This is a genomic window from Candidatus Mycoplasma haematohominis, from assembly GCF_902712995.1.
GTDB classification, from domain to species: domain Bacteria; phylum Bacillota_I; class Bacilli_A; order Mycoplasmatales; family Mycoplasmoidaceae; genus Eperythrozoon_B; species Eperythrozoon_B haematohominis.
Genome location: NZ_CACTIB010000016.1, coordinates 1 through 57,671 on the forward strand (window position 1 = coordinate 1; position 57,671 = coordinate 57,671).

Genomic DNA, 57,671 nt, shown 5'->3' on the forward strand with positions numbered 1-57,671 from the left:
AAGTTAGTGGTGATGAGCCAATAAAAGAACAAGTGGAGGTAAAAGTTGTTGATGAACATCAACCTGGAGCCCTTCCTCTTGTAGTAGAGGAAGTAGTTATTCCTATTACCGAGAAAAAAGGATCAGAAGTTGTTGTTCTTCCAGAGAACCCGCAAGTTAATGAAAGTGAAGCATTAAGTGATTACCAAGATGAGGAAGAAAAACCAAAGAGAACTGAATTTAGTATTGATGGTTTTAATGATCCTGATTATGAGGATCCGCAGTTGAATTATTTAGATATTCCTAAAGTTGCAAACAGAGAAAGTTTAAATAAGGGAGGAAAGGACTGAGAGGAGTTTTTTGAGGACGAGAAAAATAGTATTATTGAGAATCATTTATCAGCTTTGCAAGATATAACCAAGGTTGAGATAACTAAGGATCATTTAAAGAAAATGTCTGTGCCTTATGGATCTGCATGATTAAGAAGGGGTTGTTGGCATGTGGATATTACGAAAGATAGCCATAAAGCTTTATGAAGTTCTGTCTGCACATTTTTTACTTCTCCTGTATCTGGATAGATGGCTTTGTAACCTATGTTTTCATCAGTGCCGGTTATGCATTTGTTGCTTAAAGTAGAATCTAATTTGCAATAGTTATTTAGAAAATGGCATCACAAGCGGCTATGGTTGGAGGAGGATTATTAGGCGCTACGGTAATAGGAGTAGGCAGCGCTTACGCAGCGGGAGCGTTTACTGTTACTTATAATGATTTTTTGGATTATGCCAATAAGAACAATTTTGAGTATATAGGGAATAAGGAAACTTCAAACGTTTTGGAGATCAAGAAGTTGTTGGATGTTGAGCAGAATAATTCTTATAGAGGTTTATTAAAGAAACATTGAGGGAACAACTGGGTTTTATATAAATGAGAAAAGTAAAAATTTTGGTTTTAGGGATTACGTAAAAGATTTTTTAAATAGAGAACACACTTCAATAGATGGCTCTAAATTAGAAACAAGAAAGTCAGAGTCAAATAATAAGGAGCACTTTACTGATCAAATCTTATATTTATTGATTCATAATCAGGATTGAAAGAGAGTATGGCCTAACAAGACAGAAAGTCCTATAGATCCAGCAAAACTTAGTCAGATTAGAGATTCTTTATTGCCGGATGTTATGAGATGATGTCAGGAGTTTGAAACAAAAGAAGATAGACAGGAAACAAGGGTACAGAACGAAAATGAATCTTATAACTATAAATCTGATGAAGAGATGTATTTAGCTGTATGTACTTCTGTAGAAAGTAGTAGATTGAAAGATTAATAAGAAATATTAAAAACAAAAGTTTTATTTAAAGAGAATAATCAGCATATTTTTATAATTTTTCTTAGATTAATTAACTATGGCATCACCAGCGGCAGTAGGCGGAGGGATTTTAGCAGCAGGAGCAATAGGAGTAGGCACTGCTTATGCTGCCGGCGCATTTACCGTTACTTATGAAGGTTTTGGGGATTATGCAAATAAGAATGGATCTACTTATATAGGAGACTTAAAGGATTCTGATAATGGTTCAGTTAAATGATTATTGGATAATGACAAAGATACGAGTACAAATGGTTACAGGAATGCACTTAAAGGAGTGTGAAACAATATGAATGATGTAGGTATAACTACTCCCACTAAGCCAATAATAACAGGCGATGCTGATTTAAGTCAGTTGTTTCCATCTACTGAAGATGTTTCTAAATCTTCAGAAATAGCTGCATTTACTAAAGCATGATGCGAGATTAGAAAAACAAAGAAATTAGGAGAAAATAAGACTTGAACTGAAAAAACTATTAAGGAAGATTCAGAATGAGGAGTATTTAAGAATGCGTGCTTAAGAACAAAGTAAATTTGAGATAAGTTTTTTACTTTAGAAAGTTAAAAATTGAATCTATTGAGAATTTCCGCTTTCTCAACATTTTTTAGCATCGAAAGTACTATTCGGCAGATTTTCTTTTACCATTCGGTCTAAACCTTCCAGCAACGCTTCTGTATCAGCCACTCTTATTCCTTTTAGTTTTTGGCATAACTCATTTAAGTCTTTTGGTTTCTGTCTCCTTTCTTTTCTTTCTATTTTTTCTTGCTCTAATTTTTTTCCTTGTTCTTCAAGCTCTTTATCTTTACTGTTTAGTTCTTCTGTTTCTTTTTCTTAAAGATAAAGCATATGAAATATATTTGGGGTTTTGATTATGTCTAAAGCACAAAACATTTTCTCCAATTAAGCAAGGCTTATCTTGAAGGTAAACAGAAGCAGTTCCAATTTTGTCTAATGTATGGCTTGATCTAGTGATTAATAGATCTCCTTTTTCGCAATAGTTTTTTTCGTTTAGTTCTTTTTCATCTGTGAATGAGATTACTTCATCTATGCATTCACTATATTCTTCATTTATTTCTGAATAAGTAATACAAGGGCAATTTCCTGTTCCTAGTTGTTCCTTAGAAATTCCTGACCCTCTCTTAATACCTAATGTAATAGAACCAATCGTTTTCCATTCTCAACCCCCCCTCTAATTAATTGATCTAATAGAGAAGTAATTGATTTCATGTATTAATTAGAGTCTAACGAAGGAAAAGCTATAGACTTGGATTCTTAGAATTTCAAATTAATATTTTTTGTTTGTTTTTTAGAGAAATTTAAACTTTGAATGGCATGTGTCCAGGAATAGAGCAATATTTTCATGCATCTTCTTTTTCATTATCATCAGGGTTTGATTTTTTATAGATTTCCCTGCAAATATTATTTAAGGCAGTGCTGTTGTGATCTCCTATAGGGGCATTTGCTTTTTTAAATGCATCACTTTTTGGAGGGTTATTTTTCCATCTTATTTCATATGATCTTCTTCATCATTTTCAATTTTTCATTTCTGATTCTTGAACAAATCAATTACTCTTATTGCCTGCTCAAGAAATAGTCTTTGAATTCTTTTTAAGTCCAGTATAGTTTCAGGTAGATTCTATATTTGTTACAGAATATCCCACACCCCCCCTACGGCGGCTAATAAACACGAAGCAATAGCTCCTTTAGTTTTTGGGGAGGTCATAATGTTTAGTTTTTTGTAACCATTCTATTTATGTTTTCTTGGTTCTTTTCCAGGAATAGAACAATATCTTCATGCATCCTCTTGTTCCTCTGTCTTAGCATCTTTGTTTTTATAAGTTTCTCAACATACTCTGTTTAGAGGGAAATCATCATATAGTTTTGAACCGGAAGTTATCTTCTTGAATTTTTCGCTTTTAGGATAACTATTTACGAATCTATTTTCGTAAGATCAATTTCATCATTTAAAGTTATTTCAATTTTTCTCATCAACAAATAATTCATGTTTTCCAGGAGCTCAAGAAATATTTTCTTTCCTTCCCGTAAGACCTTCATATTCTCATACAGGGTTCTTGGTTAAGTAGGTGTATCCAACCCCCCCCACTTACAATAGCGACAGCACTAGCACCAACTATAGCTTGCGCTTTTCCGGGCGTCATGATCTAGTATTTTGACTCTTTTAAATCCAGAACCTATATATTTAATAAGTAGAGGCTATTAATTGTATTATTTTCCGTATATAGAGCAATAAAGTAAAGCATCTGCTTTTTCATCGTCGGTAGATGATGGAGATTTGTAAACATTTCAACATACGGTATTTAAACTAGTGTCGTCGTATGATCCATATCCTTTATCCACTTGTTGAAATTTTGAGCTTTTAGGAGTTATTTTTTGCTTCCTATTTTTATAAGACCAATCTCATCATTTCTTATTTCTAATGCCTGATGCCTTTATAAATTCTTTTCCAGGAGCTCAAGAAATATTTTGGTTACGCTTTTCTAAACCTTTGTAATTTAATACAGGTATTCTGTTTGAGTAAAGGTAACCTGCCCCCCCCTACAATAGTTACTGTAGTAAGGCAAGTTCCTGCAGCAACTTTCTTTTGAAGTGTTGTCATAATTTTTAAATTTAATTTACCTTTGGAGTATATGAATCTATTTTTCAGGATGATTGTCTAATCTGAATTTTTAATATTAATTTTCACTCTGTATATAAAGATAAAGTTATTTATTCTTTCTTAGTTGGATCTTTTCCAGGAACTGAGCAATATGTTCAAGCGTCTTCTTTTTCATTGTTATCTTCGCTGTTTTTATAAACTTCTCAACAAATTCTATTTAAAGCAGTCATATCATATGGATCGGAACCGGAAGTTGCTTTTTTAAATTTTTCGCTTTTAGGATTACTTCCTTTCCATCTTAAGTTGTAGGATTGATTTCACCATCTACCATTACTGGCTCCTGATGGATTTACGAAAGAGTCTTTTTGATTAGACGCCCACTCAACTTTTGTGCTTTTCTTAAGTTTCGGATAATCTCAAGTAGGTTTTTTATTTAGTACTGCAAAGCCTACCCCCCCCCTATAACAGCTGTTGAAAGGCCAGCGGCGATAGCTACTTTGGTTTGTTTGGGAGTCATAATTCTTCTTATATTACTTTTTATCCTCTTCCTGTTTTAGAACAATAAAGTCTAGCATCTGCTTTTTCATCCTCGGTAGCATTACTCTTTTTATAGATCTCTCAACAAATTCTATTTAGAGGGGCATTACTATAAAGCTCAGCAGCTGAATCCACTTTTTTAAATTTATTGCTTCTAGGAGTAGTTTTCTTGAATCTATTTTCATAAGATCACTTCCATCATTTGAAGTTACCATAACTCCTTTCATCTACAAAAGATGACGATCTTTCATTAGCCCAAACAACTCCGCTTGATTTCCCTTTAAGCTCCGGATAATTTCAAGTAGGTATTCTTAGATAGGTATATCCTACCCCCCCCCTATTGCAACCAATGAAGTAAAACCTGCTCCTGCGGCCAGTTTTTTCTGAGTAAGTGTCATGACGTCTATTTATCTTGAGAATAGATATAAGCTTAACAGCAAATAACGTTAATTTAAATTTTTATATTTGTTTGTTTTTTAGTATGCAAGGCTTAAATTCATAAGTTAATGCCAATAAAAAAGACTTGTTTAGGCTATTTCTACTTAATTAAGTTATGTTAAATATGGGTTTAAGAAGATCTATAGAATCGGATAAATATAGCGATGCTAAAGGAATTGATGCTTTAGAAGGAAATGAAGAATAAATATAGAAAACTATTCTTATCTATCGTTTGCCCAAATAACTATAAAAAATCAAAAGCAATAAATTGTCTTATTAGATCTTATTTTCTGTTAACAAGATAGTTTTTTAAGTGATCAGAATCTCATGGAATTTCGTCACTTACTATATCGTCATAGTAAGGAGAAGTTTTTTCATCTCCTCATCTGTCAATTACAGCAGATATTAGCTTAAGATTCTTAGCTGCTTTTGTTTCTATATCAATTAATTTTTTGTATTCTTCATAAACTCCATTTAAATAAAAGACAAAATCACAACCAGCCATAATTTCCTCCATAGCTGCTGATATGGCAGAAGAGAAAGAAGATTGAAAAACAGGATCTTCTAGGGGAATCTTGCGGATAAGGTAGTTTAGCCCTGTCTTATCCAACATCTTTATTAATTCATTTAACTGATTCTCATAGTTTCAAGCAACACTTACGTATATGTTTATTGCTTTTCCGTGTTTCATGGTTAATTAGTTTTTTCACAATACAGTTTACATAAAAGCTTTTTGTTGCGTTAGATAAAGGGATATATTTTGTTTTTTAATTAATTTATTTCATTAATTCATTAAGAGAGAAGATTATTTTGGAAAAAAAGTATAGGTTTAAATTTCATTTTTTACTATTCGTAGATTTATAGTTTTTGAAATAATTTGAATATGTCTTATATAGATCCTAAGATTTTAAAAGTTGGTGTTATAGCCTCATCATCAGTAGGGGCGACAGGAGGTTTTGGTTTTCTAGCTGTTAATTCTTACGATTTAAAAGAAGTTAGTGAAAAAGATAGGCCTTTTAAGGGTTTAATTAAACACAAAATTAATGGTTTAGATATCAAATGAAAGTCAAATGCCAATCGTTTGCTTTATGTTTCAAATTCTTCAAAATCATTTTTGGATGAAGTAGCAAATCATTTGAATGTACTTAAAAAAGATGGGTATTTTGCTTGACTTGAAAAGCCTTGATGAATAATTACAAAGAAAAGCCAAACTACAGAAGAGATAGCTAAATGATGCAAGTTTAAATATGAATCGAAGAGTTTAAATGTTCCTTCTGATGAGGAGATAGCGGCATTTAATAAGTTTTGTGTTTTTGATAGGTAGATATCTTTATTAGAAAAGCGTCTTTATTTGTCGCTTTTGAACCTAATTGAGTTGGGCAACTGATTCATAAAAAAGAGAAATAAAGGGCTTTGTTGGCTTTATATAAATAGGAAAAATTATAAAGGTATAAACGATCATATGACTAAAGTAAATAAAGCTATTTCTATAGGTTCGGGAGTAACAGCGGTAATTGGCGGAACGGTAGGGGGAGTTTGTTCTTTAACTAAGAGTTCTTCTAAAGCTAATCTTGGTAATTCAAATTTAGTTGATAAGGAAAACGATAGACAGACAAGAGATGATGAATTGGATTTAGCTACTCAAAAACAAGAAGAATTAAATGAAGAACAAACGTTAGACGGGAAAACAAATATTGTTTTTCCTGAAGTAGATAGCTTGGAAGTTAGTGGTGATGAGCCAATAAAAGAACAAGCGGAGGTAAAAGTTGTTGATGAAAGTCTACCTGAAGCCTTTCCTCTTGTAGTAGAAGAAGTTGTTGTTCTTTCAGAGAACCCGAAAGTTCATGAAAGCGAAGCATTAAGTGATTACCAAGATGAGGAAGATAAACCAAAGAGAATTACATTCAGTATTGATGGTTTTGATGATCCTGATTATGAGGATCCAGAGACTGATTATTTAGAAACTGCCAAAATTGTTGAAAATAAACAATTGGATAAAACTGAACGTGTGTGGGAAGAGTTTTTTCAGCATTATAAGCATGACAAAACTATAGAAAAACATTTGTCTACTTTGAATTCTTTGACTGGAGTGAAGGTAACTCATGAGCAATTAGACAAAATGAAAGATGCTTATGGAACTATTTGGTTAAGAAGAGGATGTTGAAGTATCGACATTAATAAGCCTTCCCAGAAGGATTTGTGAAATGATATTTGCAAATTCGCAACTTCACTCGTAATTAAGTAAATCATTTTATTTTCTTTTGCCTATGTTTTTATCAGCGCTGGTCATGCATTTATTGTTTAAAGTAGAATTTGTCCTGTAATAGTTATTTAGAAAATGGCATCACAAGCGGCTATGGTTGGAGGAGGATTATTAGGCGCTACGGTAATAGGATTAGGCAGTGCTTACGCAGCAGGAGCATTTACTGTTACCTACGATGATTTTTTGGATTATGCAAATAAGAATGGTTTTGAGTATATAGGGAATAAGGAAACTTCAAATGTTTTGGAGATCAAGAAGTTGTTGGATGTTGAGCAGAATAATTCTTATAGAGGTTTATTAAAGAAACATTGAGGGAATATGAATGCAAACGATTTGAAAGAGACTTTAAATCCTAAGCCTACAAAAACATCAGGAGAGGTTGGAACTTTGTTTCCTGATACTGGAGCAATTTCTCAATCTGATGAGATTTCTAAGTTTGTGAAAGGGTGATGCGAATCGAAAAAAGATAAGACAGTTGGTCAGGATAAAAAGTGAACGAATGAGTCTATTAATAAAGCTTTAGACTGAGAAATATTTAGAGATATTTGTCTGAAATCTAGTTAGGTATTTTTCTGTCCCAAATAAGGCATAGAGACCATATTGGGAAAAAGAAGAATAGTTTTCGATCTTATTTTTATTCAGCGATAAGGATGTGTAATTAGATCATTTTAAGTGTGAAGATAAGTAAGGCTGCTGCTATCGGAGCAGGAGCAACAGCAGTAGTTTGCGGAACAGTAGGAGGGGGTTTGTTCTTTAATTAAGGGTTTTGCTAAGACAAATGAAGTCGAAGAAAAAAAGAATGACTTGGATTTAATTAATAAAGTTGATGAAAGTCAGTTGGATGTTAAAAATCAGGAATTAAAAGATGCGGAAGAAGAGTTAGATAGTAATTTTGATAAAGGTAAAGTAGAGCCGGTTGAAGAAAAAGTCTAGAAGAATCTAAATTAGAAATTTATTTGCCTGAAATTCAAGAATCAGTTGTTGTTCCAAAGGAAGAAGAATTACCTTTAGAAGAGGATACAAAGTTGGTTGTTGATCTTGAGAATTTGTTGGATGATGATGAAGAAGAACCAGTTAGAACTATATTTAGTATTGACGATTACAAAGAGCAAGGTTATGATGATCCGGACAAAGGATATTTAGCAGCTAGAAAAGTTGTTAGTAACGAAAGCTTGGAAGATGATGATGAAATTTGAGAGGATTTATTCGAAACTTTTCGAGCTGATAGTACTATTAGGAAGCATCTATCTACTCTAAATTCTTTAACCAAGGTAGAAGTGACGCAAGATAAGCTGAAAGATATGTCTAAATCTTATGGAGCTGCATGGTTAAGAAGGGGATGTTGACATACAGATATGGATGATACAGACAGCAAATCCTTATGAAATGATATTTGCAAAAACGGAATCGCAGATTAATAATTAAATACAAAAATAATCCATCTACTACCAAGTAGTAAAATATTTAAGTATTTATGACTTCGGCAGCCAAAGCATTGGTTGGTGCATCTGCTATTGGGGCTACAGGAGCAACTGGGTTTTATATAAATGAGAAAAGTAAAAATTTTGGTTTTAGGGATTACGTAAAAGATTTTTTAAATAGAGAACACACTTCAATAGATGGCTCTAAATTAGAAACAAGAAAGTCAGAGTCAAACAACAAGGAGCATTTCACTGATCAAATCTTATATTTATTGATTCATAATCAGGATTGAAAGAGAGTATGGCCTAACAAGACAGAAAGTCCTATAGATCCAGCAAAACTTAGTCAGATTAGAGATTCTTTGTTGCCAGATGTTATGAGATGATGTCAGGAGTTTGAAACAAAAGAAGACAGGCAAGAAATAAAAGTGCAGAACGAAAATGATTCTTATAACTATAAATCTGATGAAGAAATGTATTTAGCTGTATGTACTTCTGTAGAGAGTAGTAGATCAAAAAATTAGAAAAAAAGAAACTTAATTTGGGTTAGAGGTAATTTATAAAACAACTTTGAGCGAAAACACTTGATTTAAATAAGAAGATGGACATATTTTATAATTTCTTAGGTTAAAGTAGGTTATGCCATCCCCAGCAGCAGTAGGAGGTTGAGCTTTGGCTGCAGGAGCTGTAGGTGTGGGCACTGCTTATGCTGCCGGCGCATTTGCTGCTACCTATAAAAACTTTGATGATTATGCAAATAAAAATGGATTTATTTATATAGGGATTGTAGGAGATTCAGATAATAATTCAGTTAAGAAATTGCTAGATGAGGATAAAGGAACAAACAAAAATGGTTATAGGGATTTATTAAAAGGAGTTTGGAATAGTATGGATGATTCAGGCATAACGACACCTACTAAGCCAAAGATAACAAATGATAATGACTTAAGTCAGTTATTTCCTACAACAGATACTATTTCCAAATCTTCAGAAATAGCTGCATTTACTAAAGCATGATGCGAAATTAAGAAATTAAAAAAACTAGCAGAAGACAAAACTTGAACCGAAAAGACTATTAAAGAGGACTCAGAGTGGGGCGTATTTAAAAGCGCGTGCTTGAGAGAAAAACAAGCGTAATCTATTTACTTAATAGCACAAGAAAAGCTAAGTTTATTTTTTTATTCACTGTTTATTAAGATTTTCCTTCCGCTCAACATTTTCTAGCATTGAAGGTACTATTTGGTAGATTTTCCTTTACCATTTCATCTAAACCGTCAAAATACAAATCATTATTTGCCAACCTAATTCCTTTCAATTTTTCACACAATTCTTTTAAGTCCTTAGGTTTGCTTCTTCTTTCTTGTCTTTCTCTTGTCTCATTTTCTAATTTTTGTTCTTGTTTTTCTAATTCTTCCGCTTCCTTTTTTAAATTATCTATTTCACTATTAAGACTGTCATAATCAACAGAAACTTCTTGGTTCGTTATAACGTTGTACCCAAAACTCCCTGCTGCTCCTGTAGCTGCGCCAACAGCAGACATAGCAAACGATTTTAAAGCATCTAATACTAGCATATTAGTTTTGTAATATTAGACATCTTCCAACTCGTCCATTTTCTCTAATTGCTTTCTTATCCGGGAATACTTCTTTAAGAATTAAATTTACGTCTTCAATATCATTACCTTCATTAGCGTATTCACAAAATTTTTGCAACTCTCCATCAAGTATTTCTTGTTCTTTTTTAATTTTTCTTCTTTTTCCTTATTTGCATTTTCTAATTCTTTATTTGAATCAGTTAAATCCTTTGATTTTTTTTAATTCAATTGCTTTTTCGTTTTCTTCAGCGGGAGTTATCAAATATTTTGATCCTACTCCTATACCTATTGCAAGACCGGCTGTTGAGAAAACAATTTCTTTTGTCATTTTTGATTTTTTGTGAAAAGAAACGCCCTGTGTCATGTTAGATTATAGGATTCGTCAATATTAAGGGTTTTCATAAAAGGAGAAATAACCCACTTTAAGGCACGAGTGCCTTTTGTTTCATATATGATGATTATTCGAAAATTTTATTTATTTTCTTTTTTAAGTTTGATGTTGATTAGAGGTTTAAACACTTAATAATTTCTAAATCCGAAGTTTGTAATTTTTTTTTGCGTTTGCTTGATTCTCTATTGACCTTTATCTAAATTAAGCCTACTTCTTTCTTAACTTGATCCCTAAGATTCTTATTGATTACGTAGTCGCGTGTTGTTTTGTTTTTTGCTTTTAGCGAGTTTTTTATTTTGCTGTGCTTTGTGCCTCCTACATATTTACATTTATTGTCATTGGCATTGAAAGTGCTCTTAGGAAGATACCCTTTTATTGCTTTATTCAAACTTTCGCGATCAGTTTCTTTATATCCTCCAGCTAGTGTCATTTCTACACATAACTCTTCAAAATCTTTAGGAGCTTTTTCGTTTGCTTCTATTTTTTTTATGCCTTCATTAAGCTTATTTTGTTTCATATCTAACTCGTCCTTTTCCGCTTCTAAATTTTTATTCTCTTCTTCTAAACTTTTTATCTGTCCTTCAATTTTTGATTCTTTTTTTGTAGATCCCTGGTTAGTTACTATTTTGTAACCAAAACTACCTGCTACTCCGGTAGCTGCTCCAATTGCAGACATAGCAGCAATTTTGCTGATATCAAATAGCGACATATTAAGAAAATGTTGTTTCTATTTTGCATTCTTTATTTTTTCCTTTTTCTTCTATAAAAATTTTCGATTCTGGCAGTATTGTTTTTAAGATTAAACTTGCGTGATCAATATGCTGATCGCCGTTTTCGACCATTCTACATAGAGGAGAAAATTTGTTGTTGAAAACTTCCTGATCTTCATTTAACTTTTTGTTTTTGTTTTCATTTTCCTTTTTTAATTCTTCGTTTGTTTCTTTTAAATCACTTAATTGTTGATCAAGTTTTTTTAAATCTTCATTTTCTTCTTCCGGAACAGAAAGATAGTTAATTCCCAAACCTCCTCCTATTGCAAGGCCAACTGTAGCCCCAGCGATTTCTTTTGTCAATTTACGTATGTGTAGTAATAGTTAGATGCTAACTGATATCTTTGATAATAAGTGGCATGTAGATAAATAGGATTAATTGTTCTTCTATATTCAGCCTTTTTGTTTATTTTTCTACTTTTTGGTTTATTTTCGTAAGCGTGAATAAAATGGGCGACACAATTTCAAATTTATTATGGCAATTTCTACTGGATATTTGAAGGGAGGTGTAGTTGGTTTAACAGCTATTATTGGGGGAACTGGTTTTGGATTAGGTTTTTACTCAAGTGGCGGTTATCTTGGAGAAATAGATAGTGCTGATGTTTTTACTGGATTATCTTCTCCTATTTCTTAATATGCAGACGGGAGTTTTGGAGATAAGTTGAGTAAAGATAAGCTTGCGCCTGTTAATACAGGAACAAGTGATTCTATTATTGAGAATATATTGATGCAGGGTACATTGTTTTTCGACAATGTTCCTATTGTTTATCCTAAAGATCAATTATTTAGCGGTAGTCCTAGATTTACTTTAAAGCCTGTAGTTAAGGTTGTTAATGGAAAGAATTTTTATTTCTATGAAAGACCAGTTAAGAATACTGTAGATGCTTTTAAAGAAGCTTGCCAAGTTGCACTACAGGGTAGTTACAGCGAGGGGTCTACAGAGTTACAGCAATTAGAAAATTGATGTTCTGAACCTAAAGTTAAACATGTCTTAAAAAGACATGGTTTTGAGATTAATTCTGACGATGGAGTATTTAAAGAAGTAATAGGCGGTGGATGATTTAAGAAGGAGAACGATGTTAAGTATTGAGAAAAGCAAACATTTATTAAGAAAGAGTTAATAGATAATTTCCTTGGAACAGAATTAAAGGAGAGCGGTATTGCTGATTCAAGTAAGGTTAAGCAATCTCATATTCTTTCAGTTAAGTACAGATGTAGAGCTCTATTAGAAAAACCTTTCTCTAGAAAGTCTTTCTATATGCCTAAGAGTTACTGAGATCAAGATGATAGTCATGTAAATAAGAATTTGGATGAGCTCCAAGAAGCAGCTATTTTCTGCACTACACCTAGAACAGTAGAAGACTATATTACTAAAACTTTGCAAGGATCAGTTAAAGGGGAGAGCGAGTTAGATACTAGTGATGCTTGTTATTTAAGTAACCATGTAAGTGGTTTAAAGGATAAGAAAACTTATTGACCGTTTGGAGGTAATGGTTTTTGATGTGGAGTTAGGTTGTTGTACAAACCAAGATAGATCATGTCCATTCTTTCCGCTATTGTTAAGACTTTAGTAGCTACCGGAGTTACTTCTGGAGCAGCAGGAGTAGGTTCAAAAATATATTTGAAGAATGGGCATGGATTTGGAACTATGAATGTTGCTGCTGTTTCTGAAGAGAAAAAACCTGTAGTCAAAAGAGTAACTTATGGATCTGAGTTAAAGGAAGTTGGGTATCAGTTAGTAGAGACAAGTACAGATAAGTCTGTACTACTGAATATCATGATGGAAAGGTTGGATCCTACTAAGAGCAGCCTTACTTATACTGCCAAAACTAGGTTTTCTGTTAGTCCTAAAGTTGTTTTTGAAACTAAAGAATTTAAAAGTAGGGTAGGTTCTACTGATTATTCATTGACTGTACTACAAAAACCAGATGAGAAGTATGTAGATGAATGAAAAACAGCATGTATTACTGCTTTAGATAAAGATGTAACTAAAGAACAATTGAAAGTTAACTCTTCAAATGAAGGAAAAGAGTTAGCTAGATTAAGAGAATGGTGCACTATACCTTCAGTTGAACAGGTATTGAAAAGACATAAACTTAAACCTTTAAATACAGGTAATTCAAGCGATGACGAAAAGTGAAAGAAGGTAATAGCTGGAGGGTGATTTAAGAAAGAAAATAGTAAGAAGAATTGAGAAGATCAATCATTTATTACTGCATCTGATTTGGAAACTGTTGTTGGAAAGGATGAAAAGGGTATTAATAGCGAAGATGATGTTGATGAAAGCAAGATAAATGTTTTTAAGAATAGATGTAAAGAAGAATTGAAGAAACCTTTTGTAAGGAATAATTTCTATTTAACTACTCAGTTTATTAAAGGTATTTCAGGAGAGCCGAAGTTAACTATAGATCCTTTTCAAGAGGTAGCTCTATTATGTGTAGAGTCTATGACTGCTGAAAAGTATATAAAGGATGCTTTGCAAGGGGATGTTAAAGAAGCAATGGATTTATCTTCAAGTGATTACTGTTATATGAGTGATACAGACTATAGCAAATGAACAACAAATAATCCTTTAGGAGGTAAGACTTTCTGATGCGCTGTTAAGGCTTTGTATAAAAACAAGGGTTAAAAATTCATTTATTTTTACATTTCTGTAGGATACAGAATTTGAGTTAAAAAGAATAGTAAATGTGAATAAACTTTTATGGAAGAATCATAAAGATTGTTGGGGGATCTAGTGATTCTTCTCTGGAAGTTTAAATTCTGATATTAATTCGGGATTAAATATATAAATATCAACATATAGTACTGTGAAGTAGCAATCTCTTTAGTAAGCGGTTATTTAATAAAAGGCGAGGAGATTTTTATTAGAAAGGTTTTGGCAGGTAAGTTCTGGGTTTTAATTCCTCCTGTTGAGTGAGATGTTTAAAGGAATTTCTGAATTTGATTTTTAATTAGAAAAGAAAGAACTTTAGACGAGGTTGATGATTAATTTCCATTTAATGAACTTGAGCGGAAAATAGAAGTTGTTTGTGTATTGGTGATTTTTTTGTTTCTAAGAATTCTAAGTATTTAAGAGAGATATATATTTGTTTGCATAAAAGTTCTTACTGTTAGTAAGAACATTAAGAATTTAATTTTTGGTTTGCGTTTTTAAATATGAGTGTTGCGTATGTATATAATTTTGCGATAAAAATCATGGGTTTGCTTTTATCCATGCTGAGTTTTATGTTTGTTTTGTTAAGGATATATGTCTCTGGCATTGTATTCCTAAACTGTAAAGGTTGTTTTAAAGAAAAAGCGGTTGATAGCGCTGAAAATGGAACTGTTGCGTTAACGGTGGATGAATCCACAAAAGAATCATCGACTTTAGCTTTAATCTCTAGTTCTGAAGAGTCTACTTCTTCTGGAAAAACTTTAGAAGTTTCGGATGAAACAAAAAGTGAAAATGGACGAGAAGATACTGCTATTTCTTCTTTAGAGTCGACCGTCTCATTATCAGAAAAAACTTCTGAAATTCAAGAGACAAGCAAACCCGTTTCTAAAGAACTACCTAAAAGAAGAACAAAGGGACGATATTATGGTAATTTTGTTTCTTTTGATTTCAAGTGAAGGTAAGCGATTTAATAGGACAAAAACATTGAATTTGTTTTCTTGCATTAAGGTTTGCCAGTTTGAAAAGATTTAATTAAATATGTTTGAATTAAAGAGAAAGCTTGTTTAATCGTTTTTATTTGTTCAGTAGAAAAGGGCTTTATCCGATTTTTTATTATTAATTTATTATTTGTTGTCAAAAAATTAAACCAAGAAATTGTACTTTTTAATATAAAATTATTCTTTTAATAAAAAATGACACCTCATATTTCAGCAGCTAAAGAGGAAATTGCAAAATTGGTTTTCCTAGCCGGCGATCCTCTAAGAGCAAAATGAGTTGCAGAGAAGTATCTTCAAAATTACAAGTTAGTTAGTTCAGTAAGAAACGTTTATTTCTATACAGGAGAGTACAACGGCAAAAGAGTTACAGTTGGAGCTTCAGGTATGGGATATGGCTCAATGGGTATCTATGCACATGAGTTATTTAATTTTTATGATGTTGATGCAATAGTAAGAATCGGTAGTTGCGGAGCTTACTCTAAAGACTTGAAAGTAGGAAGCGTTGTTATTGTTGATAAATCTAAAGCTGATTCACCTTCATATGCTGAAGTATCAGCTGGAGAAAGTTATGACACCATCTCACCTTCAGGAGATCTAGATAAAAAAATAGAAGCTTTTGCTAAAGAAAAAGGTATTCAAACATTTAGAGGAAACGTTCACAGCTCTAATGTTTTCTATTCTTCATTAGATTTAGAAAAAACTATTAAAGAAAAAGAAGTGATTGCTGTTGAAATGGAATCATTTGCTTTATTTGTAGAAGCTAAGAGGGCTAATAAGCAAGCAGCGTGTGTATTGACAGTTAGTGATATAGTTGGCGGAAGCGAAAAAATGACTCCCGAGGAAAGGGTTACTTGCCTAGAAAATATGATCTCAGTTGCCCTGGGTGGTTGCTGTAATTAGTAAATAAACTTTAGATTTTTTTATGCCATGAGGATTTAGTGCTGCTTGAGCACTTTCAACCCCCCCTCTAATGGCAGAGGCCAAATAACAGTTTCATATCAACCGTCAACGGTTCCAGAGGTAGTATCTGTAAATAAAGATTTAGTTAAGAAGAAGCAAGAAGGGAAAGAAAGGGAAGCAGAGAATAAGAAACAGGGGAAAGAAGATATAAGCGCCCGAAGATGTCCTCCAAAAGGTAAAGATTTGATTTCTGCAAAGACAACAGAAGGAGGAGATTCAGGTTTATTTGAATTAAATTGACTTGATGGCGGCTGATTTCCTAAATTTAGTTTAGAAAATGAACTATCAGATGAATCAGATAAAAATTTTTTGTTGAGCGGCCAAAATTCAAAAGGATCAAGTCTAAAAGGAGAAAAAGGACATTCAAGATCGCCTTTTCCTATTAACCCAGAAGAGCATTTGAGAAATCTTTTCGAAGAAAAAAGAAATAAAGAAAGAAAAGTTAGATTAAGAAAACGAGAAGGTGATTGAATATCTGCTCTTTTATTAGGTTGTGGAGGATTTTATATATTCCCTGAAGGAGAAAGATGAATGTTTATTCAGTGCAATGAGGGAGAAACAAATGAAAAAATTAGAGAATTAGTAGAAAAAACTAGACTTGAATTAAATGAGTCAGACGAAGGCTCGGCTGTAACAGAAGCTCTTCTTAAACATGTTTTTTTGTGAAATTCAGAAGATAAAGAAGAAATTTTGAAAAAAGCCCTTGAAACTTAATTTTAGAGAATATGATTTCTGTTGCATTGGACGGTTGCTGCCAGTAGTTTCTGTATGTTTAATCTTTCAATTTTAAATATTAAATTTAAGAGTTAGCTCTAAAGAGAGAATAGTAGGTTTCTATAGTATTCATATTTTTTCTCATTTATATTTATTTCTTTAAGTAAATCTTCTTTTAATTCTTCTTTCTTTGTTCTCAATTCGTCTAATAAATAAGCTATTTTCTTTTGAATATTAATAGGAGGAAAAGGTATTTTCAATTGTTCTAATTGTTTGATGGGCAAACCCTTTACTGCTCCTCCTCTTACCAAATTTTTTATTTCTTTATGTATGTAAAGTAGGGAATGATATAGATATTTAGGAACTATATTTTCTTTTGCGTTTAACTTACACACTGTTGAACTTAAATAAAAATCTTGGTTTATATTGTTTATAGCTATTTTTCCAGAACTAGCTCCAGAAACGGTAATACATATTTCTCCAGGTTTAAGTAAGAATTTACTGAGATCTCTGGGGTAGTCATTTGGATCGAAGTAAACTAAATTTTCAACATTTATTTTTCCTTGTTGAACGTTAAGTACTTTGATAATGGGAAGGCCTGATTTTTTGTATTTCTTATCATCGAAACTGAAACCTCTTTGTATGTCTACAACATCTTTTAAGATTATTTTTTTTCAGTCCTTCTTATCTAATTTTGTAAGAAGATCCAGTATTGATGTTGGGGGCATTAGTTATTAAATAAAATTGGTAACCAATTTTATTTATTGCAATGTTTTAATAATTTCTATATATGCCGCAAGTACAGGAATTGTTTTGAAATTAGTTAAAGGGTTTTGTAGTTAAAGAAAGTATTTGTAGACTTATTTAAAAAACGCAAATTTTATTTTTTAATCAGCGTTTTTCTAGTATCAATAAAGGATTTATTGAGATTGTTATACTGTCTAAAAACTTTAAATTTTTTAGAAGATGTCAACTCTAGCATATGTTGGTTCAGCTATAGCAGGAACTGTAGCCATCTCATTGGCTACTGCTTATGCTCTTGGAGCATTTGATTACAAGTATGAGAATTTTTTGAAGTATGCGACTGGGAATGGGTTTGTTTATATAGGGGATAAAGAGGATAGTGATTCTAATTCAGTTAAGTCTTTAATAGGAACTGGAAATGATTTGAGCGACTATTCCAAAAGACTTAAGAGAAATTGGAATAATTTGTTGAGGGATTTTGAAAAGCCATCGGAGCTTGAGGAAAATCTTTTTTCTGGAAGCAGTTCTGTATTGGTAAGCAAGTTAGACAATATTGTTGAATTCGTAAAAGCTTGATGCCAGGCCTTTGCCAATAAACCAACCCAAAACAAGAAAAACTGAACTGAGAAAGAAATAAAGGCAGATAAAGATTGAGCAGCTTTCGAAGCAGTTTGTTTAATAAAAAAGTAGTTACTTAACCAAGAGCAATTTTTCTTTAGCTCTTGTGATAGCTACATAAGCTAGGTGTTTATCTTTTGTTTTGGAATTAGATTCATCCAATAGGTAGTTGTATTCAAGAACTATTACCTTGTTTCACTCTAATCCTTTGGATCTGTGAACTGTACTTAGGGTTATGGAATTGTGTTTTTTCTTATTTATTTCTTCCTTAGAAAATTCAGAATAGTTTTTGAAGTTCATAACTATGTCTTCAGAAGATTCTTCCGAAGGATTAGGTTGAATGTTTTTCAATCATTCAATAAATAGATCTATTTTTCCTAGAGAAGCAGCAGTTAGTTTGGTGTTAGCAAATAAAAAGTTTTTTAGATGAGGTACTAGGTTAGATAGATTGTCTGTAGGGAGCGATTTAAGTTGTTTTATTGAATTAATAAAGTTTTCTATTAGAGACATATCTGCTGTATCTACATGTAAGTTTTTCCATTCTTCTCCATCCAATAAAAATTCTGAGAGAGTTATGTTGGTTCCCCAATTAGAAGGGTTAATTATTTCTTTTTTTGCATGACTACTTATCTTTATTTCTTTAGAACAAAGGATGTTTTCTAGGGGAGAAGAGTTGTCAAAAAATATGGCTTGAAAAAGAAGAATGATTTTTTCTATATGTGGATTTTCTAGTAGGAAAAATCTGGAGGATTTAAACGGAATGTTGTTTTTAATTAATAACTCTACTATCTCTTTTACATCTGAGTGTTTTGGAAAGATGATTGCTCAATTTGAATAATCTTGTGATTTAAGTAGTTCGTTTAGTGCTTCTGTTAGGGAATCGCAGTGTATTACTTCTCCTATTTGTTGAGTGCTAGAGACGGAATTGCTGAATTTTATGTGTTTAATTTCATTTGATAGGGAAACAATGTTTTCTGCAGATCTATAGTTTTGAATTAATTCATACTTTATTAAGTTAGGAAAAGTTTTTTCTATTACTTCAAATATGTCTTCTTTTGCTCTGTTGAATAAATAGATACATTGGTTTGGATCTCCTACGGCTAGGAAGTTAGGGGATTCATTAGTTATTAATTTGCTAATTAATCTTCACTGTATTTCATTTAAGTCTTGTACTTCGTCTATTAGTATCGCTTTGTATTTTGCAGTTCAATAGTTTTTTATTTCCGGATATTCGCTTAGTAGTTGACTGGTAAGTATTAGTACATCATCAAAGTCCATTAAGTTTTTTTCTCTAAGTATTTTTTCGTATTCTTTGAATATTCCTGAATATTTTTCTATGTTCTCTTCTGAGATGATTTTTATTCCTAGGAAATTACCTGTTTTTCAATCTGATAAAAGGTTTCTGATTCCGTTTAATCTGGATTTATGAAAACTGTTTTCGAGATTTAGTATTTGGAAAGCTCTTTTTAGAGCTCAGTTTTGCCCTTCTTCTTGAAGGATTTCAAAGCTATGTTTTCTGTGTTTACATATTTTTTCTATATCTCTTCTTAGGATATCGCTGAAGATAGAGTGTATAGTTCCTATTGCAGTAGGTATCCTATGAGAATCCTTTATTCGTCTTTGTATTCTTTCTTTCATCTCTTCTGCTGCCATATTAGTGAAGGTAATAGAGAGAATTTGTTCTGGGGGTATATTGGATTTATTCATCAAATGAATGATCCTTTCTGTTAGTACTCTAGTTTTTCCTGTTCCGGCAGCAGCGATTACTAGTATTGGTTTGTTAGGAGCAGAGACTATTGCTTTCTGCTCAGGATTTAACTTGATGGGCAAAGTTAATTTATAAGCTTTTTGTTAATTGCAATGATACCCGATTAGGTTTTCTTGTGTTGAGTGCTTGCTGACTCTTATTTAATTTTTGTTTTTTATTCGTTGTTTGCTGGGAAAAATAGATTTAAGTATTTAATTTTTCCATTTAAATTTAACTACTAAGATGTTAGTTATTTTTTATTTTTTTGTTGTTTGTGTCTAAAATGCCTAAATTTTTTGTTTGTTGGAACGCGTTAAGAACTTCTATTTGTTGTTCAAGTATTAAAAGGAGATAGGAAAATATCTTGGTAGTTTTTATTTTTAGTTAATGAAACTTTCATGCATATCTGGACTGGTATACGATTTCCCTTTTCATCATTCATCTATATTTTCAAGAACTAATTTAAATTGCTCAATATCTTCGCACTTTATTTTTCATAAGTAAACAGAGTTTTTTGAATCATCATTAGATCAGCTTTCTAATATTGAGAATCTAAGTACTGAATTGTTAATTCCTTTGCATCTAGATCTGAGCACATATTCTATTTTTCTGATTTGATTATCGTGTTTTGTTGGAGGAGGTAAAAAAGGTTGTGAATCTATTTTTCCTATATCGCAAGTGCATATGTAACCTAAGTCTATTTGGAAGAGATATAGATATGTAGCTAACTGCAAAATATGGGATAAGTGCGGTTTATTTCCGCTTTTGCATTTTCCAGATGGAAGAGTTTTTATTTCTAGGATAGCTTGTATTTTTTTATTTTCTATGGCTATTCCGTCAGGCCTTCCGCTTATTTGAATATTTTCTAGAGAGCATCACTTAGTGGTTTGTATTGAAGCATCGTTTTGTTCTTTGAAAGTGTAAAGAGAATTGTATTTATTTACGTATTCAAGCATTTGCTTTTCAAATTTGTTGTAGTCTTCTTCTGTGAATCTTTTTATTTTTGGAGGTTTATAAGAGTAGTATTGTTTTTTCGGCCGAAATCTAGTTTTGGTAGAGAATTTATAAGGTTTTATTTTCTTTTTTGGAAACCTAGTTTTTCCGTACCTTTTATATGTGTATGACATTTTTTTATTCCTTTTAAATTATTTTCCATTATTAACTTAATTAAGGGTTGTTGGCGGTTTTTATAAGTTGGACATGAGAAAAATAGGGGACAATTTAAAGATTTTTGGGTGTGTATATTTGTTATTTAATGAGTCAAGGGAGTTAGATGATTTATCAGAAAAAGTTAATCTAATTGTTCTATTTGAGGCTATGTTCTTTTAATTTTATTTATCTTTTATTTTTTGTTAAAGCGTCCCGTAAATTTTTGTTACGTAAAGTCTATTTTTTAGTTTTTTAAATTAATTCGTTCTTAAAAAATGTGAAAATGATATTATTATTCTAACGGTCTACTTATATCTGCGCCCCCCTCAAGTGTTGCGGATTTTGCCGGTGTAGACTGTTTTTTTCGTGGAAGTTAGGTTGTTTAATTTCTAATATTATTGTTTGATTTTTTAAAAATTCTATTTTTTCTATTTGTTTTTTTCATTTTTAAGCTAGGGAAATTACTAAAACAACTATCAGAATAAAAATTGCGGAAGTTAAGATTGCCGCAAATATTCTGTTAGCTGGTTTTCGATCTATTGAAGTTTGTTGTCAGGATACTTCATTAAATTTGGATGTGTTTTTTGACGCGTAAGAGCGGTTGAGTGTAGAATCAGTAGGCTCATTTCACAATTGTTTTTGAGTATGTTCGAATTGCGTGGCTGCTCTAGGTTTTGTTTGAATTATTACATTTACATTTCTGAATTTTTCCCATATTTTTAAGGGGCTAGTTGTTCTGTTTATATATTTAGGATCATCTGGGCTTAGTTCGAAGAATTCATGTATGTCGGATGCATATATATTGCACTTCTTAACTCCTAAAGTTACACGCACATTGTCTTCTATAACTACCTTTTTATCTACTATTTTGTAGCCTTTTCCTTCCTCTATATCTATAGGTCGAGATCATTTCTCTTTCATAAGTTGAATTAGTAAGCTAATAAATATAGCTGACTATATTCGTGTCGGTTTTTCAAACTAGAAATATCTAGAAAGAGGATATTTTTACTTCTTATTTTTTGTTAACTGAATAATTACTACACCATTTTAGATTCAAAAAAATTATTTGCAATTAAATAAATTTGAAAATTTTTTTGATTTTTTATGTATTTGTGTTTAAAATTCATTGTCAATAAATTTTTTATGGCTTGTTTTCTTTTTGGAGTTATTGATACTCTGTTGTTTGTTTGTACTGGTTCAGTAAATTTTTTAGCTTCTTCTACACCTGTTAAAAGTAAGTTTATGACTCCTTCTACGAATCTTGTTGGTATAGCGCATCTTTAGTTTAGGGGTTTTTGATGTTCTGTGAATACAGGTCAAACTCTTATTCTCTCGGATATGGATTAAGGCTATAAATCTTTAAGAACAAATAGTTATTAAATAAATCCTGAATCTATTGGAGGGCTGGTGTATTTTTTTCCTTTTCATCATTCTGAAATTTCTTGTAGGATATTTTCTAAGTTGTTTAGATTATTTATTTTTATTTTTCAAAGATAAATTGGATTTAGTTTTGAGTTTTTCTTTCAGGTTTCAATTATTGTGTAGTCTATTGTTGAAGGTTTTATTTCTGAAAATCTAGGTTCTAATTTGCTTATTTTTTTTGACTCTTCAGTTTTTAGATTTAAAGGAGAGCCAAGAGATAGAGATTTTGATGCTGGCAAGTTACTAGAACAAATGAAGCCAGTGTCTATAATGAATATGTAAAGATAAGTAGCAAGTTGAAGTATTTGAGATAGATGAGGCTTTTCATCTTTTTCGCATTTGCAATTTGTAAATATAGTTATCATTAATATTGCTTTTATTATTCCTTTTTTTAGAGCTATTCCATCAGGTTGAGCATATATTTGTACGTTGTCTAAATCTACTGTTCTATAAGACTTATTATTTGTTTCTTTGAATTCGTATTCTTTATTGAATTTGTTTATGTATTCAATTAGTTTCTTTTTTTCTACTTGACTTAATTTTTTCATTTAGGACTTTTCTTAAAATTCCTCTCTTTTCTTTGGGCTTATCCTTAATTTATCTTTTCATCAATTAGATATTTCTTGAAAGATATTTTCTAAGTTGGACATATCATTTATTTGTATTTTTCATATAGTTATAGGATTTCCTTTGCTTTTTCACTCTTTTAGTATTGTTACTTTTATTTCTCTGGATTTAAAGCCTTTACATTTCGGCTTTAAATCATAGTATGTGATTTTTGGAGTAGACGAGATTAGCTGTAGAGGATTTTCTGAAATTATTTCATTTATGTAAGAAACATCTCATCAGCATATGAAGCCTGTGTTTATTTGGAATAGGTAAAGATAGGTGGCTAATTGGAGTATGTGCGATAAATGAGGACTAAGACTTTGATTTTTTTGTCCTGCGAATTCGTTTAATTGAATATCTAGAAGAGCATCGGGTTTTGAATTTGAGAAGGATATAGCTTTTGGCTTGCCGAAGATTCTTATATTTTCATAGGATTTGTATTTTGTATTATGCGAACTTAGTTCATATTGTTGTTCAAATTTATATTCGGTTAAATACTTGTTTACGTATTCTATTAATTGCTCTTCTAGATTTATTTTTTCTGTCTCAGAAAGTTTGAACATCATTATTTGTTTTTTAAAAATATAAAAAATCCAACAATTAAAAGAATGCAAGGTATTGAGATTAGAGCCATTGGGCAGAATATGGAAAACAGAATTATGGCTGCTAATGTCAATACAAGAGATATTGACAAGAATAAAAATTTTCCTCTGCTTTTATTTGTTTCAGAAGGGATTTCTATGTTGGTTTGATAGTCATTCTTTAGTTTGTATATTGGTGTTGAATTTATTGAATTTAATTTTTTTGGATATACGGGAGTAATAATTTTTTGCTCATGATTATCCAAAGATATCTCGATTTCAGTAGGAATATATTGTTGTTTTTTTACAGATATACGTCTAAATTTTTTTCATAGTTGATAGGTATTTTTGATTTTTCAATTGTGGTTGGGATCTTTATCTGTTAAGTAAAAGTATTCTTTTATTTCTGAGGCTTCTATGTTTATTTTTTGATCTAATTTTCTGTAATCTTTATCAGATATTTTTAACTGTGTAATTTTTTCATTTTTTTTAACGTAGAAAATGCACTCGGTTTTTTCGATTTTTTCAGGTAGATAGACTGCTAATTTCCTGTTTCTTGAGTTTAAGTTTGTATATTTTTTTACTATTTCTGTAGGTAGAGGTTTAGTTGGAGTAGGCGGCAGAGTTGTTGTTTTTTTAATGTAGACATTTCTTTCAGGGATAGTAGGTTTAATAGGGGTTTCTTTAATAAATTCGATTTCAATGAATTCTTCACGTTCTTTTGATTTAGGAGAGGGTCTTTTTATTCTCTCGTCTTTTGTTATTTGTATATTTCTGAATTTGCTTCATATTTCAAAGGGACTCAGACATCTGTTTATAGTGACTGGATCTCCTTCCGGAAAATTGAAAAATTCATGTATTTCTGAGACTGAAATTATTATTTTTTTGTTTAATTGAGCACGAATTTTTGTGCTCAAAATTATCTTTTGATCTATTAATTGATAGTCCTGCTCTTGTTGATTGAGTTTTAGGGCTGTAGTTCTTTTTTTCATTAGTAAATTTTCTTCATTGCTTTTTTAGCTTGTCTTTTTTCTTTTTTAGTTAGTTCCGGACTGTCTGTCAGGTAGCTATCTCACCATTCTGAAATATCATCTATAACCGTAGAGAATTGTTGGAAATTTATTTTTATTTTTCAAATAGTTAGTGGGGTATCTTTTTTGTGGTTATTTTTTCATACTTCAGTTATTTGGTATGAAATGGGAAGAGCTTGCATGTCGTTTAGTTTAGGCCTTAAATAATATGAAATGTTTTGATTCAGTAAGTATGAGTCTTCCATTTCTAGTTGACTTTTAAATTCTGTTATCGCTTCTTTTTCATAAGAGAGTTGACAGAGACAGAGGTAACCTTGATCTATTCCTGCTAAGAATAAATACAGTGAGAGTTGAAGCACATGAGATCAATAAGGATGGTCTCTTCATAGTGCTCTTTCTAAAAATTGAGACTTTATAGATAGTACTGAAGTTATTTTTTGATTTTGATCTATTGTTATTGCATTAGGCCTAGCTCTAAACCATACTTTATTTTTGTTGAATTCTAGGTATTTTTGTTCTGTTGTGAAATCGAGTTCTAGATATTTATTTATATAGAGGATTATTTCTTCTTCTGTTCTTCTGTAGTCATCTGAGTTATTAAATCCCATTGTCTTTCTTAAACATGAAGTATAGGACGGCTATTATCCCTACTAGAACTATTAGTAGAGCGAACTTAATGTGTGTTGGGATCGAGTATCATCACGAGTTTTTAGATAGTTTTTCTTCTCACTTATAAAAGTGATCCACTATCACATGGGGTAAAGTAATTTTCCTGACTTTGACTCATATTTCTAATTCTGTTTCAAATTTGAAACAGTATTGAGGATCTTGTTTATTTCATTTGTAGAGATCGCAAATGGTATGGTCTGTTATTACTATTCCTTTTTTTGCTTTTTCTTTTACTTCTCCTACAAGAATTATTTTTTCTTCATCTAGGATGTAGTCTTTTCCTGGAGATAGTATTTTGCTCATAGACTCAATTACCAATTTTTGTTGTTATTTAGGATGTTTTTCAGCTCTTTGTCCATTAGTGTTGGGCTTTGAGTTCTGTTTTCTGTAAATCATTTACATAACTTTTCTAGGATTGCTTTATATTTCTCCATATCTATCTTTATTTTGAATAATATGATTTCATTTTCATTTAAGAAGTCATTGCAGTAGGCCTCTAATAGTTGATATTCATAGGGACATTCTCCTATGGAATCTATTCAGGAAGTTATATTGCCTGTGAAAGTTTTTGGTTGGTTAGTATACTTAGTTAAGGTTGTTTTTAGTTTTAGAGTGTCTAAGTCTTCTCAGTTTTCTGGGTTCATGTAACAGATACATATGTATCCAGTGTCTATGCCTTTTAGATATAGATAAAGAGCTAGCTGTAATTGATAATTTAGAGGAGGAACTGAGAATTTGTTTATCTTAGTTTGATTTTTTATGTCAGTTATTGTTTTTATTTCTAGTATTGAAATAGGATTACCTTTATTGTCTCTTTCTTCTCCATCTGGAACTCCTCCAAAGATGTCGTTTCCTTCAAATATGTCGTATTTTTCTAGTGGATAATTAATTCAGGATTTATTTAGGTTTTTCTCTAGATAATTTTTTATTTTTTCTTCTATTGTTCTGTATTTTTCTTGTTTTTTAGGGTTTCTTTTGGGCACGAAAGGGAAGTTAAATACTTGAGATCAGATTTGGTAGGGAGTTATCTCTGCTTGAGGGTTAATCGGAATATTCATCTCTGTATATTCTTCTTTTTCTTCTGGTAGAGTTAGATTTAGTTTGAAAAAGAAAGGAATTTTGGTTCCAGTTATTTTTACGTTTTGTAGTTTCTTTTGTCCTCTTTGGGTTAGAAGGATTTTTTTATTTTTTCTGAAGAAATCTATGCAGGGTCTGAAACCCATTAATTATCTTTCATGTATTCTATGAATTTTTTGAATTGCGCTTCTATATCGGCGTTTGTGTAGTTATATCCATTACCTTCTATCATATAAACTTTTCCATTTTGGCTTTGTTTTTTGGCTATTTTCTGGTGTTTTTCTGGAGATAGGATTTCATAACTAGCTATACAGTAGACTTTGTAGGATTGTTGACTTATCAGTTTTCTTCATTCGTAGACTCATTTGTAGTATTCTGGAGTTAGTTCTTCTTGAGGATATAGGTAGAGATAATAAGATTGATCATTTTGTCATTGATAGTCTTCTCTTTCTAATAGAGCTTTAAGTCTTTCTATTCCTATAGCTAATCCTAAAGCTGGTGTTTTTTGTTCTCCGAATCTTTCGAATAAGTGATCATATCTACCTCCTGCTATTATGGTTAATCCTGTTTTTTCATCTATTCATTCATAGATTAGACCTGTGTAATAGTCAATACCTCTTACTAGGCAGGGATCATGTATGGAATGTATCTTTAGAGTTGATATTAGTTCTTTTATTTTTTCCATATTTCTCATCTCTTCTTTAGTAAGGAAGGTTTCTATTTTTGGAGCATTTTTTACGAAATTCTTTTGGCAATCTACCTTGTCGTCAAGTATTCTCATAGGGTTTTCATTTATTCTTTTCTGGGAAATAGGAGTTAATTGGTCTCTATATTCTTCGAAGTATTCTTGAAGTGCATTGTTTCATATCTTTTTAGTTTTCTCGTTTCCTAGGTAATTTATCTTTAGGCATAGTTGAATTCCTAATCTTTCTTGTATAGCGTGGACTATGACTATATTTTCTAGATCGTCGTGTATTGAATGTGCATTTATTTTCTCTATTCCCATTTGTGTGAATTGTCTTTGTCTGCCATTTTGTGGCCTTTCATATCTGAAATAAGGTCCTTCATAGAAGTATCTAAGTTCGTAGTCTACTTGCTTGTTCATAATTTTGTTTTCTATAAGAGCTCTAGCTACAGAAGCCGTATTTTCTGGCCTTAGAACAAAACCTGCTCTATCTTCTGCAACTTCTCCATCGCTATCTCTACTTTTGATTTGAAAGAATTCTTTGTTGGCAGCTAATAGAGCTTCGTCGTTGTATTCGAACACTTCCATGAATTCAAAAATGGGAGTCCTTATTTCTGAATATCCATAAGAGATAAACATATCTCTTATTATTGAACAGAGTTCCTGAGTTCTTTTTAAATCTACTCCGTATAGATCTTTTGTTCCTCTTGGTTTTTGTATTACTGTTGGCATGAGTTTAAATAATGTGATTTATACCTGCTTTTATAAACTCTACGAAAATCGGCACTACTTTATGAATATTTGTGTTGAATTCGGAGTGAAATTGAGAAGCTATAAAAAAAGCATGGTTTTTAAGTTCGATTATTTCTGCAATATTGGGGTTTTCGATGCTTGTTGCTGATATTACAAGATCTGTATTTTGAAGAATTTTTTGTAATTCTGGATTCAAGTAATATTTATGTCTTTCCCTAAATTCTATTTTTTCTTTTTTGAATATTTTGTGAGCTAGTGTATTTGTTTTTACTTCTATTTCTGTTTTTCCTAGTCTTGTGTTAGGAAGAGACAGGAAAAGAGGTATTGATATATCTGGTTTATCTTTTTGTATTACGTTTTTCATGAATTCAGAGAAAGCAAAGTGCATACCTTGGTTTATTCCTAAGAAAGGAACATTATTTTTTCTACAGAATTCAATTACTGATAATTTCTTATTAGTTTCTTTTGTATTTAAATCATATGGGGCGCATATAGCTCCGTATTTATTTAGAACATTTATGTCTTTTATTTCTTCTGGATTTAGATAATCTATTTCTAAATCTACTCCTAGTTCGTAGGATGCAAATTTCAATGACTCAGTTATAGATAGATAGGAATCTAATACTGAAGAGTGTTCTCCTATTATCGATACATTTAGTTTTTTATTTTTAGGGTTAGTTATTTTCTTAGTAAATTCATTTCATTTTTCAAAGGTATTTTTTCTTGGTTCAAGATTTAATTTTTTAAGTATTCTTTCGTGTATTTTTTGTTTGTATAGATTTTCTGGAACTAGATATAGGTGCCTACTGTCTTTGCAGGTGATGATATCCTCTTCTGGTAGATGAGTTATTTTTGATAATTTAGTTTTTATTGTTTTTGGGGGAGGTAAATGTGATCTTAGTATGAGAATATCTGGACTTATGCAATATTTTGCCAATTCTTTTATTGAATGTTGAGCTGGTTTTGTTTTGAATTCTTTTGGAACTTCTAGATATATTAGAGGACTTATATGTATGAATAAGACATGTTTTTTGCCGTATTTCTTTTCAAAACTTTGTATAGCTTCTAAGAAGTGTTTAGATTCTGCATCTCCTACAGTTCCTCCTAGTTCTATTAATAAGAAATCAGGGTTATTTTCTTGTTCTATGTGTTGATGAATAAAGTTATGGATTTCATCTATAAAGTGTGGATTTATCTGAATGGTTCTTCCGAAAAAATCTTCAGAATTTTGCTTCTCTATTATTTTTTTGTAGACAAGACTTGTTGTCAAGCATGAATTTTTATGTATCTCTTTGCAAAGAAGTCTTTCATAGTGGCCTATATCTAGATCTGCTTCGTGACCGTCAGAAGTAACATATATTTCTCCATGTTCTGTAGGACATAGTTGTCCTGCATTAATGTTCAGATAAGGATCAAACTTTATTATTGATACAGAGAAACCTAGTTCTTGTAGTATGCTTCCTATACTTGCAAGAGTTAATCCTTTCCCAACAGAAGAGTAAACCCCTCCAATTAAAAAAATGACATTTGTTTTCAATTATGTACCTAAGAATTCGTATTTTAAACCGTGTAAATTAACCATATCTCCCTTTTGTGCGCCTGCTTTTATTAACTCCTGATTGACCCCATAGGATTCTATTTTCTGTAATAACCTTGCTCTATTGTCTATGGTATCTGTAGGTATTTTGTAGACTCAATATTTAAGTTTAGGATGAGAAATTACTCATATATCATCTTGTTTTTCTACCTTTAAGGGTTGAAAATCTTCTTCGTTATCTTTGATTTCTAGATATTCTTGTTTTTCTATTTTTGGATTATCTGACATTTCTTTTTCATACAAGGAAAACGTTTGTTCTAGTAGTTCATCTATTCCTGTTTTTTCTTTGGTAGAGATAATTATTGGCTTTATTTGTAATTGATTTTCTATTTCTTTGGATATTGAACTAACTTCATTTTTACTTAATAAATCTGATTTATTGAGAACTAGGATTCTGGGTTTCTGAAATAGCTTTTCAGAGTAGTTTGAGATTTCTTTTTCTATTGAAGTTATGTTTGATATTAGTTCAGTATTACTTATATCAACAAGATGTATAAGTATTCTGCATCTATTTAAATGTTTTAAGAATTCTATTCCAAGTCCTGCTCCATTAGATGCATTTTCTATTAATCCTGGAATATCCGCAACAACTAATTTTTTATTTTTGTAATTGACTGTTCCTAATACTGGGATTAGTGTTGTGAAAGGAAAGGAAGCTATCTTAGGTTTTGCATTGGATATTTGGCTTAATAGAGATGATTTACCTGCGTTAGGTTTACCTAGTAGCCCGATATCTGAGATGCTTTGCAAATCTAATAGAACTTCTTTTTCTTCTGCTGGATCTCCTAATTCATATAAATAGGGCGCTTGCATTCTTGAAGATTTAAAAGAACAATTTCCTCTTCCTCCTTCTCCTCCTTTGCAGACTAGATATTTTTCTCCATGATTTATAAATTCGTATAGTTTTTCTCCTGTGGATTTATCGAATAGATTAGTTCCGCATGGAACTTTTAGATAGACATCTTCTGCATCTTTTCCATGTTGCGCTTTATTTCTTCCTTGTTCCCCATTTTTTGCTTTCAAGGACTTTATGTGTCTTATGTGGAAAAGACTATTTAGGTTTTCATCGGCTTCTATATAAACTGAACCTCCTTTACCGCCAGAGCCACCAGCAGGCCCTCCCATTCTTACTCTACTTTCTCTTCGCCAAGAGATAATCCCATCTCCCCCTTTTCCTGATTTAAGAAATATAGAAGCAGTTGAGACGAATTTCAATTAGTTATTTAGTTGCTGGTAGATATGGAGAAGTTAGATGTCATTTGTGATCTACTGCATAGTATAGACATGCGTTGAAGACAGATAATGCCATAAATATGAATGCTATTGTGAATATGCAGAAGAGGAATATGTGAAAGTATTTAGATTTATGTAAATGGTTTACATTCACAAATCAAAGGCTGGCAAAGAAAAATAGAGGGACAAGAGCTAATACGAGAGATATTATTGCTGTCGAGAATATAAAGTTTGTTCAGTGCACTGAGAAGCTTCTTTGTATTTCATTTACTGAGTACGGAGACTTATGAAATAAAGCTATTACTGGAGTGCTGAACAGTAGTATGATGATCATGAAGATTAATTCTCTCTTGAAGATAAATTTGGAGGTTTCTTCTTTTCTTAGATATAGATCTGTTAAAGAGCTGAAGTTGTTCATATATGAGGTTGTTTTCTTTTTTCAAGTTTTGAAAAATATTGAAAAGACTTGTCAGTTTTCTGGAGTAATTACAACTTCTTCTTTTGGATTTAGAGGTATGTTGAATCATTCTTTGAACTTAAGAAGAAACCTTAATATTCGACTGGACGGGATTCCTTCTTCTAATAATTTTTTGTGGTGTATTTCTTTTCTTGATAAAGATTCATAAATTTCTTTTATGAATTCTGGACTAGGTTCTTTGCTGGATACCTCTACTAAATCATGTTTCTTTTCTTCTATGAATAACTCTCTTATTGGCGGATTATCTTTTTCTAATGCTTCTTCGTTGGCTTCTACAAATAAGGAAGCTAATGCCTGATCATTTAATTTAGCTGCTTGTTCAGAGGCATGATCCAGACCATCCTCTAGTTCATCACCATCTCCTGCACCTCCCGCTTTATCGTTTCTTGTATCTTTAGTTTTCTTTCCCATTGTTTAGATCTAAATTAATTAATTGTCCTACTTTTTTTCCTTTGGCAAATACTTTATCCTCTTCAAATCTAAAGAAGGGGATTCTGTATTTGTCTAGACTGGAACTTAAAGAATTCCTAAATAAATTATTTAATTTGTTTATCTTTTTTAGGACTAAATTTTTTCTTTTTGTATCTTTTATACTTCCTAAATCTAGATAAACAGTTGCTATTGTCTTAGTTCTGTTTAAACGTAAATGATTTATTGTGATTCTTTTGAATAAAGGATCCTCTAAATCTTCATGAAAAGATTTAAGAAGCAGATTGTGTAATTTTTTTACATGCCTTTTAGCCTCTATGCTTTCGTAAAACACCTTATTCTTTTTTCTCTACCATTTTGTACGCCTCAATAATATCTCCTGGCTTTATATCATTTCAGTTATTTACTACTATTCCGTATTCTTGATTTTCAGAGCATTCTTTTATTTCATATGCTTCTGTTTTGAATGATTTAATTGTTGAGTTAACCAGTATATTGTCGTCCCTGATTACTTTTATTTTGTTTGTTTTTTCTATTTTTCCAGAGATCACCTTACATCCTGCAATAGTACCAACTTTTGAGTGATGTCATAGCTTAAGTACTTTTGCCTTCCCTAGGCTTTGTTCCTCTCATTCTATAATTCTGTCTTTCTCTATAATGTCTATTAATTCTTCTTCTATTTCATAGACACTTCTATAGTTTTTTATAGTTATCTTGATGTCTTTCGCTCTATTGATTATTGCTTGAGATATTTTTTGGTTGAAGTTGATAATAAGGGCATTTGAAATAGTTGCTAGTTGTAAATCTACATCTGTTACTGGACCTATATTGGATGCTGTAATTGGTATACCGTTTGAATAAATTATTTCTTTTATCGCTTCTAAAGAACCACTTACATCGCATTTGACAATTACATTTAGAGTATTTATGTCTTTGTGTTTTTTTAGTAATATGGCTTCTTTTTTTGTTTCCATTTGAGCAAATTTTTCTAGGTATTCTTTTGCTTTTTCTTCATTCTCTCCTGAGAAAGAGATAAATCTATCTCCTGCTTCTGGAAGGGATTTAAAGCCAGATACTTTTGCTGGACATGAAGGTTCTAGTAAAGCAATTTCTTCTCCTTGAGTTCCGGTCATTAATTTAATTTTGCAGACTGCTGATTTCATAACTAGATAGTCCCCACACTTTAAGGTTCCTCTGAAAAGTAGGAGTGTAGCTGTGGAACCTAATCCTTTTTCTATTTTTGATTCAATAACAGTTCCTATTGCAGGGGTTTTTGATGTTGTTTTTAATTCCGCTAATTCAGCAACCAGAAGAATTGTGTCTAGTAATTCATTTATTCCATCTCCCTTTAAAGCTGATCCTTGTACGCAGATTACATCTCCTCCAAATTCTTCTAGCACCAAACCATGTTCCATTAATTCGTTTTTTAGGGCACCAACTTTTTTATCTCCTTTGTCAATCTTGTTTATGAAGACAATAATTTTTACTTTAGCTGCCAGTGTATGTTGAATAGCTTCTATAGTCTGAGGTTTGATTCCATCATCTGCTGCAACTACTAGTACTACTATGTCGGTTGCATTTGCCCCTCTAGCTCTCATTTTTGTGAAAGCTTGATGGCCGGGAGTGTCTAAAAAGGTTATTTTTTTATTATTTCTCTCTACTTGATAAGCACCAATGTGTTGCGTTATTCCTCCGAATTCGTTCTCAGCTACTTTACTCCCTCTAATTCTGTCTAAAAGAGTAGTTTTTCCGTGATCAACATGCCCCATTATGGTCACAACAGGGACTTTTTCTTCTAATTCTGATACTTTTACATCTGTAAATGCGAGGTATTCTTCAAAGAGATCCGCATTTTCCTTTTCCTCCGTTCCTTCCTCAAAATCTATATTTCATTCTTTACATAGAGTTATACAATCTTCTTTAGTAAGTACAGTATTTAAATTTGTAAGTCTACCGTTTAGAAAAAAATATTTGATAATTGCGCCAATCTCTATTTTTGATTGGTTTGCAAAATCCGAAAGAATTAATGGTCTAGCGAATACAAATTTATTATTTCTTTCCTTTTGATCCATCTTTTTCTGACTTATCTTCTGAATAGTAATCGTTTAGGATATCTTCAGATTTTTTGAAGTGCATTTTGAAAATTCTTTCAGAAATCTTATTACTACCGACAAATTTAGAATCATCAACTGACACGTAGTCTATATTTTCGTCTTTTGCCTCTTGAATTGTTTTCATATTTATTTTTCAATTTGTAAGCATGTACACTAATTTTGTGTTTGTACCTCTTTTTCCTATGCAAGCTAACAAATTATCTAGAGTAGCAATAAGAGTAATTGTGTTTGGTTCAGGTTCCAATCTATAACCAATTATTTTTCCTGTTACAAAAGAGTTGATCACATTTTGTACTGGATCTTCTGATCACAAAATAACATCTATTTTTTCATTCATTAATTCGCTGGAAATAACTTTCAATCTCTTACCTTTTGGACCAATACAACAACCTACAGGATCAATATTTTTACTGTTAGAAGAAACTAATACTTTGCTTTTTTGTCCAGCAATTCTGGCTATACCTTTTATTTCTACTAATCCTTCAGATATTTCTGAGATATGTTTAGTCATCAAGTATTTAACAATTTCAGCATCTGTTCTAGATAGGATGATTGGGAAGTGTACATTTATTTCTGAAACTTCTTTGATATAGAAAAGATATGTCTGCCCCAAAGAAAGGTTCTCATAAACTCTATTTCCGTGAACATCAAATCAAACTAAATCAGCTTTAGTAATTACCCCTTTGGCTGTTGAACCGTCAGGAGCGATCATAGAAACAATTATCTTTTTAAGAGATCTATCATCCTTGTTTTCCAGTATTTCTTCTACTGTTCCTTCCAGAACAGTTCCTTGATATTGAATTCATTTTTGACATGTAACTCTACTTACTTCGTTTTCTGTTAATTTTTTGAAGAATATTTGAATGTTTGTAGTTATCTTTCCATCAAATTGATTCATGTCTACTTCTTTGTAAACCAAATCACCTATTTTCGGTCTGGAAGGGTTTTTAGATGTTTTAGGAAGAGTATTTACTTTAGAAATTGGGATAAGAGTTTCTGCATCCTCGAAACCATCTGTTTTATAGAATTCATCTGTAACAACCATCAATTCTCTCCATATCTCTATTCGGCTTTTTTCAAGATCAACAACAACATCTACAACGTTATCTGGGTACTCTTTAAGGAATGCAGTTTTTAGCGCCTGAGCCAATAAATTAGCCACTATTTCAGGTGTTAACTTATTCTTCTCAGCTACAGATTCAACTAAACCAATAAGGGCTTGCCCTCCTTTTTTCTTAATTAGCATCGACCTCTTCTATCTCTTCGTCTTCTTCTTTTTCATCCTCTTCTAGAATTTTAAGGTTATGTTGCCTTATTAAGTATTCCTTAATGATCGTTTCTTTATTTTTGTGGTAGAAAATGTCAAAGCAAACACAGAATTCATAATAAGAAATTAAAGCTGAAGAACCAACTCCTAAGAACATGCAAAAAACTATAAATGTATAAGCTATGGCGCTAATTGCTGTGCTGTCTGCGCCCATACAAACAGAAAAAACCAACGCTAAAAGAGTTAAGTTGCATGATACAAATGTACAAGCTGTACCTCTATAGTAGTACTTTAATCTTTCCTTTTTAATTATGGTAGAAAAATCTCTATATTCTGAAGTTGCGGTCTTCATGTAGTACAACAAGAGAGTCATAACTGCTGGTAGACCTAGAGCAATTACAACAATATTTTCTGGTCTTTCTTTTATTCCTTGAGAAACTAATATTCTGTCTAGAACTATCAGCAATGTCAAACATATATTGCAAGCAACTAAGCAATATCAGTGTTTTCTCTTTCACTTAAGCGAAAGAGCAGAAAACGCCGTATTTTGTCTTACTTTTAGATCTGGATTTCCTGGATTGACCGTAAAATCTGTTGAATTTGACAATTTCTATCTACCTCTCATTCTTTTCCTGGCGACTTTTCTTTGATCTATGTCGTTGATAATCTCAGGAATAATAGTATCCTTGTATTTTCCATTATAAATTTTGAAGTAGTTAAAGCATTCAAAAGTGTTTATATAGACGTTAGAGATTACTCCAAGAACTGCTGTTACAGCCGTTAGAGCATAGGTTACGTATTTAAACGTATCTACTTCCGTTTTTATTAGCATATAACAAGCACAGACTAAGAGGATATTTCACGAGATAAAAAATAGCCCTAGACCCTTCCATAATCTTTTTGAATTTGCTTTGTCTTCTTTAAGAAAGTATCTGAGAGCTTTTACTTCCTTTACTGTTTTTATTGCATATATTAATCCGAGTATTAGGAATAATCCCATTCCTGCAGCAGCTATTATTCCGCTTGTTTCTCTACCTAATCCCGGTATTAATTCATTGCTGCTAGTATCAGCAGCAGAGAATAGAACAAAAATAGGTATTAATTTGTTGGAGAGGAAAATTCCTCTGGCATGTAACTTTTTGTATTTAAATACGAGATTCTTCATATGTTAAAAGTTTAATGTTCTGTCTCTTTAAAGTAATTATCTAAAAGAGCATGAACAATTCTGTATTCTGTATTTCCGCAATAATTTTTCGCAGTCTTAATTGACTGAGTTATTAAGACTAGTTTTGGGGTGTCAAAGGTTTGTGACTCTGAAATAGCTTCTAATAATATCGATACTGTAATTGGGTTTATTCTTTCTCATTCTCATCCTTCTTTCAAATATCTATTTATTATTTGTTTGTAATCTTCTTTGTTTCTTAAATATTTATCAAATATTTGTTTCTCAAAGTCAATTCATTCTTTTCTTTCCTCAGTCACATCTAGTTTTTCTTTATTTTTTAATTTTTCAGTCATCAGATCTGCATATATAGCTTCTACTATTGAAACTCTTCTTTTTCAAACAGGTTTTTTATTATCTGCTTCCATATATATTTGATCTCATCAAGCTTTTACTTGGCATTGCCTTAGTAATCTTAAATTTTCTTCTATTTCTTTAAATTGACCCAACACTAAATAAAAATGATCTTTATTTAAAGCATTTATTTCATCTGTTCTTAGTAGAATAGGTTGTATGCCTTGGTCTGTATAAAAAGAAATTTTTTCATCAGTAGTATTGTTGTCTACAAAGAGTAAATATTGAAAAACAACAGGCTTTTGCTTAGGCGCAGGAAATACTCTGACATGAAATAAATTCTTAGCTAGGTAAGTTAAATAACTTCAAGAAAGATTAAACCTAGGTTCTAGGTATTGTTTATAAAAAAGAAATATTTCCTCTTTCATTCATTTTTGGCTTAGATGAGTATTCTTCCGGAATTACTATTTCAGAGGGATCTTTAAATGCTATCAAAGTTTGGTTTCCTTGCGCTTGAGCAATTGCATCACATAACAAATTAGCTATTAGATATACAGATTTTGTTGAAGTATTATTTCCTGGAACTATGAAATCTATCAAATCAGGATCTGCATTTGTATTAGCTAAAGCAATTACAGGAATTTTCATTTTTTTAGCTTCTTTTAGGCAAGTAATATCCTCGCAAGGATTGAAAAGAATTATTAGGTCAGGTAATTTCTGTAAATTTTTTATACCTCCGTAAAATTTCTCTAATTTATTTCTTTGTTTTGTTTTTTGTACCAACTCTTTTTTTGTGTAGCCGTCTTGCAAATTAGGATCGCTTAAAAGTTCATCTAAATCATTTAGCTTTTTGATGTTTAGGCTGATGGTTTTAAAGTTAGTCAATAAACCACCTAATCATCTTTGAGTTAGATAAAAAACTTTTACTCTTGAAGCTGCTTCTGCAATTATTGGAGAGTTAGCTTTGTTTTTAACTCCAACTAACATAATGTCAGCGTCAGCGCTGACTAAATCCATAATGTACTGATATGCTACTTTTATAAAAATAGAAGATTTTTCATTGTCAAAAATATACCTACCGTGAGCTTTGCTAGAAATAAAGGGCTCCATTTTTGGATTTCAAAATCTAGCTTTAAGCCCAATGTTGCACTCACAATTGTTAAGAGTATCTATAGCTATTAATTCATTTTTTGAAGAAGTTATTTCTTCATTAACCATGTTACTTTTTGCCTCTTGGCCGTTTTCGCTAAACAATATACCTATCTAATTATGAAATTTCAAGAATTTTTATCGTGTAAGGAGAAACTACATTTTGTACTTCAACCACATCACCTACCTTTTTACCTAACATAGATTTAGCTAGAGGACATTCGTTTGATATTCTTCCTATTTGGGGGTTATTGTCAACAGAACCAAGTATCTCATAAGAAGTTTCCATTCCGTCTTCTACTTCAAGAATCTTTACTTTAGAACCAATTTTTACTATATCTCCTCCTTCAGCTCCGTCTATATCTTTAATAAGTATGTGGTTATCTATAACTGCTTTAAATTCAGCTATTCTTCCTTCTATAACTTTCTGGTGATTTAAAGCTGATTCATAGTCTGCGTTTTCTGACAAGTCACCATTTGCTCTAGCTGCTTTTATTTCTTGAATTACTTTTATTCTGTCAACATTCACTAACTTATCTAGTTCGCTCTTCATTGTTTCAAGAGTGCTAGCCGTTAATTTATGTTTTTTATTTTCCATATTCTTTATCTATTTAATAATAAATGATAGTAATTTTATTCGTGAAAGTTCTTCATATTTATAATTTGAAACAACAGAGTTAAATATTTCTCGTTTTCTCTGTGCCACTAAACGGGAGTGTTTATTGGGTTCGACAGTGTATTATAAGGACACTGATTGCAGCAGGGTAAGCCCTTTACAGCTGTATACGTAAACGCAAAAAAAAGAGCGAGACGTGCAACTCGTTCAGCAATTAACTTGCTGATGAGTTCACCCTTGGAGCAACTACAACTTAGCTACTAGTTAGTAGAGCCTCTTTAGGGTTCTGAGGAAGGGGGTAATTAAAATCTTGAAGTAGGGGTAATTGTCTTTTTTAAAAAAAGACTAAGCTGTAGAGATCGGTGTTGCTGGTACGTTGGATGGGGGTTCGATTCCCCTCGCTTCCACCATTTTTAATATATACGTAAGTTTGTTAATTTATTTATGTCCTTTCCCGATAAACAAGTTCGAATAGCTGTTATTTGTCCTAATAATGTTGAGGACATGGAATTGATTATTCCTGTCGATATTTGAAGAAGAGCTAAATTTATAGTTGATGTAATTGTTTACGATACAAAAGCTAACTTCAATCTTAACTATTCAAATTTAAAAGTATTTTCTAATTTTGCAATCAAAGGAACTAATTTAGTTCAGTATGATGCTATTTATCTTCCTGGAGGGCCAGGGTATAAAAGTTACTTAACGCCTTCTAATATAGAGAAGGAAGAAAATGAATCAAGATTGCATACAGCTCTTAAAAAGTTTTATGATGACGAGACTAAATGGATAGCTGCTTTATGTGCTGCCCCAGTTGCCTTATTGTGTATTCTTGAAGACAAAGCTTCAGATCTTAAATTTACTAGTTACAACAATCCTGAGTTAATAGGAGAGTTCCAAGAACGTTGATTGAACAAAAAAATTGTTGTTGATAAACAAGTTATTACTGGACAGAATGCAGGATGCTCTATGGATATAGCTCTTTCTTTGGTTGAAGCTTTAGCAGGAATTGAATTAGCTAAGTCAATAGCTGACAAATTATTTGTTGAATATCCAGGTATGAACAGTTACAAATTCTTAAACAAGTAATAATCGTTTAGAAAGATACAACTAACAGATACAACTAAACTAAAGAAAGAACAACTCTGTCTTTTTCTTGTAGCTTTAATAGTCTTGTACAACCTCCATTTCTATCTTTATATTTTTTAGCTATATCAGTAAAGATCTTATTTAATAGTTGATCTTTTTCATATTTGCTGGTTCTTAATATAACTGATGCTACTCTTCTTCTATCAGCTAAAGTTCCTCTTTTAGAAAGAGTAATCATTCTTTCTAGATATCTCTGAGTTAATTTTCCTCTTGACTTTGTTGTAATTATGTAGCCATATGAGAAGACATCAGATATCTGTTGTCTAGTAGTCATCTTTCTGGTAGACGTATTTACACCAAGACTATTTATGTAAGACATTGGTCTTAGTCTTTGAATTTAAGACCTCTTTCAGCTAATTTAGCAATTATTTCGTTTAGACTTTTTTTACCAAGGTTTTTTATTTTTTCTGCTTCAGCAAATGAGATATTGATTAATTCTGGAATTGTATTAATACCATTTTGTTTTAGACAGTTGAATGATCTCATAGTCAATTCCAATTCATCTATTGGAGTAGATATAACTGCTTTTTTTGTTGCCAATTCTGAATCACTCAATAGTTTTCTTTTTGAAATTTCAGGATTGAATTCAGCAATTGGTTCCAAGAGTGATCCAAGAGTTCTAGCAGCTAATGCAATTGCATCTATAGCTTTTATAGAACCATTGGTTGCAACAGTCATTGTTAGCTTGTCTGTTGTTCCTTGTTTTGTTGTTTTTTCTTCTGTAACTTTTCATTCAACTTTTGTAATAGGAGAAAACATTGAATCAACAGCAATAATTTTTAGAGTGTTTAATATTTCTCTGTTTTCTGTAAAGCTTCTGTATCCTCTGTCCATACTTACAAATAATTCCATATCGAAATTAACATCCTCTGTTAATTCGCAAATCTTAAGATCATTGTTGATTATCTTTACTCCAGGAGGGCAAACTATGTCTCTAGCGTAAATAGTTCCTTTTTTATCTTTGTTTACTTTTAAAGTTGGTCAATCACTAATTGTTTTTTCTTCTAAATCATCAACATTTAAAACATTCTCATCTATTTGAATAACTAGCCTTTTTAGATTCAAGATAATTGTTGTTACATCTTCGAAAACACCATCAATAGATGCAAATTCGTGAGAAAGTGAATTGATCTTTACAGCAAATACAGCAGCTCCAGGAATATAACTAAGAAGAACTCTTCTTAATGCGTTACCGATGGTAACACCGAACCCTTGTTTAAGAGGAGAAATTACTACTGTAGCTAAATATTGATTAGAAGTGTTAACTTTTGCATCTATATTGAATTTTGGTATTTTTTCCATTGTTTATATCTTTCTAGAATTTTAATACAAAATTACCTCGGTTTTTTCGGAGGTCTGCATCCATTATGTGGAATTGGAGTTACATCAATGATTTCTGGGATGTTGAAACCAAAGGAAGCAAGCGTTCTAATCGCTATTTCTTTACCTTTTCCAATACCTTTAACTTTTATTATTAAATTTTGAACACCTATATTTTGTGCGTTTTTTGCAATCTTTGCGGCAACTAAATTAGCAACATAAGGAGTAGCTTTCTTGGTTCCTTTATAGTTCAAGGTTCCTGCTGATTCATGCAAAACACAGTTTCCATCTTCATCAGTAATTGTGATAAGTGTATTATTCAGCGTCGCACTTATGTGAACGATACCAGAACGAAGTACTATCTTCTTCTTTTTTTTGGAGGCTTGTACTGACACTAACTATTTACTTTCAATTTTTTTGTTGGCTACTGTTTTTCTTGGACCTTTTCTAGTTCTTGCGTTAGTTCTAGTTCTTTGCCCATGTACAGGTAATCCACGTTTATGTCTGATTCCAACATAACTGTTTATTTCTATCTGATTTTTAATATTATCCATAACTTTCTTTCTAAGATCACCCTCAAATAGGAATTCGTAATAAACATATTTTTCTTCGTTCTTTTGCAATTGCAGGATAGTTTGAGATATAGCAGATAATTGATCCTTTGTTAAATCTTTAACTCTTATTCTCAAAAATCCTTCTAATTTTTTTTTCTCTTCTAGATCCATTTTATTTTCCGGCTTAATTGCATTCAGAAAACTTTTTTGAATTATCTTCTTAGATAAAGAAAAACCTATTCCATATATGTGAGTTAGAGCCACATATATTGACTTATTGGCAGGAATATCTACACCTAATAAACGTGGCATTTAACTTATTTTTGTCTTTGTTTGTGTTTAGCTATCTTACAAATTACTCAAACCCTGTCTTTTCTCTTAATAATTTTACAGTACTTACAGATCCTCTTGACCGATGCTCTTACTTTCATTATTTTTGTTCTGTACTCTCTTCTGGCTTAGGATCAAGTAACCTTTTAACTATTCTTCCTTTTGTCAAATCATAAGGGCTTATTTCAACTTCCACTGTATCCCCTAGTATGATATGAACATTGTATTTTTTTATTTTCCCAGACACATGACAGTCTATCATCGTACCATTCTGAAGTTCTACTATTATTAATCCTCCTCCCTTGATTTGCTTAACTATACCTAATATACATATTTTATTTTGTTTATCAGATAGAGACATTTAAACTAGATATTCTTTTATTTCTTCCGGAGTAGCTGTCAAGACTTCTATTCCGTCTTCTTTTATCAAAACCATATGCTCTCAATGGCATGTGAAAACACCGGGCACTTTAGATACGATATCGTAACTGTTTTTTCCTTTTGCAAACTCACCTGTTGTTTGTTTTAATAACATTGGCTCTATACAAATTACTCTATTAGGATACAAAATATCTCCTTCTCCTTTTTTTAAACCCTTATTAAATACATTTGGACGTTGATGTAGTGCTTTCCCAATGGTGTGACCTACGTAACCATCTATTAATGAAATCTTATTGTCATTTCAACTTCTTACTAATCCCTCTATCGCAGAAGCTATATCTCCATTTTTCAAAACTTGCTTATTTTCTTTAATGCTCTTAGCTATTTTTATTCCAGCTCATAAAGCCTTATGACATTTATTGACAAATTTTTGATATTCAGGATTTGATTCTGGCTCCACTATTACTGTTACAGCAGAATCAATATATACGGATTTATGTTTAAACCCTATATCTAGGGTTATTTTGTCTGTCTTTTGAAGAGGAGTATCATTTCCTACTCCATGGATAATGCAGTCGTTTACTGATACACAAATATGACCAGGGAAATCATGATAATTAAAGAAAGCTGGTTCTACTTCGTATTTCTTGAAAATTTCAACCGCTTTTCTATTTATATCTGCTCCAGATACTCCTTCTTTGACCTCTGCTACTAATTCCTGCTTTACTTTTTGTCATATCTTCCCTCCTTCTCTTATTTCATCTATTTCCTCTGGAGAGAGAGTTATTTCGTCTTTATTTTCCACTCTAATTTTTTATGTTATCAATCATTCTATTAGAGGAAAAAAGACAATACATTGAAGTTGGATAAGATATTCCTTTTAGATTTTATAGAATTGAAGAGCTTTTTATCATGAGTGATTATTCTATTTTTAAGCTTAATTTGAGATTTAAGATAGCTTCTATGACAGCTACTTTTCTTGGATTGTCTTCTACTATTTATTGGGGGTATGAGGTTGCGAGAATTTCTTATTTGAAGACTAGAGCTACGAAAGAAGGGGTGGGCGGAAGTAGTTCTTCCCCTTAATAACTTAACTACTCCAACTCAGACAATTTATCTGATACTTGTTTAACTATTTGATCTATAGATTTTCTTGCATCTATTTCAATAACATTGCTATTTGCTTTGTAGTAATCAATTAGAGGTTGAGTATGCTGCCTATATAGATCTAATCTCTTCTGTATTATTTCTCCAGTATCATCTGGCCTTTTATATAACTTAGAACCATCAAAATCACACACTCCTGGAACTTTAGGAGGATGATGTATTAAGTTGAAAGAATGATCTTCTTTTTCGCATAATAACCTATTCGATAGTCTTTCAATGATGTACTCATCTGTTAAGTTTGATAATTGAAAGATTACTTTTATAGGATAGTGCTTATTTAAAAATTCAGCTTGAACTTTGGTTCTTGGATAACCGTCAAGAATCACTTTCGAATCAGGTTTAAATTTAGAAAGTTCTTTAATTACTAAATCGTTCACCAAGTCATCACTTATTAAAGAACCTGAATTTGCATTTTTATCTTTAAGAGCTCTAAATATTTTTCCTGTAGAAAAATGTATGAAGCCCTTAGTTTGCACTAACTTCTGTGATATTGATCCCTTCCCTGTACCTGGAGCCCCTAAAAATAGAATAAGTATCATCTATAGGATCAAATTTTACCAGAGGTAAAAAGATTTGGCATTGTTATCTGAACTGCTTTCAGATAATGTGTTTTGCTTGATTTGACTATCCAATAATATATTCTTGCTTTTGTATTTGGATGCAATAGAGTTTGATTTAATAGATTCCATTATTTGTATAGCTCCAGATACCAAAATAATAATACCTGTACCTCCTAATGACATACTATTAGGTAAACCGGCGGTCATATTTAAGAAGCTAGGAAAGACAGCCACTATTGCTAAGAACGGAGCTCCGAAGCAGTTAATCCTATTTATGACTGATTTCAAATAATTATATGTACTTTGTCCTGATCTAACACCAGGGATAAATCTACCCATCTTACCAAAACCTCTAGCCAATTCTTCTACATTGATTTGTATGTGGCTATATAAGAAAGAAAATGCAATGATCAAGAAAGAGTAGATAGTTAAACCAACACCACTGTTTAAGGATAAATATTCATGTACGAAAGGAGAAATAGCAGGGTTTTTATTTTTAAGAAGTTCTCCAATAGCACTCGGGAAAACCATAATTGAACCTGCAAAAATAACTGGAATAATACCTGCTGGCATTAATTTGATAGGTAAGTAGGATATTTTCTTTCTGTCTGTAATCAAACCTTGTCCAGTTTGTTGCAGAGGTATTTTCCTTACAGAACCATTGATGAATACTATTAACAGCAATATTAGGAAGTAGAAGAATAGATAGATGATGAATTTAAATATTGAAATGAATTGTTGATGTTCCGGGTTTACTGTTTTGTCTGAAGCTAAATAGTTATAAGTAGATATAAAGTTCTCTGGAAGAGAAGCAACAATACCAGACATAATCAAAATTGTGATTCCATTTCCTAAACCTTTCTTAGAGATAATGTCAGCTAGGAATAAGGAAATATAGGTACCAGCAATAAACATCAATATAAGAAGAGTTCTTTCTCCTAAAGGAAGAGCGCTAAATGTATTTTTAATTTCTCCTGAAAATGTTTTGAAAGTGATTATTCCACTTCCGCTGACTAGAGAAATAGTTCCAAGAGATGTCATTATGGCAAAAGGGAAAGTTAGAAGTCTGGTATACAGCTCCATCTTTATTCTTCCTCTTTCTCCGCTTTTCCTTAACTCTGACAAATGCTTAATTACATCATTAGATAACATCTGAATGATGATCTGAGCTGTAATGTAAGGAGAAATACCTGTAGTAAATAGACTTACTTTTCTTAAACCACCACCACCAAGAAGATTTAATAGTTGAGAAAGACTACTTGTTTGCTCCGTTTTGTTGAGAACTATTCCGGGTACAGTTACGCATATACCTATTTGGAATATGCAAAGTATGAATAATGTAGAGAATACAGCAATTCAGGTATCTCTATTTCCCTTGAATATCAATGAAACTAACTATATTACCATTTGCCTTAAGAACCTCTGCGGCTTTTTTAGAGAATGCATGAGCCTTTATATTTATTCCTTTTAACTGAGTTTTATCTCCTATAAACTTAACAAGCTTGTCTTTCTTTTTAATTCAACCGATTTTTAATAGAATTTCTCTATCAATTTCTTTTATATCTTTTAAACTTTCTAGCTGTCTTATATTTATAGCTTTTATGGGAGTTCTAAATTCATAATTATTGAAACCATACTTACCTACTTTTCTATAAAGAGGCATTTGGCCGCCTTCAAAACCTAATCTAACCGTTCCAGATTTTCTTGCATTTTGACCCTTAGTTCCTCTTGTACAAGTTTTCCCTATTCCTGAAGAAAATCCTCTTCCAACTCTTTTTACCTTATGACCACGTGCACCTTTGTAAGGAGAAATCTTTAACATGTTTATTCTTTATTAGTTTGTTTTTCATTTTCTGATTCATTCAAATGAAATAACTCCTCAAATGTCTTGTCCCTCAACCTTGAAATGTATGATGGACTTCTTTGTTCTTGTAAAGCTTTTAGAGTTGCTCTAATCATGTTCATAGCCGTATTAGAACCTAGATTTTTTGAATAGATATCTGTGTATCCAGCTAATTCAAGGACAGTTTTAATTGCGCCACCTGCAATAATACCTGTACCTGGTTTAGCCGGTTTAACTAAAACTTTGGAAGCCCCATGTTTTCCCAAATATTCATGAAAGATAGTTCTTTTACTGTTCATTGAAACTTTTACTAAATCTTTCATTGCTCTCTTTACCGCTTTTTTTATTGCATCTTGAAATTCTTTTGATTTACCAATACCAAAACCCACTTTTCCTTTCTTGTTTCCTACAACTACTAATACTCAAGCCCTGCTTTGTCTACCACCTTTTGTTGTCTTAGAAATTCTTTTTGCTTTTATTACCTTTTCTTCAAATTCAGTTTTGTAAGCCTTCTTGAAACCTCCTTTCTTCTCTTTTCTTCTTGAACCAGGATGATGAGCGTCTCCTCCGTGTGTTGTTTTTCTTTTTTCCATGTTATTAAACTTTAAATCCTTCTTCTCTTAATATTCCAGTGATTATAGATATTCTTCCTGTATAGCTATGCCCCCCTCTATCGATAACTAAATTTTCAACTTTCAATTTTTTAAGTTTTTTACTTAGGACTTTAGCTAGTTTCACACAACTTTCTTTATTTCCATTTTTAAGTTTTAAAGACAGAGAACTAGAAGAAGCAATAGTTTTTTGTTCTAGATCTTTTATTGATTGAATGTAAACATGTGAATTTGTCTTTGTCACTCTCACCCTTATTCTGTCATTTCCTTCTCTTACTCTAGACAATATCCTTTTATGTCTTGCATCTCTAAGAGCTTTATTATTTTGATTAACTTTTTTCATTTCTATTTTTTAGTTCCTTCAGAGGTTTTTCCTACTTTCTTAATTATTATTTCATCCTTGTATTTGACCCCTTTTCCTTTGTAAGGTTCTGGAGGTCTAAACCCTCTTATTTGAGAAGCTAAAGAACCAAGAGATTCTTTATTGTATGAACTTAATTCTATCTCTAAGGAAGAAATTAATTTAAGAGTTACATCTGAAGGAATGTCTAGAAATATAGGGTGTGAGTATCCTAGATCTAGCCTTAATTTTTCTCCAGCCATAGTTGCCTTGTATCCAACACCTACGATCTCTAATTTCTTTACAAATGGATTTGTCAAGCCAGAAAAAGCATTATTTACTAAAGCATTAATAGTTCCGAATTGAGCTCTAGAGTGCTTAGAGTTGTTTACCTTTGAGGTAGTAAATACTCCATTCTCTAACTTTGGAGTTACAAAGAATTTGTTGTACTTAATTTCAAGCTTTTTATTTTGAGTATTCTCGACAACAATTAAGTTATCGCTAATCTCAACTTTTATACCATCCGGAACCCTTAATTCCCTATTACCAATTCGTGACATTATCAAATGTAAGCTATTATTTCTCCTCCGACATTTAATTTCTTAGATGTTTTCTCGCAAATAACTCCCTGACTAGAAGAAATTATTACTGTTCCCATTCCATTCATAATTATTGGAAGATTCTTGTTTTTGCAGTAAACCCTGTAGCCTGGTTTAGATACCCTTTTAAGACCTCTTATTGCTGATACTCCTGATTTGTACTTTAGATAAACAGTTACATAGGAAACTCCGTTTTCGAATGTCTTATTTATGTAATCAATTATGTAACCTTCATCTTTCATTATTTTTAGTATTGCAAGTAATAACTTAGAGGAATAGAAAGAAACAGTCTTCTTTCTTGACTTGATTGCATTACTTATTGCGCAAAGAGCGTTTGCAATTGGATCGGTTATCATGATGCTTTTTTAATTCCAGGCAGCATTCCTTTTGTTGCGCAATCTCTGAAACATAGTCTGCATAAGCAAAAATCTCTAAACACAGCTCTAGGTCTACCACATCTTTGACATCTATTGTACGCTCTTACCTTAAACTTAGGAACTCTTTTACTTTTTTCTATTAACGCTTTTCTTGCCATACTATTCTGCTATCTGTTGAGATCTTTTAGTTAATGGAACTCCTAATGAAGAAAGGAGAGCATAAGCTTCTTCATCTTTGTTAGTTGATGTTACAAATGTAACGTCCATACCTCTTGTTTTCTTAATGTTGTCGTAAACGATTTCCGTAAATATAATTTGTTCCTTTATTCCTACAGTTAAATTCCCTCTTCCGTCGAAAGAATTACTTTTAATTCCTTTGAAGTCTCTTACACGAGGAAGAGCTATGTTTATTAATTTATCCAGAAAGTTTCACATATTTTTATTTCTTAATGTAACCTTAAGACCTATAGATTGTCCTTCTCTTAATTTAAATTCAGCAACTGATTTTTTAGCTTTAGTTATATATGGTTTTTGGTTAGTTATTAGTTCTAATTCTGAGAAAGAAGACTCTAGATACCTTCTGTCTTGCGTAGCGTCTCCGCAACCAATATTGATAACTATTTTCTCAAGTCTTGGAACCTGCATTACTGAAGAAAAATTAAACTTTTCCTTTAGTTGAGGTGTAATCTCCTCCCTAAATTTCTTATGTAAACGATTCATCTAAAAGTTTCTAGGAATTTCTTCTTTTGTTTTTCTATTAACTCTAATTTTCTTTCCGTCCTTTATCATGTACCCTACTTTTATTGGTTTTTCTGTTTTTGCATCTATTAAAGCTACATTTGAAATATGTATAGGAGCTTCCTTTTCTTGATAATTCTCTGAACTTTTACTATTTTTTATACATTTTCTTACTTTGTTCACGCCCTCTACTAACACTCTATTCTCTTTGACTAATACTTCCAAAACGGTACCTACAGATCCTTTGTATCTACCGCTGATGACTTTCACTTTGTCTTTTTTTATTATTCTTCTCACTATAGTACTGCAGGGGCTAGGGAAAGAATTTTTGTATACCCTCCTTTTCTTAATTCTCTAGTTACAGGACCAAAAATTCTCGTTCCTATAGGATTTTTATCCTCCTTTATAAGTATGCACGCATTTTCGTCAAATGAGATCATTACTCCATTTTTTCTATTGATAGGTTTTTTAGTTCTTACAACCAAAGCTTTAAACATGTCACCTTTTTTGATATTCCCTGATGTTGAAAGACTTTTTACTGAAACTAAAACAACGTCACCAATAGATGCATATCTTCTTTTTGTTCCTCCGTAAACTTTTATAACACCTACCTCCCTTGCACCAGAATTGTCAGCCACTTGCAATCGGCTCATGAATTGAATCATACTTATTTAGCGGGTTTTGTTATTTCCAGCAATCTCCATCTTTTTTTCGCTGACAATGGTCTACAACTAATAATTTTTACTAAATCTCCATCCTTTCCCTCTTCTTTTTCATCATGGGCATGAAATTTTTTATGAGAAACTACGTGTTTTTTATATAGCGCATGCATAAATTTTCTTTCTACTGTAACTACTATAGTCTTTGCACTTTTTGTAGAAGTAATAACTCCTTGTAAAACCTTTTTTCCTCCTGTTTTATTGGTTGAGGGTCGTTTATCTGGGGTCATTATTTTTTATCGCTTTTCTCTTTTACAGAATCACTGTATGCTTTTCAATCTTTAAATGATATTTTCTCTCCTCTTTCTTGCAAGATAGTTAAAAGTTGAGCAATTACCTTTCTACTTTGTTTGAATATACCAGTATTGGTTATTTCTCCTTGAGCCAATTTAAATCTATTTTCAAGAATAGAAGCTTTTAATTGAATCACCATAGATTTAATCTTCTGTGTGTCATAACTTCTTAGTTCTTTTGTAATCATTGTTATTTTTTAATAGCGCCACACATTGTTTGTTTATTGCACTCTGCTCTAAAAACAGTTTTTGTTTTAATAGGTAACTTAGCTCCTGCTAAATAAAAAGCTCTTTTTGTTTCTTCTACTCCCAAACCTTCTATTTCAAAAAGAATAGTTCCTTTTTTTACAGGACACACAAACTTTTCAGGAGCACCCTTACCGGATCCCATCCTTACCTCTAGAGGTTTTTTAGTCAAAGACATGTGAGGGAAAATTCTTATCCACATTTTTCCAACTTTTCCTAATTTTTTTGAAATTGCAATCCTTGCAGATTCTATTTGTCTATCGGTTATTCAAGCACCTTCCTCTGCCATTATTCCTGCACTCCCAAAAGCAACATATCTATTTCCTTTTGCTGCTCCCATGTAACTAACTTTGTGAGGTTTTCTTCACTTAACCCTTTTTGGCTGTAGCATAGTTTATTAATAAGTCGCTGCAATATATTTATTATCTTTTGATTTATCTGATTTTCAATTTCCTTTTGAAGGCGCAGAAGGTAGAGGCATAAATCTTTTTCCGAAATACAATCCTCTGTTAACTCAAACCTTTACTCCTATTATTCCATATGAAGTTTTAGCTGTTTGGAATGAATAATCTATGTCAGCTCTAAAAGTAGATAGAGGAACTGAACCATCAGCATAGCTTTCACTTCTAGCAATTTCAACTCCATTTATTCTTCCAGATATTTTTACTTTTATTCCCTGAGCTCCTGCAAGCATAGATTTCTTCATCAATCTCTTAACTGATGATCTGTGCGGTAATCTATTCTGAATTACATCAACTATTTCCTGACCAATTAACTCAGCTGATACAGAAGGATTTGCTAATTCTCTTGGTTCTAGTTTGATATTTATATTTTTGCCCAGTATCTTTTTAAGTCCTCTGTGTACCATTTGTATTTCTTTTTCTCCTGAATAAAGCAATCCTATTTGAGATACATGTAAATAGATAACTATTGTTGTTGATTTGTTGGCGTTTGCAAATCTTTCTATTTCTATATATCCAACACCACAAGGTCTAAATTTTTCCTTTAGTAGCTTTCTTACTGCTTCATCTTCAAGAATTCACTTAGCTCTTGTTTTTCCGTCTTGAGCGTTTCACCTAGAAACCCAATTCTTGTTTAAACCGAACCTAAGACTATTAGGATTTACCTTCTGACCCATGATTAATTCCCTTCTGATTCTCTTTGCTTTTTAGCAATTAATTTAGGCATAATCTCAATAGATGTATTTTTATCAAGTGATTTTCTATATTTACTCTGATGTGCTCGTGGTTTCAGAAAGATAGCATTTCTTTTTTCTTTCTCTTGTGGATCATCTGAAACCCACACTTCTAAATGAGAAAATCTCTTTCTCATTAAATCAGCTCTACCTCTTGCTCTTGGCATTGTTCTTTTAAGAGTTCTACCTTGATTGGCAATACTACTAAATACATACAAATCTCTACCAGACATAGCATGATTATGAACAGCATTAGCGCAGGCAGCAATTAATAACTTACTTAAATACTTAGCTGTTTTGTGAGGTTGATTTTCTAGAATCTTCAAAGCTTGTTCTACGGATTTATTTCTTATTAATCTGCAACATAGATTAGCTTTTTTAGATGAAACATGAACGTTTCTTTGAATTGCTTTAGCCAGCATAATTATTTCTTACCTTTTGCAGCAGTATGTTGTTTAAATACCCTCGTCAATGCAAATTCCCCTAGTTTATGACCAAGCATATACTCTGTGCAATAAACGTTTACAAAATTCTTTCCATTGTGAACTGCAAAAGTTAAACCTACAAATTCAGGATATATTGTGCTTCTTCTTGATCAAGTTTTTATTATCTTTTTCTTCTCTTGATTTTGCATCGCAATAGCCTTTTTTAACAGCGATGGTTCTACGTATAAACCTTTCTTTGAACTACGTGACATACTTATAGATTTTATTTTTTATTTTTGAAATGTCTTGAAACAACTATCATTGAGTTAGATCTTTTTGTTTTCTTTCTAGTTTTAACACCCATACATTTTTTACCTCATGGTGTTCTAGGAGCGTCTCTACCGATTGGACTCCTACCTTCACCACCACCATGAATATGATCATTAGGGTTCATGGCTGATCCTCTAACAGTTGGCCTAATACCTAAATATCTACTTTTTCCTGCTTTTCCTAATCTAACTAAGCTATGATCTGCATTTGATACTGCTCCTATAGTCACTCTTGCAGCGTTTGGAATTTTCCTATTTTCTTTAGAGGTTAATTTAATTACTGTAAATTTACCGGTTGAGTCTTTACCTAATACTTGAGCATAAGCTCCAGCAGCTCTTGCTAATTTTCCGCCCCTACCAGGATCTAATTCAATATTGTGTATAAAGGTACCTTCCATTATTTTCCCTATAGGCATGCAATTTCCAACTTTTGCATCTATCCCTTCTTCTCCGGAAACAATCCTATCTCCTACCTTTATTCCTTCCGGAGTAAGAATATATCTTCTTTCTCCATCAAGATAAGCGACTAAGGAAATAAATCCTGATCTATTTGGGTCATATTCAATAGTCTTTATTATTCCTGGTATGTTGTCTTTATTTCTTTTGAAATCTATAATCCTGTATCTTCTTTTATGTCCTCCACCTCTGTGTCTTACTGTTAACCTACCAGTATTATTTCTTCCTCCTGTTTTGTTTAAGGGCGTAGTTAAAGACTTAAGTGGAGAGTCAGCACTCAAAGTTTTCTTGTAATTAACAAGAATTATTTTTCTTCTACCTGATGATCTAGTAACTACTTGTTTAATTGCCATCTCCTTCTTTATTTGTTTCTTCTGTCTCAACTATGGTTTCGCTCTCTTCTTTTGCTTTGTTCATTTCTTTCATGACTTTGTCTTGTAATTGCGCAAAATCATCTGCATTAACAGTGATGAAAGCTATTTTGAAACCTTTATGGTAATTCTTTCTATTCTTATTCATATACCTTGCTTTTGCTGGTTTTCTTTTTAAAACATTCACTGATTTTGGTTTAGTTTCAAACATTGAAAAGAAAGCATTGGCGATCTGATATTTGTTGGCTTTGCTATTGACAACGAAAGCCATCTTTGGATTTTTAAATCCTCTCATCAACTGAGTCTTTTCAGTTAATTTTGGTTTTATTATTACTGAGCTTATTTCCATGTTTCTAATTTTTTGTAGATTTCATCAATAGCTTTGTTAGTTACTAGTAAGTAGTCTTGATTTAGTAAATCTCTTACTGAGCAATTATTTGGACTTCTTAGAATCAAATTCCTTATGTTTCTTGTTGAACTTGAAAAGCTTTTTTCGTCCATATTAGTTATGAGTAGTATTTTTTTATTCAATAAATTTGCTTTTTTTAAGAACTGATTAAATTCTTTTGTTTTGTAAGAAATAGAACATACAGAGTCATTAAGTATACAAATGTTTTCTGATTCGATAATACTAAATCATGAAGTTATGTAAGCAATTTTTGATACTTTTTTATTTACTTTGACTGTGTAATTTTTTTCTGGAGTAGGGCCAAAAGCTATACCACCACCTGTGTAATGAGGGTTTCTTTTTGAACCTTGTCTTGCTCTACCTGTGTGCTTTTGTTTGTAAGGCTTTTTGCCTGTACCAGAAACTTCTGATTTATTTTTAGTGTCGTGAGTTCCTTGCCTTCTATTTTGATTTTCAGCATTAACTGTCTCAAAAATAGTGTGTCTATTTATTCTTTTTGGGGTTATTACAGTTTCAGGAACTACTTGTTCCTTTCCAAACTTTCCCTCCTTATCTATTACCTTTATTTTTTTCATAATTACTATTGTTGTACTGAAGCAGATTCGTCAATTGATTTATTTTTATAAATTTTGAAAGGAGCAGAAACCTGTTTCCTTTTTCTTGTCGTTGGTTTTAGCTTTACTATTCCCTCAGGTTTGCCAGGAACACAACCTCTTAAGAAAATTAATTTTTTTTCTTGATCTGTATGAACAATTTCCAAATTTACAGCAGTAACTAATTCAGAACCATATCTTCCGCCCATTTTTTTACCTTTCCAAACTTTTTGAGCTGCAGAACCACCCCTACCTGTTTCTAGGGAACCACCGAATCTATGTGGATAACCTGCACCGTGGGATTTAGGCCCACATCTGAAATTTCAAAGTTTTATTGCTCCTGTGAAACCATGACCTTTAGTTGTTCCTTGAACATCTATTAAATCACCGATTTTGAATAAATTTTCGAAGCTTATTAAATCACCAATTTGATATTTAGAACTGTCTAATCCTTTTAGTTCGTAAACATGTCTTCTAACTCCTTTTCCAGCTTTTTTGTATTGGCCAGTTAATGGCTTGTTAACTAATTTTTCTCTTATTTCTCCATATCCGACAACTAATGCGGAATATTTATTTCTTTCTTGAGTTTTTATATCTACGACTAGATTTGGAGCCACTTCAATAACAGTAACCGGCACCAATTCACCAGTTTCAGAAAATAATTGGGTCATGCCCACTTTTTTACCTATTAGGGAGAACAATTTAATTTTTTGGAGGGTTATTTGAACTTAACGTTCAAATCTAAGGAAGCAGGCAAGCTCATTTTTTGAATATCTGCAATTAAATCTTGATTGAAAGAAGTAAAGATTATCAATCTTCTATGTTCTTTTTTTTCAAATTGTTCCATGGAAGGTTTGTTAACGTGTGGAGATTTTTGGAATGTGTAAAGTTTTCTTTTTGTTGGAAGAGGCAAAGGGCCTTTAACTTTTACTTGGTGTAATAGAGCAAGTTCAACAATCTTTTTAACTCAAAGATCTAGGAGCCTGTAATCAAAGGACAATAACTTAACTTGAATTTCTGACATCATATTAAAAAAAGCATCATCTATAAATTATATTTGTGTACTAGCTCAAATTTAGTCAAACGAAGTAATGTTGGGTATATCGCAAAACTAACGAAAGGGAAGAACACAAGCCATCAATATCGAGATTTTTTGTCTCAATTGAAAGTTGAATGTTCCCTTTTATACTTCTTCATTTTTTTGTAAAGATTTACTCCTAAAATGATTCTTAATAGAACAGTAAGAATCATTGCGCATATATGTAAGGTGCCGTACCAAGTTGATCAATCACTTGAAGAAGGACTTCCTGTGAAAAGAGATCCAAATGTTGAGAAAATTTCCGATGCTTTATTTTTTCCTAGGATTAGCGCAAAATAAATGAAATTGATGATAAAGGGAGCTATTCATACAAGAAAAATACTAATGTCAGTGAGTCTTATTTTCTTTATTAGAAACAGCACCTTCATCTTTTTAAGGGCTGTTAAATTATCGTCTTCAGTAAAAAATGGAATATATGACATAAAATTTAATGTATGCCGAATTAGTTTAATGGCAAAACAAGACAATGGTAATGTCTAGCTCGGAGTTCGATTCTCCGATTCGGCACCGCTTTAATTTATTTGGAATTATTTGAATTCGACTGTTGCCCCAGCCTCTGTAAATTTCTTTTTAAGAGCTTCTACTTCTTCAGCAGGAACGACATCTTTTATTAAGGAGGGAGTAGAATCTACCATTTTTTTCGCTTCCATTAATCCGATACCAGTAATTTCACGAATTACTTTTATTACCGCAATTTTATTTGCGCCGGCATTAGTTAAGTGGAGAGCAAATTCTGACTGAGCATCTTCTTTTGCCCCAGAATCTGAAGTTGGAGCCGCTACTGAAAAATTAGCAGAAATATTGAACTCGGTTTCAATAGCTTTTACCAATTCATTTATTTCAAGAATGGTATATTGCTTTAATGTTTCTATTATTTCGCCTGCTGATAACTTGCTCATATTTTTTGTCTATTTAGATTTTATTTAATAAATTACTGTTTTTCAACATTCTTTATCAAGAAGGTCAATTTGTAAAGTGGAGAAAGCAGAGTTTGAGACAGTCTAACCAATAGGTCTTCTTTGCTTCCTAGGCTAGATAGAAGTTTTAAATTTTCTTTTTCGATGACTTCGTTATCGAAATAAGCAAGTTTGAGTTTCAGGAAATCTTTTTCTTTAGTTAGTTTGATTACATCCTGGAATGGTTTTATATCGTTGTTAGTTAATAGAATGGCACTAGATCCAGTCATTTCTTCACTGTTTCCGAGTTTCAATTCTTTAAAAGTTCTGTTCAAAATATTGTTTTTATGAACAATCAATTTAGATTTTGATTCTCTGACCTTCCTTCTTAATATCGATATCTCTTCCGAGTTAAGACCTAAATACTCAAAAACTAAGAATGAACCAAATTCCTTTATGTCCTTAGACAATAAAGAAACCTCATCCGCCTTTCTTTGAATTATTTCTTTCGTACGATTTCCCATTAATTAAATCTTATTACTATTTAAAATTCGGATAACAATTTCTTACAAAATTTATTTCATCTATAGTAGTTGTACTAATTCCTACAGTGTAGTTACTAGGAAATCAGTCGCACCAAGATTCTGAATTAATTTTATATTCGTTTGTTTCTTCTTGCTCGTCTGATTTATATGAAGATCTTATATTTTGTTTTTGATATGAATGATAAAAGCTATCTTCCATTATTTCCTTATAAAAATTGATTTTTTTGTAGGCAATTTTCTCTCTTATCTTCATAGGGAAAGCGCAAAATTCTGACACTATTTTGTATTTTCTTTTAATCTCGGATATTGATGTAGATGATATTGAGCTTTCTAACAGTTGTTGGCAATTTTTTATTAGTCTTTTTACTGTAATTCCGGCAAGAGTTTTTTTGTGAACTTCGATTACTGATCTTCATCCATATTCCTGATTTTGAGTATTTAATAGTTTGGGAATGTAGAATTCATTTCTTTCTCTGAATATTATCTCTCCATCTTCAGATGTTTGCTTAAATATTTTGTATTCTGATGAGAATACTTCTTCTAAGGAGTTCTCTGCTATTTTTCGTGTTCTATAATCCGATTCATTCATTAAAGAAAAATCCCTTTCTTTTTCTATTTTTTCTCCAGGAACTGCCTTTTCAAACATCATTGAATCGTTACTGATCAATCATTCAAGAGAATTGTTTTGATCTGCGCTCATCTTTGCAGCAATTATTCCTGATATCACTACACAGGGAATGAAAAAACAGATAATTGTTTTCCCGCTTAATAAACCTAACACCCTTTAAATTCAAAGGAGGATTTATTTTTTTTGGCACATTATACTTTCGAGCAATCTCTAAATACAAATTTCACAGAAGAACCAATTTTCGTAGTTATATCTGCTTGTTGTTTATGTATTTTTGATTATTCGAACTTAGAAAAGTAGTTTCAACTAGGTAACTCCAAGCTAATCTTTTCATCATCTGTATCTTTGATAACAAGTTTTTTATTCGCTAGATCTCCAACGCTGTTTAAAGCCACGTCTAATCTTTCTACAAATCTGGCTAGTCTGAATCTACATTGAACGAAGAAATCCATATAGGCTCTTATGTAATAATCAATGTCGTTTACAAATAAATCTTTTCTTAAGATTTCTTTAATTCTTTTCAATTCCTTTATTAGTTCATCTGCTTCTGCAATTCTTCTTTTTCTAAATAAATTAGCTTGAAAACCTATGTAATTCTCCTGCTTGCAAAGCTGTTTAAGACAGAAATTATCCTTAAGTTCATAAAAATATTTTTCCGCTCCAGAAATCAACATTCTGAAAACCTCTAGGTTTCTAAATCACTGTCTTTCATAGATGCTGCCTACTTCTTTAAGTGCTTTCTTAAACTCTTTATTTCTGCTGTATACCATTCAACTTTTCATTTTTTTAAATTCAATAAACCTTGCAAAACTAATAGGAGTATTGAATCTCCTTATTTTTAGGTGTCTTTCATCTTCTCCTAGATAAGGAGAAAACAGATTTTCTATTTGTCTAAGTCTTATCCGAATGTCGTGATCGCAGTACCTAATTGCGTCACTAACTAAATATCCGTAACTATTGTTGAATTTCTTAATTCTTTCTCTTATTTCTATCCCCTCCTGTATTTTTCTTTGTTCTTTGCGGTTTGACATACTTATTATTTAATTAAATCCTTTAACATTTTGAACTTGTTGTCATATATATTTAGTTTATAAGTATATTTCTTACCTAAACCTAATGATAAAGAGATACTCAGTTAAATCTATAGAAAATATCTTTTCTGATAGTAGCAAGCATAAAAAATGGTTGAAAATTGAAATTTTATTACTTAAGTATCTTGCAAAAAAAGACATTTTAAATGAGGCAGTTGTTAATGAATTTGAAGAGGAAGCGTTAATAGTTCCAAGCAAGATAAGGACTTTAGAGAAAAAAACGAAT

87 protein-coding genes, 1 tRNA gene and 1 other RNA gene (1 of these 89 running past the window's edge) are annotated in these 57,671 nt (G+C 31.7%); 24 read left to right on the plus strand and 65 right to left on the minus strand.

Translation table 4 applies throughout. The features are described 5' to 3' along the window. The 4 genes from H6411_RS02475 to H6411_RS02490 form a co-directional block, all read left to right on the plus strand. The coding region (locus H6411_RS02475; RefSeq protein ID WP_216083066.1) for a hypothetical protein at positions 1-557 on the plus strand (557 nt) is incomplete at its 5' end. An 86-nt stretch (positions 558-643) separates the two neighbouring features. Continuing rightward, complete coding sequence (locus H6411_RS02480; RefSeq protein ID WP_216083067.1) at positions 644-916, plus strand: hypothetical protein; 273 nt, start codon at positions 644-646, stop codon at positions 914-916. A gap of 133 nt (positions 917-1,049) precedes the next feature. Further along, positions 1,050-1,301, plus strand: a complete 252-nt coding sequence (locus H6411_RS02485; RefSeq protein WP_216083068.1) for a hypothetical protein — start codon at positions 1,050-1,052, stop codon at positions 1,299-1,301. A gap of 79 nt (positions 1,302-1,380) precedes the next feature. After that, positions 1,381-1,872, plus strand: a complete 492-nt coding sequence (locus H6411_RS02490; RefSeq protein WP_216083069.1) for a hypothetical protein — start codon at positions 1,381-1,383, stop codon at positions 1,870-1,872. A gap of 785 nt (positions 1,873-2,657) precedes the next feature. Here the strand turns inward: H6411_RS02490 and H6411_RS02495 are convergent. The 6 genes from H6411_RS02495 to H6411_RS02505 all read right to left on the minus strand — a co-directional run bounded on the left by H6411_RS02495 (position 2,658) and on the right by H6411_RS02505 (position 5,624). Further along, positions 2,658-3,002, minus strand: a complete 345-nt coding sequence (locus tag H6411_RS02495) for a hypothetical protein (protein WP_216083070.1) — start codon at positions 3,000-3,002, stop codon at positions 2,658-2,660. A gap of 86 nt (positions 3,003-3,088) precedes the next feature. Continuing rightward, the gene (locus H6411_RS02500) at positions 3,089-3,445 is read right to left on the minus strand and encodes a hypothetical protein (RefSeq protein ID WP_216083071.1); all 357 of its coding nucleotides are present in this window, start codon (positions 3,443-3,445) and stop codon (positions 3,089-3,091) included. 122 nt (positions 3,446-3,567) lie between these two features. Next, positions 3,568-3,699 carry a hypothetical protein gene (locus H6411_RS05890; RefSeq protein ID WP_369408486.1) on the minus strand — a complete coding sequence of 44 codons (132 nt, stop codon included), beginning with the start codon at positions 3,697-3,699 and terminating at the stop codon, positions 3,568-3,570. A gap of 130 nt (positions 3,700-3,829) precedes the next feature. Further along, on the minus strand, positions 3,830-3,958 hold the full coding sequence (locus H6411_RS05895; protein WP_369408487.1) for a hypothetical protein: 129 nt from the start codon (positions 3,956-3,958) through the stop codon (positions 3,830-3,832). A gap of 537 nt (positions 3,959-4,495) precedes the next feature. Next, the gene (locus tag H6411_RS05900) at positions 4,496-4,630 is read right to left on the minus strand and encodes a hypothetical protein (protein WP_369408488.1); all 135 of its coding nucleotides are present in this window, start codon (positions 4,628-4,630) and stop codon (positions 4,496-4,498) included. 586 nt (positions 4,631-5,216) lie between these two features. Beyond that, the gene (locus H6411_RS02505) at positions 5,217-5,624 is read right to left on the minus strand and encodes a hypothetical protein (RefSeq protein WP_216083072.1); all 408 of its coding nucleotides are present in this window, start codon (positions 5,622-5,624) and stop codon (positions 5,217-5,219) included. Between the two features lie 192 nt (positions 5,625-5,816). Here H6411_RS02505 and H6411_RS02510 point away from each other — a divergent pair, with 192 nt between their 5' ends. The 7 genes from H6411_RS02510 to H6411_RS02535 all read left to right on the plus strand — a co-directional run bounded on the left by H6411_RS02510 (position 5,817) and on the right by H6411_RS02535 (position 9,754). Next, positions 5,817-6,257, plus strand: a complete 441-nt coding sequence (locus H6411_RS02510) for a hypothetical protein (RefSeq protein WP_216083073.1) — start codon at positions 5,817-5,819, stop codon at positions 6,255-6,257. 138 nt (positions 6,258-6,395) lie between these two features. After that, on the plus strand, positions 6,396-7,178 hold the full coding sequence (locus H6411_RS02515; RefSeq protein WP_216083074.1) for a hypothetical protein: 783 nt from the start codon (positions 6,396-6,398) through the stop codon (positions 7,176-7,178). A 93-nt stretch (positions 7,179-7,271) separates the two neighbouring features. Beyond that, positions 7,272-7,760, plus strand: coding sequence for a hypothetical protein (locus H6411_RS02520; protein WP_216083075.1), 489 nt, complete (start codon positions 7,272-7,274; stop codon positions 7,758-7,760). A 240-nt stretch (positions 7,761-8,000) separates the two neighbouring features. After that, on the plus strand, positions 8,001-8,129 hold the full coding sequence (locus H6411_RS05905; protein ID WP_369408489.1) for a hypothetical protein: 129 nt from the start codon (positions 8,001-8,003) through the stop codon (positions 8,127-8,129). A 23-nt stretch (positions 8,130-8,152) separates the two neighbouring features. Further along, a complete protein-coding gene (locus H6411_RS02525; protein ID WP_216083076.1) occupies positions 8,153-8,614 on the plus strand; it encodes a hypothetical protein in 462 nt (153 codons plus the stop codon). A 56-nt stretch (positions 8,615-8,670) separates the two neighbouring features. Then, positions 8,671-9,141 (plus strand): hypothetical protein, encoded by a 471-nt coding sequence (locus H6411_RS02530; RefSeq protein WP_216083077.1) that lies wholly within the window; start codon positions 8,671-8,673, stop codon positions 9,139-9,141. A gap of 115 nt (positions 9,142-9,256) precedes the next feature. Next, a complete protein-coding gene (locus tag H6411_RS02535; RefSeq protein WP_216083078.1) occupies positions 9,257-9,754 on the plus strand; it encodes a hypothetical protein in 498 nt (165 codons plus the stop codon). 55 nt (positions 9,755-9,809) lie between these two features. Here H6411_RS02535 and H6411_RS02540 read toward each other — a convergent pair whose 3' ends face one another. The 4 genes from H6411_RS02540 to H6411_RS02555 form a co-directional block, all read right to left on the minus strand. After that, entirely contained in the window at positions 9,810-10,190 is a 381-nt protein-coding gene (locus tag H6411_RS02540) for a hypothetical protein (RefSeq protein ID WP_216083079.1), read from the minus strand. A 208-nt stretch (positions 10,191-10,398) separates the two neighbouring features. Further along, positions 10,399-10,539 carry a hypothetical protein gene (locus tag H6411_RS02545; RefSeq protein ID WP_216083080.1) on the minus strand — a complete coding sequence of 47 codons (141 nt, stop codon included), beginning with the start codon at positions 10,537-10,539 and terminating at the stop codon, positions 10,399-10,401. 259 nt (positions 10,540-10,798) lie between these two features. Next, positions 10,799-11,311, minus strand: coding sequence for a hypothetical protein (locus tag H6411_RS02550; RefSeq protein ID WP_216083081.1), 513 nt, complete (start codon positions 11,309-11,311; stop codon positions 10,799-10,801). A gap of 1 nt (position 11,312) precedes the next feature. Continuing rightward, complete coding sequence (locus H6411_RS02555; RefSeq protein WP_216083082.1) at positions 11,313-11,675, minus strand: hypothetical protein; 363 nt, start codon at positions 11,673-11,675, stop codon at positions 11,313-11,315. A 172-nt stretch (positions 11,676-11,847) separates the two neighbouring features. Between H6411_RS02555 and H6411_RS02560 the strand changes: the two genes are divergently transcribed. The 6 genes from H6411_RS02560 (at position 11,848) to H6411_RS02585 (ending at position 16,700) form a co-directional block, all read left to right on the plus strand. Next, on the plus strand, positions 11,848-12,006 hold the full coding sequence (locus tag H6411_RS02560; RefSeq protein ID WP_216083083.1) for a hypothetical protein: 159 nt from the start codon (positions 11,848-11,850) through the stop codon (positions 12,004-12,006). A gap of 27 nt (positions 12,007-12,033) precedes the next feature. Beyond that, the gene (locus H6411_RS02565; protein ID WP_216083084.1) at positions 12,034-12,906 is read left to right on the plus strand and encodes a hypothetical protein; all 873 of its coding nucleotides are present in this window, start codon (positions 12,034-12,036) and stop codon (positions 12,904-12,906) included. Between the two features lie 3 nt (positions 12,907-12,909). Then, the gene (locus tag H6411_RS02570) at positions 12,910-14,001 is read left to right on the plus strand and encodes a hypothetical protein (protein WP_216083085.1); all 1,092 of its coding nucleotides are present in this window, start codon (positions 12,910-12,912) and stop codon (positions 13,999-14,001) included. 569 nt (positions 14,002-14,570) lie between these two features. Continuing rightward, entirely contained in the window at positions 14,571-14,990 is a 420-nt protein-coding gene (locus tag H6411_RS02575; protein WP_216083086.1) for a hypothetical protein, read from the plus strand. Between the two features lie 231 nt (positions 14,991-15,221). Continuing rightward, a complete protein-coding gene (locus tag H6411_RS02580; RefSeq protein WP_216083087.1) occupies positions 15,222-15,926 on the plus strand; it encodes a purine-nucleoside phosphorylase in 705 nt (234 codons plus the stop codon). Between the two features lie 45 nt (positions 15,927-15,971). Beyond that, a complete protein-coding gene (locus tag H6411_RS02585; protein WP_216083088.1) occupies positions 15,972-16,700 on the plus strand; it encodes a hypothetical protein in 729 nt (242 codons plus the stop codon). Positions 16,701-16,798: 98 nt separating this feature from the next. On the opposite strand, the gene H6411_RS02590 is transcribed toward H6411_RS02585, so the two are convergent. Next, positions 16,799-17,428 (minus strand): restriction endonuclease subunit S, encoded by a 630-nt coding sequence (locus H6411_RS02590; protein WP_216083089.1) that lies wholly within the window; start codon positions 17,426-17,428, stop codon positions 16,799-16,801. Positions 17,429-17,666: 238 nt separating this feature from the next. Between H6411_RS02590 and H6411_RS02595 the strand changes: the two genes are divergently transcribed. After that, positions 17,667-18,134, plus strand: a complete 468-nt coding sequence (locus H6411_RS02595) for a hypothetical protein (protein WP_216083090.1) — start codon at positions 17,667-17,669, stop codon at positions 18,132-18,134. Here H6411_RS02595 and H6411_RS02600 read toward each other — a convergent pair whose 3' ends face one another. From H6411_RS02600 to H6411_RS02610, 3 genes are all read right to left on the minus strand, one after another. Next, entirely contained in the window at positions 18,135-19,892 is a 1,758-nt protein-coding gene (locus tag H6411_RS02600) for an ATP-dependent helicase (protein ID WP_216083091.1), read from the minus strand. A gap of 297 nt (positions 19,893-20,189) precedes the next feature. Beyond that, positions 20,190-20,936 carry a hypothetical protein gene (locus tag H6411_RS02605; RefSeq protein ID WP_216083092.1) on the minus strand — a complete coding sequence of 249 codons (747 nt, stop codon included), beginning with the start codon at positions 20,934-20,936 and terminating at the stop codon, positions 20,190-20,192. 469 nt (positions 20,937-21,405) lie between these two features. Continuing rightward, positions 21,406-21,879, minus strand: a complete 474-nt coding sequence (locus tag H6411_RS02610; protein ID WP_216083093.1) for a hypothetical protein — start codon at positions 21,877-21,879, stop codon at positions 21,406-21,408. 222 nt (positions 21,880-22,101) lie between these two features. On the opposite strand from H6411_RS02610, the gene H6411_RS02615 reads away from it, so the two are divergent. Further along, positions 22,102-22,242 (plus strand): hypothetical protein, encoded by a 141-nt coding sequence (locus H6411_RS02615; protein ID WP_216083094.1) that lies wholly within the window; start codon positions 22,102-22,104, stop codon positions 22,240-22,242. 92 nt (positions 22,243-22,334) lie between these two features. On the opposite strand, the gene H6411_RS02620 is transcribed toward H6411_RS02615, so the two are convergent. The 18 genes from H6411_RS02620 to greA are packed head-to-tail and all read right to left on the minus strand — an operon-like array spanning position 22,335 to position 38,166. Next, positions 22,335-22,928, minus strand: coding sequence for a hypothetical protein (locus H6411_RS02620; RefSeq protein WP_216083095.1), 594 nt, complete (start codon positions 22,926-22,928; stop codon positions 22,335-22,337). A gap of 12 nt (positions 22,929-22,940) precedes the next feature. Continuing rightward, positions 22,941-23,552 (minus strand): hypothetical protein, encoded by a 612-nt coding sequence (locus H6411_RS02625; protein WP_216083096.1) that lies wholly within the window; start codon positions 23,550-23,552, stop codon positions 22,941-22,943. Between the two features lie 2 nt (positions 23,553-23,554). Continuing rightward, the gene (locus H6411_RS02630; protein ID WP_216083097.1) at positions 23,555-24,562 is read right to left on the minus strand and encodes a hypothetical protein; all 1,008 of its coding nucleotides are present in this window, start codon (positions 24,560-24,562) and stop codon (positions 23,555-23,557) included. Further along, positions 24,562-25,209, minus strand: coding sequence for a hypothetical protein (locus H6411_RS02635; protein ID WP_216083098.1), 648 nt, complete (start codon positions 25,207-25,209; stop codon positions 24,562-24,564). The genes H6411_RS02630 and H6411_RS02635 overlap by 1 nt, the downstream gene beginning before the upstream one ends. Further along, positions 25,199-25,573, minus strand: a complete 375-nt coding sequence (locus H6411_RS02640; protein WP_216083099.1) for a hypothetical protein — start codon at positions 25,571-25,573, stop codon at positions 25,199-25,201. The genes H6411_RS02635 and H6411_RS02640 overlap by 11 nt, the downstream gene beginning before the upstream one ends. 8 nt (positions 25,574-25,581) lie before the next feature. Continuing rightward, entirely contained in the window at positions 25,582-26,493 is a 912-nt protein-coding gene (locus tag H6411_RS02645; RefSeq protein ID WP_216083100.1) for a hypothetical protein, read from the minus strand. Continuing rightward, the gene (gene hisS, locus H6411_RS02650) at positions 26,493-27,764 is read right to left on the minus strand and encodes a histidine--tRNA ligase (RefSeq protein ID WP_216083101.1); all 1,272 of its coding nucleotides are present in this window, start codon (positions 27,762-27,764) and stop codon (positions 26,493-26,495) included. The genes H6411_RS02645 and hisS overlap by 1 nt, the downstream gene beginning before the upstream one ends. Before the next feature lie 4 nt (positions 27,765-27,768). Beyond that, positions 27,769-29,322, minus strand: a complete 1,554-nt coding sequence (gene pyrG / locus H6411_RS02655) for a CTP synthase (protein WP_216083102.1) — start codon at positions 29,320-29,322, stop codon at positions 27,769-27,771. Beyond that, positions 29,323-30,597: a GTPase ObgE gene (obgE, locus tag H6411_RS02660; RefSeq protein ID WP_216083103.1), complete on the minus strand. Its 1,275-nt coding sequence runs from the start codon at positions 30,595-30,597 to the stop codon at positions 29,323-29,325. Positions 30,598-30,601: 4 nt separating this feature from the next. Next, positions 30,602-31,504 (minus strand): ABC-2 transporter permease, encoded by a 903-nt coding sequence (locus H6411_RS02665; RefSeq protein ID WP_216083104.1) that lies wholly within the window; start codon positions 31,502-31,504, stop codon positions 30,602-30,604. After that, a complete protein-coding gene (locus tag H6411_RS02670; RefSeq protein WP_216083105.1) occupies positions 31,488-31,856 on the minus strand; it encodes a ribosome-binding factor A in 369 nt (122 codons plus the stop codon). The genes H6411_RS02665 and H6411_RS02670 overlap by 17 nt, the downstream gene beginning before the upstream one ends. A gap of 1 nt (position 31,857) precedes the next feature. Next, entirely contained in the window at positions 31,858-33,594 is a 1,737-nt protein-coding gene (gene infB, locus H6411_RS02675; RefSeq protein ID WP_216083106.1) for a translation initiation factor IF-2, read from the minus strand. Further along, entirely contained in the window at positions 33,572-34,882 is a 1,311-nt protein-coding gene (locus H6411_RS02680; protein WP_216083107.1) for a NusA N-terminal domain-containing protein, read from the minus strand. The genes infB and H6411_RS02680 overlap by 23 nt, the downstream gene beginning before the upstream one ends. Continuing rightward, positions 34,872-35,510 carry a hypothetical protein gene (locus tag H6411_RS02685; protein WP_216083108.1) on the minus strand — a complete coding sequence of 213 codons (639 nt, stop codon included), beginning with the start codon at positions 35,508-35,510 and terminating at the stop codon, positions 34,872-34,874. Before H6411_RS02685 ends, H6411_RS02680 begins: the two co-directional genes overlap by 11 nt. Positions 35,511-35,513: 3 nt before the next feature. Beyond that, positions 35,514-36,068, minus strand: a complete 555-nt coding sequence (locus H6411_RS02690) for a hypothetical protein (protein ID WP_216083109.1) — start codon at positions 36,066-36,068, stop codon at positions 35,514-35,516. An 11-nt stretch (positions 36,069-36,079) separates the two neighbouring features. Beyond that, positions 36,080-36,847, minus strand: a complete 768-nt coding sequence (locus H6411_RS05870; protein ID WP_246307738.1) for a transcription antitermination factor NusB — start codon at positions 36,845-36,847, stop codon at positions 36,080-36,082. Then, a complete protein-coding gene (gene rpsB, locus H6411_RS02700) occupies positions 36,819-37,673 on the minus strand; it encodes a 30S ribosomal protein S2 (RefSeq protein WP_246307739.1) in 855 nt (284 codons plus the stop codon). The genes H6411_RS05870 and rpsB overlap by 29 nt, the downstream gene beginning before the upstream one ends. 13 nt (positions 37,674-37,686) lie before the next feature. Continuing rightward, the gene (gene greA, locus H6411_RS02705) at positions 37,687-38,166 is read right to left on the minus strand and encodes a transcription elongation factor GreA (RefSeq protein WP_216083110.1); all 480 of its coding nucleotides are present in this window, start codon (positions 38,164-38,166) and stop codon (positions 37,687-37,689) included. A 113-nt stretch (positions 38,167-38,279) separates the two neighbouring features. Here greA and ssrA point away from each other — a divergent pair. Both ssrA and H6411_RS02715 read left to right on the plus strand, forming a co-directional pair. Continuing rightward, positions 38,280-38,594: a transfer-messenger RNA gene (gene ssrA / locus H6411_RS02710) on the plus strand. 34 nt (positions 38,595-38,628) lie between these two features. Continuing rightward, positions 38,629-39,270, plus strand: a complete 642-nt coding sequence (locus tag H6411_RS02715) for a DJ-1/PfpI family protein (RefSeq protein WP_216083111.1) — start codon at positions 38,629-38,631, stop codon at positions 39,268-39,270. A 34-nt stretch (positions 39,271-39,304) separates the two neighbouring features. Here the strand turns inward: H6411_RS02715 and rplQ are convergent, their stop codons facing one another. The 7 genes from rplQ to H6411_RS02750 are packed head-to-tail and all read right to left on the minus strand — an operon-like array spanning position 39,305 to position 42,720. Further along, on the minus strand, positions 39,305-39,649 hold the full coding sequence (gene rplQ / locus H6411_RS02720) for a 50S ribosomal protein L17 (RefSeq protein WP_216083112.1): 345 nt from the start codon (positions 39,647-39,649) through the stop codon (positions 39,305-39,307). A gap of 5 nt (positions 39,650-39,654) precedes the next feature. Beyond that, positions 39,655-40,632 (minus strand): DNA-directed RNA polymerase subunit alpha, encoded by a 978-nt coding sequence (locus H6411_RS02725; RefSeq protein WP_216083113.1) that lies wholly within the window; start codon positions 40,630-40,632, stop codon positions 39,655-39,657. A 32-nt stretch (positions 40,633-40,664) separates the two neighbouring features. Beyond that, entirely contained in the window at positions 40,665-41,045 is a 381-nt protein-coding gene (rpsK, locus tag H6411_RS02730) for a 30S ribosomal protein S11 (protein ID WP_216083114.1), read from the minus strand. A gap of 3 nt (positions 41,046-41,048) precedes the next feature. After that, positions 41,049-41,516 carry a 30S ribosomal protein S13 gene (gene rpsM / locus H6411_RS02735; RefSeq protein WP_216083115.1) on the minus strand — a complete coding sequence of 156 codons (468 nt, stop codon included), beginning with the start codon at positions 41,514-41,516 and terminating at the stop codon, positions 41,049-41,051. Between the two features lie 5 nt (positions 41,517-41,521). Then, entirely contained in the window at positions 41,522-41,635 is a 114-nt protein-coding gene (rpmJ, locus tag H6411_RS02740; RefSeq protein WP_216083116.1) for a 50S ribosomal protein L36, read from the minus strand. Continuing rightward, the gene (gene infA, locus H6411_RS02745; protein WP_216083117.1) at positions 41,635-41,895 is read right to left on the minus strand and encodes a translation initiation factor IF-1; all 261 of its coding nucleotides are present in this window, start codon (positions 41,893-41,895) and stop codon (positions 41,635-41,637) included. The genes rpmJ and infA overlap by 1 nt, the downstream gene beginning before the upstream one ends. After that, entirely contained in the window at positions 41,896-42,720 is an 825-nt protein-coding gene (locus H6411_RS02750) for a M24 family metallopeptidase (protein ID WP_246307740.1), read from the minus strand. It lies immediately after the preceding gene. A 107-nt stretch (positions 42,721-42,827) separates the two neighbouring features. On the opposite strand from H6411_RS02750, the gene H6411_RS02755 reads away from it, so the two are divergent. Then, complete coding sequence (locus tag H6411_RS02755; protein ID WP_216083118.1) at positions 42,828-43,001, plus strand: hypothetical protein; 174 nt, start codon at positions 42,828-42,830, stop codon at positions 42,999-43,001. Positions 43,002-43,009: 8 nt separating this feature from the next. Here H6411_RS02755 and H6411_RS02760 read toward each other — a convergent pair whose 3' ends face one another. Genes H6411_RS02760 through rpsJ form a run of 22 tightly spaced genes read right to left on the minus strand, consistent with a single transcriptional unit; the run spans position 43,010 to position 54,213 of the window. Then, positions 43,010-43,621 carry an adenylate kinase family protein gene (locus H6411_RS02760; RefSeq protein ID WP_216083119.1) on the minus strand — a complete coding sequence of 204 codons (612 nt, stop codon included), beginning with the start codon at positions 43,619-43,621 and terminating at the stop codon, positions 43,010-43,012. 15 nt (positions 43,622-43,636) lie between these two features. Further along, positions 43,637-45,028 (minus strand): preprotein translocase subunit SecY, encoded by a 1,392-nt coding sequence (gene secY / locus H6411_RS02765; protein WP_246307741.1) that lies wholly within the window; start codon positions 45,026-45,028, stop codon positions 43,637-43,639. After that, positions 45,009-45,464 (minus strand): 50S ribosomal protein L15, encoded by a 456-nt coding sequence (gene rplO, locus H6411_RS02770; RefSeq protein WP_216083120.1) that lies wholly within the window; start codon positions 45,462-45,464, stop codon positions 45,009-45,011. Before rplO ends, secY begins: the two co-directional genes overlap by 20 nt. Before the next feature lie 2 nt (positions 45,465-45,466). Then, positions 45,467-46,078 carry a 30S ribosomal protein S5 gene (gene rpsE, locus H6411_RS02775; protein WP_216083121.1) on the minus strand — a complete coding sequence of 204 codons (612 nt, stop codon included), beginning with the start codon at positions 46,076-46,078 and terminating at the stop codon, positions 45,467-45,469. 4 nt (positions 46,079-46,082) lie between these two features. Then, a complete protein-coding gene (rplR, locus tag H6411_RS02780; RefSeq protein ID WP_216083122.1) occupies positions 46,083-46,439 on the minus strand; it encodes a 50S ribosomal protein L18 in 357 nt (118 codons plus the stop codon). A gap of 2 nt (positions 46,440-46,441) precedes the next feature. Then, entirely contained in the window at positions 46,442-46,996 is a 555-nt protein-coding gene (gene rplF, locus H6411_RS02785) for a 50S ribosomal protein L6 (RefSeq protein ID WP_216083123.1), read from the minus strand. After that, positions 46,996-47,391 carry a 30S ribosomal protein S8 gene (gene rpsH, locus H6411_RS02790; RefSeq protein WP_216083124.1) on the minus strand — a complete coding sequence of 132 codons (396 nt, stop codon included), beginning with the start codon at positions 47,389-47,391 and terminating at the stop codon, positions 46,996-46,998. The genes rplF and rpsH overlap by 1 nt, the downstream gene beginning before the upstream one ends. After that, complete coding sequence (locus H6411_RS02795; protein WP_216083125.1) at positions 47,385-47,570, minus strand: type Z 30S ribosomal protein S14; 186 nt, start codon at positions 47,568-47,570, stop codon at positions 47,385-47,387. Before H6411_RS02795 ends, rpsH begins: the two co-directional genes overlap by 7 nt. 1 nt (position 47,571) lies before the next feature. After that, positions 47,572-48,132: a 50S ribosomal protein L5 gene (gene rplE, locus H6411_RS02800; RefSeq protein WP_216083126.1), complete on the minus strand. Its 561-nt coding sequence runs from the start codon at positions 48,130-48,132 to the stop codon at positions 47,572-47,574. Then, positions 48,133-48,447, minus strand: coding sequence for a 50S ribosomal protein L24 (gene rplX / locus H6411_RS02805; protein ID WP_216083127.1), 315 nt, complete (start codon positions 48,445-48,447; stop codon positions 48,133-48,135). Continuing rightward, positions 48,447-48,815, minus strand: a complete 369-nt coding sequence (rplN, locus tag H6411_RS02810; protein WP_216083128.1) for a 50S ribosomal protein L14 — start codon at positions 48,813-48,815, stop codon at positions 48,447-48,449. Before rplN ends, rplX begins: the two co-directional genes overlap by 1 nt. A gap of 2 nt (positions 48,816-48,817) precedes the next feature. After that, a complete protein-coding gene (gene rpsQ / locus H6411_RS02815; RefSeq protein WP_216083129.1) occupies positions 48,818-49,099 on the minus strand; it encodes a 30S ribosomal protein S17 in 282 nt (93 codons plus the stop codon). Beyond that, entirely contained in the window at positions 49,099-49,350 is a 252-nt protein-coding gene (gene rpmC / locus H6411_RS02820) for a 50S ribosomal protein L29 (RefSeq protein WP_246307742.1), read from the minus strand. Before rpmC ends, rpsQ begins: the two co-directional genes overlap by 1 nt. A 2-nt stretch (positions 49,351-49,352) precedes the next feature. Beyond that, positions 49,353-49,799: a 50S ribosomal protein L16 gene (gene rplP, locus H6411_RS02825; RefSeq protein WP_216083130.1), complete on the minus strand. Its 447-nt coding sequence runs from the start codon at positions 49,797-49,799 to the stop codon at positions 49,353-49,355. Positions 49,800-49,805: 6 nt separating this feature from the next. Further along, entirely contained in the window at positions 49,806-50,546 is a 741-nt protein-coding gene (gene rpsC, locus H6411_RS02830) for a 30S ribosomal protein S3 (protein WP_216083131.1), read from the minus strand. Between the two features lie 2 nt (positions 50,547-50,548). After that, on the minus strand, positions 50,549-51,025 hold the full coding sequence (gene rplV, locus H6411_RS02835) for a 50S ribosomal protein L22 (RefSeq protein WP_216083132.1): 477 nt from the start codon (positions 51,023-51,025) through the stop codon (positions 50,549-50,551). 2 nt (positions 51,026-51,027) lie between these two features. Beyond that, positions 51,028-51,300 (minus strand): 30S ribosomal protein S19, encoded by a 273-nt coding sequence (rpsS, locus tag H6411_RS02840; RefSeq protein WP_216083133.1) that lies wholly within the window; start codon positions 51,298-51,300, stop codon positions 51,028-51,030. Between the two features lie 11 nt (positions 51,301-51,311). After that, positions 51,312-52,166 carry a 50S ribosomal protein L2 gene (rplB, locus tag H6411_RS02845; RefSeq protein WP_216083134.1) on the minus strand — a complete coding sequence of 285 codons (855 nt, stop codon included), beginning with the start codon at positions 52,164-52,166 and terminating at the stop codon, positions 51,312-51,314. Then, positions 52,156-52,533 carry a 50S ribosomal protein L23 gene (gene rplW / locus H6411_RS02850; protein ID WP_216083135.1) on the minus strand — a complete coding sequence of 126 codons (378 nt, stop codon included), beginning with the start codon at positions 52,531-52,533 and terminating at the stop codon, positions 52,156-52,158. The genes rplB and rplW overlap by 11 nt, the downstream gene beginning before the upstream one ends. Then, entirely contained in the window at positions 52,524-53,168 is a 645-nt protein-coding gene (gene rplD, locus H6411_RS02855) for a 50S ribosomal protein L4 (protein ID WP_216083136.1), read from the minus strand. The genes rplW and rplD overlap by 10 nt, the downstream gene beginning before the upstream one ends. 5 nt (positions 53,169-53,173) lie before the next feature. Continuing rightward, positions 53,174-53,887: a 50S ribosomal protein L3 gene (rplC, locus tag H6411_RS02860; protein WP_216083137.1), complete on the minus strand. Its 714-nt coding sequence runs from the start codon at positions 53,885-53,887 to the stop codon at positions 53,174-53,176. Between the two features lie 17 nt (positions 53,888-53,904). Then, positions 53,905-54,213 (minus strand): 30S ribosomal protein S10, encoded by a 309-nt coding sequence (rpsJ, locus tag H6411_RS02865; protein WP_216083138.1) that lies wholly within the window; start codon positions 54,211-54,213, stop codon positions 53,905-53,907. A gap of 508 nt (positions 54,214-54,721) precedes the next feature. Here rpsJ and H6411_RS02870 point away from each other — a divergent pair. After that, positions 54,722-54,792 (plus strand) — tRNA-Thr (locus H6411_RS02870). Positions 54,793-54,812: 20 nt separating this feature from the next. On the opposite strand, the gene rplL is transcribed toward H6411_RS02870, so the two are convergent. The 4 genes from rplL to H6411_RS02890 form a co-directional block, all read right to left on the minus strand. Beyond that, positions 54,813-55,184 (minus strand): 50S ribosomal protein L7/L12, encoded by a 372-nt coding sequence (gene rplL / locus H6411_RS02875; RefSeq protein WP_216083139.1) that lies wholly within the window; start codon positions 55,182-55,184, stop codon positions 54,813-54,815. Between the two features lie 32 nt (positions 55,185-55,216). Further along, on the minus strand, positions 55,217-55,705 hold the full coding sequence (rplJ, locus tag H6411_RS02880; RefSeq protein WP_216083140.1) for a 50S ribosomal protein L10: 489 nt from the start codon (positions 55,703-55,705) through the stop codon (positions 55,217-55,219). Positions 55,706-55,721: 16 nt separating this feature from the next. Next, on the minus strand, positions 55,722-56,426 hold the full coding sequence (locus H6411_RS02885; RefSeq protein WP_216083141.1) for a hypothetical protein: 705 nt from the start codon (positions 56,424-56,426) through the stop codon (positions 55,722-55,724). Between the two features lie 206 nt (positions 56,427-56,632). Continuing rightward, positions 56,633-57,385, minus strand: coding sequence for a hypothetical protein (locus H6411_RS02890; RefSeq protein WP_216083142.1), 753 nt, complete (start codon positions 57,383-57,385; stop codon positions 56,633-56,635). Positions 57,386-57,539: 154 nt separating this feature from the next. Between H6411_RS02890 and H6411_RS02895 the strand changes: the two genes are divergently transcribed. Beyond that, a protein-coding gene (locus tag H6411_RS02895; RefSeq protein WP_216083143.1) for a lyase family protein crosses the window boundary here: on the plus strand, positions 57,540-57,671 show its beginning. Its footprint extends 1,656 nt past the window's final position; 132 of the gene's 1,788 nt are visible here — the first part of the coding sequence; its start codon is at positions 57,540-57,542; its stop codon lies off the right edge, out of view.